This is a genomic window from Paenibacillus sp. V4I3, assembly GCF_030817215.1.
In the GTDB taxonomy this organism is placed as follows: Bacteria; Bacillota; Bacilli; order Paenibacillales; family NBRC-103111; genus Paenibacillus_E.
Map to the genome: position 1 here is coordinate 1395001 of NZ_JAUSZA010000001.1, position 55935 is coordinate 1450935.

Genomic DNA, 55935 nt, shown 5'->3' on the forward strand with positions numbered 1-55935 from the left:
CTGATTGGGTGCGGGGCCCGCCAAGGGTTACCAAGTCCAGTCAAACTCTGAATGCCACAAACTTAAATCCGGGAGTCAGACAGTGAGTGCTAAGATCCATTGTCAAAAGGGAAACAGCCCAGACCATCAGCTAAGGTCCCCAAGTGTGTGTTAAGTGGGAAAGGATGTGGAGTTGCACAGACAACCAGGATGTTGGCTTAGAAGCAGCCACCATTGAAAGAGTGCGTAATAGCTCACTGGTCGAGTGACTCTGCGCCGAAAATGTAACGGGGCTAAACACGCCACCGAAGCTATGGCTTGCACGTATGTGCATGGGTAGGGGAGCGTTGTATGTACGTAGAATTCTGACCGTAAGGACAGGTGGAGCGCATACAAGTGAGAATGCCGGTATAAGTAACGAAAAGATCAGTGAGAATCTGATCCGCCGAAAACCTAAGGGTTCCTGAGGAAGGCTCGTCCGCTCAGGGTAAGTCGGGACCTAAGGCGAGGCCGAAAGGCGTAGTCGATGGACAACAGGTGGAAATTCCTGTACCACCGTAGCCGTTATGAGCAATGGAGTGACGCAGAAGGATAGTGACGCGAGCTGATGGATGCTCGTCCAAGCAGTGAGGCTGATGTGTAGGCAAATCCGCACATCGATAAGGCTGGGCTGTGATGGGGAGGGAAATTTAAGTACCGAAGGTCATGAATTCACACTGCCAAGAAAAGCTTCTAGCCAGGCGAAGGTGCCCGTACCGCAAACCGACACAGGTGGGTGAGAAGAGAATTCTAAGGCGCGCGGAAGAACTCTCGTTAAGGAACTCGGCAAAATGACCCCGTAACTTCGGGAGAAGGGGTGCCTCGGTAGGGTGAATAGCCCGAGGGGGCCGCAGTGAAAAGGCCCAAGCGACTGTTTAGCAAAAACACAGGTCTGTGCGAAGCCGCAAGGCGAAGTATACGGGCTGACGCCTGCCCGGTGCTGGAAGGTTAAGAGGAGTGGTTAGGGACCTCGGTTCCGAAGCTATGAATTGAAGCCCCAGTAAACGGCGGCCGTAACTATAACGGTCCTAAGGTAGCGAAATTCCTTGTCAGGTAAATTCTGACCCGCACGAATGGCGTAACGACTTGGGCGCTGTCTCAACGAGAGATCCGGTGAAATTTTAATACCTGTGAAGATGCAGGTTACCCGCGACAAGACGGAAAGACCCCATGGAGCTTTACTGCAGCTTGATATTGGACTTTGGTACGATCTGTACAGGATAGGTGGGAGCCTTTGAAGCCTGAGCGCCAGCTTGGGTGGAGGCATCGTTGGGATACCACCCTGATCGTATCGGAGTTCTAACCTAGTACCGTGATCCGGTATGGGGACAGTGTCAGGTGGGCAGTTTGACTGGGGCGGTCGCCTCCTAAAATGTAACGGAGGCGTTTAAAGGTTCCCTCAGAATGGTTGGAAATCATTCGCAGAGTGCAAAGGCATAAGGGAGCTTGACTGCGAGACCTACAAGTCGAGCAGGGACGAAAGTCGGACTTAGTGATCCGGTGGTACCGAATGGAAGGGCCATCGCTCAACGGATAAAAGCTACCCTGGGGATAACAGGCTTATCTCCCCCAAGAGTCCACATCGACGGGGAGGTTTGGCACCTCGATGTCGGCTCATCGCATCCTGGGGCTGAAGTAGGTCCCAAGGGTTGGGCTGTTCGCCCATTAAAGCGGTACGCGAGCTGGGTTCAGAACGTCGTGAGACAGTTCGGTCCCTATCTGTCGCGGGCGTAGGAAATTTGAGAGGAGCTGTCCTTAGTACGAGAGGACCGGGATGGACGTACCGCTGGTGTACCAGTTGTCTCGCCAGAGGCATCGCTGGGTAGCTATGTACGGAGGGGATAAGCGCTGAAAGCATCTAAGCGCGAAGCCCCCCTCAAGATGAGATTTCCCAGTATGTAAGACCCCTTGTAGACGACGAGGTTGATAGGTTCGAGGTGGAAGTGCAGCAATGTATGCAGCTGACGAATACTAATCGGTCGAGGGCTTAACCTAATATAGGGATCTTTAATCGTAGATTAAAGTCTCTCAGATTCGCCCAGAAAACCTAAGAGCTCTACCTTTACGCAAGTTTCGTATCTAGTTTTCAAGGCGCAAACCACGCTTTGACTGTTTGGTGATGATGGCGGAGGGGACCCACGCGTTCCCATCTCGAACACGACCGTTAAGCCCTCCAGCGTCGATGGTACTTGAACCGCAGGGTTCTGGGAGAGTAGAACGTTGCCAAGCACAAGCTAAAGCCTTTTTGAGAGAAATCTCAAGAAGGCTTTTTTGTTTTTATTTCGAATAAAACTGTAGGTAAGGTCAACAATAGTAAGGTTCACTTTTGGATATCGGATCATTAAGGATTGCATTTTAAGAGCAGTACTTGTCAAAAAGAAAGGAAATGATTATAATCTAGTTAAGGTCAAAGAAAGTCAAAGTCAATTTACTTCTGGCAATCTGGGAGGACGAATTGATGCGCAACGTATCAGAGATTATTGAACAGTATTTAAAACATGTTCTGCAGCAAAGTTCCGAAGGAGCCATCGAGATTCAACGCAATGATCTGGCTGATCAGTTCCAATGTGTGCCTTCCCAAATCAATTACGTGATAAGTACAAGGTTTACCTTGGAAAAAGGGTACATTGTGGAAAGCAAGCGCGGCGGTGGTGGATACATTCGTATCCAAAAAATCGAGCTCAAGAGTCACGGGTCCATTTTAGACCACATTTTTCGCACGATTCATACGCACATTGATCAAGTTACTTCAGAAGGACTCGTATACCAACTGCAGGAAGGCCACTATATTTCAACACGAGAAGCTAACCTGATTCGGGCCGCAATTTCGAGAGATGTGTTGACCTTCAAGCTCCCGCTGCGCGATGAAATTCGGGCCAAGATTCTTAAAGCAATGCTGATATCCTTGCTTAGCAGATGAGGAGGCATATGAAATGATTTGTCAGGAATGCGGGAAACGACCGGCGACTCTTCATTTTACAAAGATTGTGAATGGAGACAAGAACGAGTTCCACATTTGTGAGAATTGCGCTCGTGAGAAGGGTGAAATGATTCCCGGAACATCCAACGGATTTTCGATTCACAATCTGTTATCAGGATTACTTGATTTCGAACCGTCATCTCTATCCGCTGCAAAGTCTCAGGCAATCCGTTGTGAGAGCTGTGGACTTACGTATTCTCAGTTTAGTAAATTAGGACGTTTTGGTTGCGGATCATGCTATCAAAGCTTTTCAGAAAAGTTAGATCCTCTCTTTAAAAGGGTGCATGGAAATATCGTTCATGTTGGGAAAGTGCCCAAGCGAAGTGGTGGCATCATCCAATGTAAGCGGGAAATTGATACGCTCAAGAAGGATATGATGACCTGTATCGAACAAGAAGAGTTCGAACAGGCTGCAAAGATTCGTGATCAAATTCGTGAAATTGAGAAGAAGATTGCGGGTATGTGAGTTTGTAAGGAGGTGTGAATCCAGTGACATCACAGCGGTTTACAGCAGATGCATTAAGTGAATGGATGAAAGGCGAAGGGCCTGAATCGGATATCGTCATCAGTAGTCGGATCCGCATTGCTCGCAACCTTAGGGACTACCCTTATCCAATGCTAGCGACGAATCAACAATCACAAGAAGTGCTGGATCAATTGTCCGGTGTGCTTGAAAATGATGAGTTAGAGACGATAAGCAATTTTTCGCTTATTCCGCTTTCGGATCTGAATGAGCTTGAGCGAATGGTTTTGGTAGAAAAGCATTTAATTAGTCCTAATTTAGCTAACGAGTCCAGGAATGGCGCCGTTATTTTAAGTGAAAATGAATCCATTAGTATTATGATCAACGAAGAGGATCATCTTCGCATACAATGTTTATGTCCCGGTTTTCAGATTAAAGAAGTATGGGATTTGGCGAACCAAATCGATGATATCTTTGAAACACAACTGGATTACGGATATGACGAAAAAGAGGGGCTACTTAACAAGCTGCCCTACGAATGTCGGTACCGGCATCCGTGCTTCGGTGATGATGCATTTACCGGCGCTAGTGCTAAGCCAACAAATTAATCGGATTTTATCTGCTGTTACGCAAGTTGGGTTGACAGTTAGAGGATTATATGGGGAAGGCAGCGAAGCTTTAGGAAACCTGTTTCAAATATCGAATCAAATTACGCTTGGCCAATCCGAAGACGAGATTATTGATAATTTACACAGTGTAGCAAGGCAAATTATAGAGCATGAACGTGCTGCGAGACATAAGCTGATTCAAGAGTCCCGAATGCGGATAATAGATCGTGTGAACCGTTCATTAGGTATTCTGTCTTATGCGGGAATCATGGATTCGAAAGAAGCCGCGCAGCGTTTATCAGATGTGAGACTTGGCATTGACCTTGGAATTATCAACAACGTTTCATCCAATGTTCTGAATGAACTGTTGGTGATGACGCAGCCCGGTTTTCTTCAGCAATATGCCGGTGAGAAATTAAGTGCCGAAGAGCGAGATATACGCAGGGCTGAGTTGATTCGCGAAAGATTTGGTAGGGTTTAAGAAAGATAAGATTCATCCTTTAGGATTTCCATAGATATACTAATTTTGGAGGTGTTCTCTATGATGTTTGGAAGATTTACGGAACGTGCGCAAAAGGTGCTCTCTCTTGCTCAAGAGGAAGCTGTTCGTTTAGGGCATAACAATATTGGTACGGAGCACATTTTACTAGGTCTTATTCGTGAAGGGGAAGGCATTGCCGCTAAAGCGCTCGTTGCATTGGGCTTAGGTCTTGAGAAAATTCAAGACGAAGTTGAGTCGCTGATTGGCAGAGGACAAGAACAGCCTACCAACATTGCGTATACACCGAGAGCGAAGAAGGTCATTGAACTTTCGATGGATGAAGCGAGAAAATTAGGTCACACATATGTGGGGACTGAACATATTTTACTCGGGCTTATTCGCGAAGGAGAAGGTGTTGCTGCAAGAGTCCTTAATAACTTAGGTGTCTCTTTGAATAAAGCACGTCAACAAGTCCTTCAATTGCTTGGAAGCAGCGAGACTGTGTCACCAAGTCATGGTAGTAATCCAAATGTAAACACGCCTACATTGGATGGTTTAGCGAGAGATTTGACGGCGTATGCCAAAGAGGGTCATTTGGATCCTGTGATTGGGCGCAGCAAAGAAATTGAGCGTGTCATTCAAGTGTTAAGCCGCAGAACGAAGAACAATCCGGTACTGATCGGCGAACCTGGCGTTGGTAAAACAGCGATTGCTGAAGGCCTTGCACAGAAAATTATTAACAATGAAATTCCGGAAACGTTGAAGGATAAAAGAGTTATGACGCTAGATATGGGCTCTGTTGTAGCAGGGACCAAGTATCGCGGTGAGTTCGAAGACCGTCTCAAAAAGATCATGGACGAAATTCGTCAAGCGGGCAATATCGTACTATTCATTGATGAGCTTCACACCTTGATTGGCGCTGGCGGAGCGGAAGGTGCAATTGATGCCTCCAACATCCTGAAACCGGCACTTGCTAGAGGCGAGCTGCAGTGTATTGGTGCTACAACGTTGGATGAATATCGTAAGTATATTGAAAAAGATGCCGCTTTAGAGCGTCGTTTCCAACCTATAACAGTAGATCAACCATCTCCTGAGGAAGCTATTCAAATCCTTTACGGATTGCGTGATCGCTATGAAGCTCATCATCGTGTAAAAATTACGGATGCTGCGATTCAAGAAGCTGTAAAGCTTTCCGATCGTTACATTACGGACCGTTTCTTACCGGATAAAGCGATCGATTTGATCGATGAGGCGAGCTCCAAAGTAAGGCTCCGTTCTTACACAACACCGCCTTCATTGAAACAACTTGAGAGCAAGCTGGATAACATCCGTAAGGAGAAAGATGCAGCGGTTCAAAGTCAAGAATTCGAGAAAGCGGCTGGACTTCGTGATACGGAGCAAAAGCTTCGCGAAGAGCTGGATACAACGAAGAATGAATGGAAAGAAAAGCAAGGTCGCTTGGACACAGAAGTAACGCCAGATGATATCGCGCAAATTGTGGCGAGCTGGACAGGAATTCCGGTAAGTAAACTTGCTGAAGAAGAAACAGAGCGTCTGCTCAAAATGGAGGATATTCTTCATGAGCGTGTCATTGGCCAAGAAGAAGCTGTTAAAGCGGTAAGTCGTGCTATTCGCCGCGCTAGAGCAGGTCTGAAAGATCCGAAGCGTCCAATGGGCTCCTTCATATTCCTTGGACCAACGGGTGTTGGTAAAACCGAATTAGCACGCGCATTAGCAGAATCTCTATTCGGTGATGATAACGCGGTAGTCCGTATTGATATGTCGGAATACATGGAGAAGCACTCGACTTCAAGATTAGTAGGAGCGCCTCCGGGTTACGTTGGATACGAAGAGGGCGGTCAACTCACTGAGAAAGTACGCCGTAAGCCATATTCAGTCGTACTGCTCGATGAGATCGAGAAAGCACATCCAGAAGTGTTCAACATTCTATTGCAAGTGCTGGAAGATGGTCGCTTAACAGATTCCAAAGGACGTACGGTTGATTTCCGCAACACATTGATTATTATGACATCCAATGTTGGTGCGGATATGATTAAGAAAAATTCCTCGCTTGGCTTTACGGCTGCTGTCGATGCAGGTAGAGATTATACCAATATGAAGGATAAAGTAATGGGCGAGCTCAAGAAAAGCTTCCGTCCTGAGTTTCTTAACCGTATCGATGAAATTATCGTGTTCCACTCCTTGGATGAAGCACATATTGCGCAAATTGTCAGCCTAATGGCAGATGATCTACGCAAACGTCTGAAAGAGCAAGAGGTTGATTTCTTGCTAACAGACAAAGCGAAGGCGTTTCTTGCCAAAGAAGGATTTGATCCGACTTACGGAGCGAGACCGCTGCGTAGAGCGATTCAAAAGCATATCGAGGATCGCTTATCGGAGGAACTGCTCAGAGGCAATATTGCCAAAGGCGACTCCTTGACCATTGATGAGAAAGATGGCGAACTTGTTGTCCTGAAGGGCGAAGGCGTAGCCGTAAAATAATAAAGCAAAGAAGCATTTTGCTTCATCCTACCTAGGGTGCAGCAAAATGCTTTTTATTTATCACAGCGCCCATCAAATGAGCTATTCGACATTATTACATAAATATTTTGAATCTGATAGAGGCTAAATGGAAAATATCTTTTACAGAACTTGCTCGTTTTTCCAAAGAAGAGCTGTCTATCGACGGCATTGAATATCATAATTTTGGAAGAGATAAAGAAGTAAAGATTAAAGTAAATAAGTATTATAAGAAGCTGATCAAGAAAGACATAGAATATGTAGCAGATAATAGCTCATTTGCTACTTTGAACGTAATAAAGTTTGTTGAAATAAATAATGTATCTCAAACGGTATTAACCATGTTGATAAATATGTAAGAAATGCATAAAAAAATGTATGATAGAAATAAACAATTATTTAAGGAAAATAAAGCATTCAAATTGATTCTTGAAATAAAGCAAGAAGAGCAAAGCAAATTGACGATTCCAGTGGAAAAAAATTAAGTTATTGGAGTAGTTTGTAAAACTATTTAATTAATTGGGGAAGTGAATCTTAACTATGAAAAAGAAAACCATATATAAATGTACCAGTTGTGGTCAAGAGCATCCAAAATGGCAAGGTTCGTGCAGTAGTTGTCGTGAGTGGAATACCCTTGAAGAAGATGATGTTATAAACGCTCCTAGTGGTGGTCAGAAGGGCATAAATAAAAAGAAGAATGTTATCATAAACCGTCTTACAGATACCGTATCCCAAAACAGTGATAGGATTGTTACCAAGTACAATGAATTTAATCGTGTAATGGGTGGAGGAATCGTTAAAGATTCTGTTACGATTATTACGGCTGTTCCAGGTGCTGGAAAATCCACACTCTTATTGCAAATATCAGATGATGTGGCAAAGCAAGGATTGAAAGTCCTGTATGCTTCAGGTGAAGAAAGTGATAGTCAGATAAAGAGAAGAGCAGAGCGAGTCTTGCAAGATATTCATAAAAACGTTTGGGTTTATTCTGATAATAGTTTGAATAATGTCTTAGGTTGTATTGACCAAGTAGACCCTGACCTCATTATTATTGATAGTATTCAAACTTTTGTATTAGAAGAATATCCGCAAAGACCTGGTTCACCCACGCAGACGATGGAATGCGCGAATACTCTCTTAAAGGTCGCAAAAGATGCACAAAGACCAAGAGCCATTATAATGGTTGGGCAGATGACCAAAGATAACGAATTAGCTGGATTAAGAGCATTAGAACACTTGGTAGATGCTGTTCTTGTTCTCGAGGGGGAGGAAGGCGAGGAGCTAAAACAGCTATTTTCGACTAAAAATCGCTACGCCAGCACAGGAGAGCTTGGATTTTTCACAATGGGTGAGCAAGGATTGACACCTATTGATAATCCCTCAGAGTTCTTTATGACACAAAGAGACGAGAATGATGTAGTTAGTGGAAGTGCATTAACAGTCGTTAAGGAAGGCACAAGACCCATCATTTTGGAAATAGAAAGTTTGGTATCAACCACGTTCATGCCATACCCAAGCCGGATTGCTGAATGTTTAAAAAAGGACCATGTGAATACACTTATCAGCATCATGGAGCAAAGAGCCAATATCCCTCTTCATGATAAGAACGTGGTTGTTAAAACGACAGGCGGTATTCGTTTAAAAGAACAATCATCAAATTTAGCCGCGATAATGAGCATTGTATCTTCCTGCAAGAATCAAGGTATCCCAAATGATACTGTATTTATCGCAGATATTGGATTAACAGGTGAATTAAAAAAAGTACCTACGTTAGAACTAAGAATTAGAGAACTTGAAAGAATGGGTTTCAAACGTGTCTATGTTGCGCTCAATGGATTGAAAAGCACAACTACGTTTTCTACAATAAAGGTAATCCCATGTAAGACATTGAGCCAAGTCATCCACTCTGTATTTGGCACTGCTTCTAAAGGCAAAGAGGAGAAAGCACCTTGGGATGAGGAAGATAATTAGACAACAGCCAATTTGAACCATTAGATTGATGATAAAATTTTGAACTTAGTTATAATCTAAACTGGTTATTGTAAGAAAATTAGAACTGTTCTTTCATTATTTACAACTTCTTTTAAAGGAATGAATTTTCCGTTATACTTAGTTGTAAGGATTTAGCAACTGGACTCCATCCAGTAGTACAGTTCGGATTAAGGGTGTTAGGTTGGATCAAAGCAGCATGAATTTCGAATGTGAAATGTATTATATATGTAGAGGGATTGCTTTAAGAAGAAGAAGATTATAGACGGGACTCATTGGATATGCTTCAAATGGTTTATTCAAATGTTATGAGCATTGGTTGGGATGCTGTCTAATCCAATCGTCTATTATATCGTGTAAAAGAATTTTATTGAGAATTGGGCGTGCAGTCAAGAATCGATTTGGTTCGACGAATGAAATCGGCATTTTTGAACTCCATGATTATAGCCGTTTTGGAGAATCGCATGGGTATGTTCTTACAAAATCAAGATGCTTACCTGAATGTGGCCGGTGGAGTAAAGCTTGATGAACCGGCAGTCGATCTAGCGATTGCCATTAGTATTGCATCCAGTTTTAAGGATCAGCCGACCAGGCCCTATGATGTGGTGTTCGGTGAGATTGGGTTGACAGGAGAAGTCCGCGGTGTATCCCGGATTGATCAACGTGTGAAGGAAGCGGAAAAGCTTGGATTCCTTAGAGTAATTATGCCGGAGAAAAGTTTGAAGGGATGGACTCATCCGTCCGGTATGGAGATTATCGGAGTGAACACGGTAGCAGAGGCATTGAAAGCGGCACTGGGTTAACTCGTGATCATTCAACCTGCAAGCCTTCAGGAGGAAAATGATGAGCAAAGAAGAGATAAAGCGAGACGTCATGAGCCAACTGCTGCAAATGGTAGCACCTGGTACACCGTTCCGTGATGGGTTAGAGAATGTCCTACGTGCCAAAACGGGTGGACTTATTGTAGTTGGTTATAGTACAGAAGTAACGGAAATCGTGGATGGCGGTTTCTCTATAGATTGTGATTTTTCCCCCAATTATTTATATGAGCTTGCCAAAATGGATGGCGCGATTATCCTCAGTGAGGACATCAAACGCATCCTATATGCGAACACACAATTAATCCCAGATTCCTCTATCTCATCATCGGAGACGGGAATCAGGCATAGGACAGCCGAACGTGTTGCGAAGCAAACAAACAAATTGGTTGTTTCGATTTCACAGCGGCGCAATGTCATAACTCTTTATCAAGGTAATTTGCGTTATGCGCTGAAAGATATTGGTGTAATCCTGACTAAAGCGAATCAAGCGATCCAGACATTGGAGCGTTACAAAGTCGTACTGGATCAGTCGCTGACCAATCTAAGCGCATCCGAGTTTGAGGAATTGGTTACCCTGCACGATGTTACCAATGTCATTGCTCGGTTTGAAATGGTGCTGCGCATTAAGGCCGAGATTAATCGATACATCAATGAGCTAGGTAATGAAGGCCGCCTCATAAGCATGCAGCTTGAAGAACTTGTTGGGAATGCGGAACTTGAAGCGCGTTTGATCGTAAAAGATTATGTACGTGATTTATCGGAAGACCGCGTCAAAGAAATGCAAGCAGGCTTAAAGCGTTTATCCTCGGATGAACTGCTTGAGCCGCACCAAATCATCCGATTGCTTGGATATCCGCATACGAATTCTATTGCCGAAGAACCGGTTTCTCCTCGAGGGTTCCGAATTTTAGGGAAAATTCCGCGGCTACCGTCTATCATTATTGCCAATCTGGTCGAAAAGTTTGGTTATCTGCCTCACATGATGATGGCGACAATTGAAGAATTGGATGAAGTTGACGGAATCGGAGAGGTGAGAGCACGCGCCATTAAGGAAGGTCTCAAAAGAATTCAGGAACAAGTGTTCATTGACAGACATATTTAAACTAGATACAATCATAAAGTATCATTGTTGAGGTTTTGTTAAGTCAAGGCAGTTTAATGCAGTCGAGGTTTTATTAAGTCGAGATTAGGGTATAGTAAATCCAGAGGTGGACAAAAACATATGTTAACGAAATCAATTCCCAGTCTTTTTACAGTAGGGAACTTATTCCTAGGTGTATTGTCAATTATTCTCGCTTTCAGTGGTGAACACGGAATTGCAGCAGTACTCGTCATTGTCGCTATGTTGCTTGATGGACTTGACGGACGTGTTGCCAGAGCTTTGAACGCGCAGAGTGAGTTCGGTAAAGAGTTAGATTCGCTTTCCGATGTCATTTCATTCGGTGTAGCACCAGCCTTTATCATGTATGTGGTTGCATTTAATGATCCGAGTGTGATTAGTCCGGCATTTGCTTGGATTGTTACAGCGATCTTCCCGATTTGTGGAGCTCTTCGTTTAGCTCGTTTCAATGTCGTTGCAGGTACACCTGGTTATTTCATCGGTTTGCCGATTCCAGCAGCAGGCGGTGTACTTTGTACACTAGCGTTATTCGTGAACGAAATTAACGTGTATGTCTTGTTGGTGAGTACAATTCTATTGTCTTACTTGATGGTAAGTACAGTAAAGTACCCGAACTTCAAGAAAGCCGGTATTCCGAAAGCAGCGATCTGGATTACGCCAATTATCGTTGCTGTGGCAATTTTGATTGCTATCAAATGGCCGGAATCGATTTCTAAAATGATTTTCGTACCTCTGTTAGCGTACGCGCTATATGGCCTAAAAAAAAACGTTGATGGATTCTTCATCCGTCTCCGGAGAAAGAACAAAAGACGTGGCATGGACGACACGAATTCAGTGAAATCGGACGTTTAACACATGTTTCGAAAATAAAAAGCATTTATTTTCTTCTGATGATTCAGAGAGAAAATAAATGCTTTTTTTTCGTCTTCATGACATGTTGAATAGTCCCAGTGTTGTGCATTTCTTCGATTCGTTCTCAACGACTTGCTCCAAATTAACGTCTAGGATGTTACTAAGTGCGGACATATAGAAGAGATTTCTACCTAGTTCAGTACTTACGACCTCAATGCATTGTTCACATAAGTGACCAGATACATGAGTGCCAAGTACATTCTTGGCCTCATCCAAAGTCATCTCAGGATGATACTCTTGCTTGGCTGCATGAACCTGAATACATCCACATTCCGTAATAGATTTGACCACGGAACGATTAGTAGCTGCGCCAGACTGTTGAAACTTGGATAAGACGTCAAGCAGACTTCGGTGACGGAGTAACAATTCGGATACTTGATCCTGAAACTGCTTTAAAGTCAAGGAGCTCATTCCATCCACCTCGGGTGTGTTGGTAACTTCCAATTTCATTATAAAGGAAGCCCTCTAATATTTCAATTTTCCATGTAAAGAAGTGATTAACGTTGGAGAAATTGGAACATAATTGTAATAAGGCTTAAAACAAGTTTGATTTAGGGGGTGAATCTGTGATGAGGAAATGGGTACAAATCATTTTGGCCATCATGGGTGGTAGTTTAGGTTATAGTTGGAGTGATTCGATCCTTCGAAAGACAGCGTTAATGGGTGATGCGGGACAAGTTATCTGGATTAATAGTTTATGCGCAGTAGGTATGTTCTTCCTTTCGTCATGGGTTGCTAGTCAGGGAATGAAGCTGCTTATGAGAGGCGAAAGGAATGTAGCGGATATCCCGGTATCCGATTTGCTCTCGGGTACATTAGGGTTAGTCATTGGACTGCTTATATCGGTATTGGTGTTCCCTGTATTAGAGCAGGCGAAGTGGGCTAGTCCCTTTTTACCGTTCATTGTCTCTGCTGTACTAGCTGTAATGGGGTTCCGTATCGGTTACAGCAAGCGGGAAGAGCTGGTTCAGATCATTGCAAAGAGCCGATCCACAGGCCCGGAGAAGCAGACGCACCGTCCTTATGAGGAGCATAAGATTCTCGACACTAGTGTCATTATTGATGGCAGGATCGCTGATATTTGCAAAACAGGCTTTATTGAGGGAACCCTCGTTATTCCGGAATTTGTCTTGGAAGAGCTGCAGCACATTGCCGATTCATCGGATTTACTCAAGCGGAATCGCGGTCGACGCGGTCTGGACATTTTGAACAAAATCCAAAAGGAACTTGAAGTGAAAGTGCTCATTTACGAAGGAGATTTCGAAGAAATATCTGAAGTAGATAGCAAGCTAGTCCGGCTCGCAAAAGTACTGCAGGGCAAAGTGATTACGAATGATTTCAATCTAAACAAAGTATGTGAACTGCAAGGTGTTTCGGTGCTCAATATCAACGACCTCGCGAATGCAGTGAAGCCTGTTGTCCTGCCTGGTGAAGAAATCATAGTTCAAGTCATTAAGGATGGCAAGGAGCATGGACAAGGTGTAGCTTATCTGGACGATGGTACGATGATCGTGGTGGAAGGCGGGCGCGAATTCATCGGGATGACATTAGAAGTGATGGTCACAAGTGTTCTGCAGACATCGGCGGGACGTATGATTTTCGCGAAACCGAAACTATTGGAAAAAGCACAGTAAAACCAGTATGATAAGGAGATGTAACATAGCTCTTACTAGTTGATGGGAAAGTATAGGTTTTATACTGTTGCTTTGCATCTACTTTGACAAACCGCTCGTCCAAAAAGGACGACGGAGTCGTTTATCCTTGGGCCTATGCTTACGAAGAAAGCTTTCTTTCAGAAAGCACTTAGTTGGAGGTCATATGGGGAAGCTAGGAGTTATCATCGTGGCAGCGGGCAAGGGCTCGCGAATGGGAACGGCTGAAAGTAAACAATACTTACAACTGGGACACAAGCCAATTCTGGTACATACCTTGCAATTATTTCAAAACATACATGAAGTGGATGAAATCATTCTCGTTGCTGGGGGAACTGATGTAGATCGCTGTAGAGGCTACATACAGGACTACGCTCTTTCTAAGGTCACTCATGTGCTAGCAGGAGGCGCCGAACGTCAAGATTCCGTTAGACGGGGTCTGGACTCCTTACAGAGGGATACAACGTGGGTACTCGTTCATGACGGTGTTAGGCCTTTCGTGAAAAAAGAACATGTGTTCGATTGCCTGTTGAAAGCGCAAGAACAGGATGCAGCAGTGCTGGCCGTTCCTGTTAAGGATACGATCAAAATCGTAGATACCGAGAAACGAATTCAATCTACACCCGATAGACGAAGCTTGTGGGCGATCCAAACGCCGCAAGCTTTTCGGTTTTCTCTTCTACAGGAAGCGCATGAACGGGCTCTTCAGGATAATTTCATGGGGACGGACGATGCGATGTTAGTGGAACGAATAGGAACGACGGTACATGTGGTCGAAGGGGACTATTATAATATTAAGATTACGACACCGGAAGATTTGCCATGGGCAGAATGGATACTACACAACGTAAGGGGAGAGGGACAGCTATGATTCGCGTAGGACAAGGATTTGATGTTCATCAGTTGGTGGAAGGCCGCAAGTGCATTATTGGAGGCGTGACAATTCCTTATGAAAAAGGGCTGCTCGGTCACTCTGATGCCGATGTGCTGCTGCACGCTATTAGCGATGCTATTTTAGGCGCACTGGGCTTAGGCGATATCGGAAAGCATTTCCCGGATACGGCTGCAGAGTTCAAGGATGCGGATAGTCTAGAACTGCTGAAGCAGGTTTGGCAGCTGGCTAAGGACAAAGGTTATCTACTTGGGAATACGGATTCTACGATCATAGCACAGAAGCCCAAAATGGCGCCGTACATCCCGCAGATGGTAGAAATTATTGCAGCTGCGCTTGATGCTAAGCCAGATCAAGTCAACGTGAAGGCTACGACGACGGAACAGCTTGGTTTCACGGGTCGAGGCGAAGGAATTGCTGCGCAATCGGTTGTTTGTTTAATTCGAGATGTGCTAGAATAGCAGATAATATTGGGGAGAAGAGGGTACACACATGAATCAGCCTTTACGTGTGCGTTATGCACCTAGTCCGACTGGACATTTACATATTGGCGGTGCCCGTACAGCACTGTTTGATTATTTATTGGCGCGTCGCCATGGCGGTGCGTTCGTTGTTCGTTTTGAAGATACGGATCAAACGCGTCACAAAGAGTCCGGAATTGAAGATCAATTGAACGGTCTTAGATGGCTTGGTTTGGAGTGGGACGAGAGCGTGGATATCGGAGGTCCATACGGTCCTTATCGCCAGATGGAGCGACTGGATATTTATCAGACGTATCTCGATCAATTGGTTCAGAGCGGCCTTGCGTACCATTGCTATTGCTCTGAAGCAGATTTGGAGCAAGAGCGGGCAGAGCAAGAAGCACGCGGAGAAATGGGCGGTTATTCAGGTAAATGCCGTAACTTAACACCTGAGCAGATTGCTGCTTATCAAGCTGAAGGACGTAAGGCTTCCATTCGTTTCCGTGTTCCAGAAGACCGGATTATCGGCTTCGAGGACAAGGTGCGCGAGCATGTTGAATTTGAATCCAATGGCATTGGCGATTTCATCATTGCACGTACCGATGGCATTCCAACTTATAATTTTGCTGTCATTGTGGACGATCATTTGATGAAAATCAATCTGGTTATTCGCGGTGAGGAGCATCTGTCCAATACACCAAGACAAATCCTCATGTACGAAGCACTGGAACTTCCTGTGCCTGAATTTGCTCATTTGGCGCTTATCTTGAATCCTGATCGTAAAAAAATGAGTAAACGGGATGAATCCATCATTCAGTTTATCGAGCAGTACAAAGAGCTAGGCTATCTGCCTGAAGCTGTTGTTAACTTCATTGCCCTGCTCGGTTGGTCTCCTGGCGGCGAAGAAGAAATGTTCACGAAGGAAGAACTTATTGCCCAGTTTGACCTGGATCGCGTATCCAAAAGTCCGGCTGTGTTTGATATGGATAAATTGAATTGGATGAACAATGCTTATTTGAAAAAGGCCCCTCTTTCCCGAGTGGTTGAGCTTAGTGTGCCGCATCTGCAAAAAGCTGGATACATCCAAGGTGATTTGGATGCTGCAGCTCAAGAGTGGGTAACGGCTCTGGTAGGCCTCAATCAAGAGAGAATGCGTTTCGCAGCAGAGATTGTCGAACTATCGAGCATTTTCTTCAAAGAAGAGCTGATTATCGATGAGGAAGCTTCGGCTGTGTTGAAAGAGGAGCATGTGCCTGTTGTGCTAGCTAGCTTCCTTACGCAAGTCGAGCAAGCGGAATCTTTCACTGTAGAAGCCATCCCTGCTTTGCTGAAACAAGTGCAGAAGGATACGGGCTTCAAAGGGAAACAACTGTTCATGTCGATTCGTTCTGCGTTAACGGGACAAGTACACGGACCGGACTTAAATGTGTCCCTATACTTACTTGGTAAAGAAAAAGTCGCCTCACGTCTAAGGAACTTATTGTAAAGCGGGTTTCTTTTCGCTATACTTAGTTCAATATCGAATGCAATGATCAGGAGAGTACGTTTAACTAGGGATTTATCAGAGAGGATAATCGAAGCCGCAAGGCTTTGGCTGTGAGTTATCCAATTCCTGTAATCGGAAATGCACCTGGGAGCTGCCGCGCCGAATACTCGTAAGAGTAGGGTAGGCGCAGCCGGAATACCCACGTTACGGGAACCTAAGTTGGGAGACTTCCGAGTCACCAAGCAGAGTGGAACCGCGATAACTACGCCTCTGCAGCCATATGGCTGCAGGGGCTTTTTTGCTTGATAAGAATCCTTGTATGATTTTCTACGGAGAAGGTGAGAACATGTGGGCAACGATCAAATCTGATATATCCGCCGTATTCGATAACGACCCGGCTGCACGCAGCTGGTTTGAGGTTGTTTTTACGTATTCTGGGCTTCATGCGATTTGGTCTCATCGAATCGGCCATTGGTTTTACAAGCGGGGGATGTATACAATCGCTCGTATTGTATCGCAGTGGAGCCGGTTCATGACAGGTATTGAGATTCATCCGGGTGCAACGATAGGGAAAAGGCTGTTTATTGATCACGGCATGGGTGTTGTTATCGGTGAAACCTGTGAGATTGGCGACGATGTCATCCTATACCAAGGCGTAACCTTAGGGGGGACGGGTAAAGAAAAAGGTAAGAGACATCCAACTATTGGCAATAATGTAGTTATTGGCTCTGGTGCCAAAATTCTCGGTTCTTTCCTTGTAGGCGAAAATTCACGTATTGGTTCTAATGCGGTAGTCATTCAGGAAGTTCCTTCAAATAGCACCGTCGTCACGATCCCTGCTAAACTTGTGAAGCGGGACGGGGTTCGTGTGAATCGTTTGGACCATGGGAACTTACCTGATCCCATTGTTGATATATTTCAGGAATTACAGAATCAGATTAATGATTTAAAACAACAACTTGAACAAGAACGCCTTAAGAATGGAGAAACGAGAGAACATGACACTCAGAGTGTATAATACGCTAACGCGGAAAAAAGAAGAATTCGTTCCAATTGAACCAGGCAAAGTGAAGATGTACGTTTGCGGGCCTACTGTGTATAACTATATTCATATTGGTAACGGCAGACCGGTTATTTTCTTCGATGTTGTACGTCGCTATTTGGAATCTCAGAAGTATGAAGTAACCTATATTACGAACTTTACCGATGTGGATGATAAAATGATTCGTAAAGCCGAGGAGTTGGCTGTTACCGTTCCAGAGCTTGCAGAAACATTCATTCAAGCCTTTTTGGATGACGTCAAAACCCTTGGCGTTCACGATGCTACCTTGAATCCGCGTGTGACAGAGAACATCCAGGAAATTATCGATTTCATTGCTGCTCTCGTTGAGAAAGATTTCGCGTACGAAGCCCGCGGTGACGTTTATTACCGAACAAGCAAATTTGCTGAGTATGGTAAGTTATCCAATCAAAATCTGGAAGAGCTCCAATACGGTATCCGTATTGAAGTAGACGATCGCAAAGAGAGTCCTCAGGATTTTGTTCTGTGGAAAGCGGCCAAACCGGGAGAAATTTTTTGGGATAGTCCATGGGGCCAAGGCCGTCCAGGCTGGCATATCGAATGCTCCGCCATGGTACGCAAATATTTGGGTGAAACGATTGATATACACGGTGGCGGACAAGATTTGACCTTCCCGCATCATGAGTGTGAAATCGCTCAGACGGAAGCTGTAACAGGTCATCCAATGGCTAACTATTGGATGCACAATGCATTCCTTAACATTGACAATGAGAAGATGTCCAAGTCACTTGGCAACGGGATTCTTATTCGTGATCTAGTTAAACAAATCAAGCCGCAAGTTTTCCGTTTTTTCATGTTGTCCGCGCACTATCGCAATCCGCTGAATTTCAGCGATGAGAGCTTGAAACAAGCCTCTAATGCGTTAGAGCGTATCCAGAATGCTTATGACAACTTGAAGCACCGACTTACTACTGCTTCTGCGACTAGCGAAATAGAATCAGCATTAACGGATCGCTTGGCTGCGATTGCGAGCCAGTTTGATGATAAGATGAATGACGATTTCAATACTCCGGATGCTATTACAGCGGTATTCGACCTTGTTGCTGAAGCGAACCTGTACCTGCAGCAGGAGCGGGTAAATGCTGCCGCGCTGCAGCTTTTCTTGGATCAGCTGCAAGCATTCGATCAAACCTTAGGGATTCTTTCGCAGCAAACGGATGAGCTGTTAGATGAAGAGATTGAGCAGTTGATTATCGAACGGACTGAATCGCGTAAGTCGAAGAACTGGGCCCGCGCGGATGAAATTCGTGATCTGCTCACAGAGAAAGGGATATTCCTTGAGGATACACCACAGGGAATACGCTGGCGCCGTAAATGAGCGAGTCCATCCATGATGCTGCGAACCTTTTTATTTTTCCGCCTTCTAAAAGTCCTCATTTACTAAATCCGCTTGTATTGGCTTATATAGGGGATGCTGTATATGAAGTGTACATCAGACAATATGTCATTTCTGGAGCTAACCATCGGCCGAACCATTTGCACAAAGCATCGACAGGATATGTCTCAGCCAAAGCACAATCCAAATTGTTGGAGGCTTTGATGCCTATGCTATCGGAAGAAGAAGTAGACATGGTGAAGCGGGGACGCAATGCCAAATCAGGAACTATAGCCAAAAACGCGGAAGTGCTGGAATACCGGCACAGCACCGCGTTTGAGTGCTTAATCGGATATTTGTACTATAAACAATCTTTTGAGAGATTAAAGGAAATATTAGACTTTGCGATTTCTTTCAAGCAGAACAAGTAGCTTAATCTAAAGGTGATCGTATTGTTCAAGCAAAACTTTTAGGAGGAACAGGAATGGATGAAGAATATATCGGCGGGAAGCACTCCGTTCTGGAGGCGCTTCGTGCAGGTCGGACGATTAATAAAATATGGATCGCAGAAAGTGCTCAGAAGCAATTCGCAGGTCCTATTGTAGCGGAAGCCAAAAATGTAGGCATTATTGTTCAGTTTACGGACAAGCGCAAGCTGGATCAAATGGCTGAAGGACTTCAACACCAAGGGGTTGTAGCGCAAGTTGCTGCCTATGAGTATGTCGAAGTAGAAGATATTCTAGCTAAGGCCAAAGAGCTCGGGCAAGAACCTTTTATCCTGATTCTTGATGAGATCGAGGATCCGCATAATCTGGGTTCGATCCTGCGAACAGCAGACTGCACAGGTGTACATGGCGTCATTATTCCCAAACGTCGTTCCGTCGGACTTACGGCTACGGTTTCCAAGACTTCAGCTGGGGCTGTTGAATATGTTCCCGTTGCACGTGTGACGAATATCGCACAGACGATTGAGAAATTGAAGGAACAGGGAGTCTGGGTCGCTGGAACGGATGTAACCGCTGCTCAAGACGTGTATAAAGCTAACTTTAGTATTCCAATAGCACTTGTTATCGGTAATGAAGGTAAAGGTGTGGGGCGATTAATTAAAGAGAAATGTGACTTCTTAGTTAAGCTTCCGATGGCGGGACATGTGAATTCTTTGAATGCGTCCGTTGCCGCGGGTGTATTGATGTATGAAGTGGTTAGACAGCGTAATAAGAGTTAAATGAAATGGAACAATTTCTGATTGTTGATGGCTACAATATTATCGGCGCTTGGCCGGAGTTGAGTAAGCTGAAGGACACGGATCTGGAGGGCGCTCGCGATCAGTTAATTCATATGCTGGCTGAGTATCAATCCTACTCGGGTATGAAGGTGTACCTTGTTTTTGATGCCTATATGGTACCGGGACTTGGTAAGAAATATGTGCAGAGTAAGCTTATAGTACTCTATACCAAAGAGAAGGAAACGGCAGATGAACGGATCGAACGCCTGGTCACGAATCTGATGGGAAGACGTAAGCAGATCTACGTAGCCACCTCGGATATGATTGAGCAGCATGTCATTTTCGGTAAAGGAGCTCTTCGGATGCCCGCTGGTGAACTGCTAGTCAAAATCAAACAGAATCGCAAAGAAGTGCGAGAACGCATTCATCCTGAATCTTCATCCAAGCGTAATCCGTTCGAAAGTAAACTGAGCCATGAGCTCAAAGAGCAGTTCGAGCGGTGGCGAAGAGGAGAGTGAATCCTCCAAATGCTAGAAATGGTGCGGTTCCCCGTTGACGGTGTGAGTTTTCTTCATGTATACTTAACCTAAACTTTTATTGTGAATCTGGGTAGTCCTGCAGGCCGGAGGGATTGTTGGTGAGTGTCGACCTCAAAGAACTGAGAATGTATGATTATGACCTCAAGCCAGATGAAGACATCGTCGAAGCAGTCCGTGAAGGCAGTAGCGAAGCGTTGGAATACCTTATCAACAAATATAAGAATTTCGTACGTGCCAAAGCACGTTCTTATTTTTTGATAGGTGCAGACCGAGAAGACATTGTGCAGGAAGGTATGATAGGTTTATATAAATCTATTCGCGACTTCCGAGGAGACAAGCTTGCTTCATTCAAAGCCTTTGCTGAACTGTGCATCACGCGGCAGATCATCACGGCGATCAAAACAGCAACGCGTCAGAAGCACATTCCTCTTAATTCCTACGTGTCATTGGACAAGCCTATCTATGATGAAGATTCTGATCGTACGCTGCTTGACGTTATTAGCGGTTCCCGGGTTACAGATCCTGAGGAGCTTGTAATCAATCAAGAAGAGTTTACGGGCCTTGAAGATAAAATGGGAGAGATATTAAGTGACCTAGAGCGCAGGGTACTGATGCTCTATCTCGATGGCAGATCGTATCAAGAAATTGCCGTTGATCTCGATCGTCATGTGAAGTCTATTGATAATGCTCTTCAACGTGTTAAACGCAAGCTTGAACGTTATCTAGAAGTCCGAGATTTGTAGGAAGTACCCGCGCCGCTTAAGCTGTGCGGGTGTTTTTCTTTGGGAGAATGTTTAACAATTGTCTAGGGAGTCTATACTGATGATACTCTCGCATTTATGAGACTTCTGCCTTGACACCCTATTACGGGTTGTGATAAAGTATTTCAGGTAGCCCTAAAAGTCGCTTTCTTTTTGACGCGCTTAGAAGGGCTTTAATTAGAAAGTGTCTGTAGGAGGTGTACATCATGCGGGTCATCATCACATTAGCGTGCACAAATTGCAAACAAAGAAACTATGCATCCACTAAAAATAAGCGCAACAATCCCGACCGTATTGAGTTGAAGAAATATTGCAAATTTTGCAATGAACATACTGCTCATCGCGAGACTAGGTAGTTCTTTGGAGGTGTAGTTTGTGGCGTTCTTGGCTAGAATGAGACAAAGCTTCGGATCCACTTTTTCCTTCTTCACCGACAGTTGGTCAGAACTCAAAAAGGTCAAGTGGCCAAGTCGCAAAGAGATGACTACCTATACGCTTGTCGTATTGGGTACTGTAGCTTTTGTTGCCATCTATTTTTTTGTGCTGGATCTAGGAATTTCTGAGTTGCTGCGCCTTGTTTTTAAATAAACAGGACTATAGGTGAATTTATTCATGGAAAAAAGATGGTACGTCGTACATACCTATTCAGGGTATGAGAACAAAGTGAAAGCCAACTTAGAGAAACGCGTTGAATCTATGGAAATGACGGACAAGATCTTCCGTGTGCTTGTGCCTATGGAAGAAGAACTGGTAAACAAAGACGGCAAGAAAAAAGTCGTCATGCGTAAAGTTTATCCAGGTTATGTCCTCGTAGAAATGATTCAAACGGATGACTCTTGGTATGTTGTACGTAATACGCCAGGAGTAACTGGATTCGTAGGTTCTACTGGATCCGGCTCTAAACCGACTGCATTATTACCTGAGGAAGTTGAATCTATCCTGAAGCATATGGGTATGGAAGAGCCGAAGGAGAAAATCGACTTCGAACTCAAAGAAACCGTACGCGTCAAGGTGGGACCTTTCGCAAACTTTGTCGGCTCTGTTGAAGAAATTGTTGCTGACAAGGGTAAACTTAAGGTGCATGTCAACATGTTTGGTAGAGAAACCCCGCTTGAGCTCGATTTCGACCAAGTGGAAAAGCTATAAAACAAGACAACCAAGGGTTTCTACCAGGTCTATTCCTCGGGATAGACCTTCGTTAGTGGGATGGATAGCAAATCCCAAAGTAGAGAGACTTTGATTCCATCAAAGATCCCTATATTCTATGCAAGGAGGTGTCTATCATGGCAAAAAAGGTTATTAAAATCGTGAAGCTTCAAGTTCAAGCTGCGAAAGCAAATCCAGCACCACCGATTGGTCCAGCATTGGGTCAAGCAGGTGTGAACATTATGGCTTTCTGTAAAGAGTTTAACGCTCGTACTGCTGATCAAGTTGGTCTTATCATTCCGGTTGAAATCACAGTATTCGAGGATCGTTCCTTTACATTCATCACTAAAACGCCTCCGGCTGCAGTTCTTCTTCGCGTCGTTGCTGGTATCGAAAAAGGATCCGGTGAACCAAACAAAAAGAAAGTTGCAACTGTGAAACGCGCAAAAGTTCGCGAAATCGCTGAACAAAAAATGCCTGACCTAAATGCTGCATCCGTTGAGGCTGCAATGCGTATGGTTGAAGGTACTGCTCGCAGCATGGGAATCGTCATCGAAGATTAATTCCGCAAGGAATGCGGTTAAACGGTAAGCTAAGCTTACGAAGTGAGTTTTCTCTGTGAAAACTCTTCAGCCGCTCGGTGGGAGGATTATCCGCTAATACCACTAAGGAGGATATTTAAAATGCCTAAACACGGTAAAAAATACCGCGAGGTATCTCAGCTTGTTGACGCTGAAGCCTTGTATGATCCGTCAGAAGCAATCGAGCTTGTTAAGAAAACAGCTCCTGCTAAATTTGATGAAACTGTAGATGTTGCAGTTCGTTTGGGTGTTGACCCAAGAAAACAAGATCAGGCTGTTCGTGGTGTCGTTGTACTTCCACACGGTACTGGTAAAACGAAACGTGTACTTGTATTTGCCAAAGGCGAGAAAGCGAAAGAAGCTGAAGCAGCTGGTGCAGATTTTGTTGGTGATGCTGATATGATCAACAAAATTCAACAAGGTTGGTTCGAATTTGACGTTTGCGTAGCTACTCCAGACATGATGAGCGAAGTTGGTAAACTGGGTCGTATCCTCGGGGGTAAAGGTTTAATGCCAAACCCTAAAGCAGGAACAGTTACTTTCGACGTTACCAAAGCTGTTCAGGAGATCAAAGCTGGTAAAATCGAATACCGTCTTGACAAAGCAGGACAAATCCATGCTCCACTTGGTAAAGTATCTTTCGATGCGGATAAGTTGAACGAAAACTTCAAAGCATTGGTTGATGCGCTTGTTAGAGCGAAACCAGCAGCTGCTAAAGGTGTTTACCTGAAAAACATTGCTGTATCTTCGACAATGGGACCTAGTGTTCGTGTGAACCTGTCATCCTTCAGATAAGTAAAAGCTACCAGTTGACTTCGGTTGCTGGGCGTGATACTCTATCAAAGGTCATAAAAATGAATATGCAAACCGTAGACAGTAGGTGCCAACGTGCTTAATTTCCTACCGAGGTGTTATGATATATATAGCGATTTCTTTGTACATCAGGGAAATAGTGAACACATCATGCCTTCGTAGCGTCTACGAAGGCATTTCTTATTTTAATAAGGAATGCTGATGCTCCTACTGTTTGCGATCTTGAAAGATAAATGCATAAGAAGTGAGGTGTACTATGGCAAACGCGAAAATTCTTGCACAGAAAGAACAAGCAGTAGCTGAAGTAACTGAAAAGTTCAAAGCTAGTGCTTCTACAATCATAGCAGACTACCGCGGTTTGAACGTAGCTCAAGTAACACAGCTGCGTAAAACCTTGCGCGAAGCTGGTATTGAATTCGTAGTTCTCAAGAACTCGTTGGCTAGACGCGCATCAGCAAATGCTGAATTAAGCGCATTGGATGAGTACCTAACAGGTCCAACTGCTATTGCTTTCAGCAATGACGATCTAGTCGCTCCAGCGAAAATCTTGACTGAATTTGCGAAAAAGAATGATCAATTGAGCGTAAAAGGCGGCGTGGTCGAAGGCCGCGTAGTTGGATACGATCAAATCAAAGCACTTGCTGAACTTCCATCCAGAGATGGTCTTCTCTCCATGTTGCTTAGCGTTCTTCAAGCTCCAGTTCGTAACTTTGCACTTGCTGTTAAAGCAGTTGCTGAGAAAAAAGAAGCTGAAGGTCAAGCTTAATTTTGTTTTACAACAACAACCACAAAATATATGAATGATAATGGAGGTTTAACCATGAGCAACAATGCAACGATCCTAGAAGCAATCAAAGGCATGACAATCTTGGAATTGAACGACCTGGTTAAAGCAATTGAAGAAGAGTTTGGCGTAACAGCAGCAGCTCCAGTAGCAGCTGGCGGTGGCGCAGCAGTAGCAGTTGAAGAAGCTCAAACTGAGTTTGACGTTATCTTGACTAGCGCTGGCGCATCCAAAATCAACGTAATTAAAGTAGTTCGCGAAATCACAGGTCTTGGCCTGAAAGAAGCGAAAGACTTGGTTGATGGCGCTCCTAAAGCAGTTAAAGAAAAAGTTAGCTCCGAAGAAGCAGAAGCTGTTAAAGCTAAGCTTACAGAAGCTGGCGCATCCGTAGAAGTTAAGTAATCTTTCAATAGGAAACCTCTTGAAGCTTGACTTCAAGAGGTTTTTTTAACCGTTATAAGATGAGGTTTTTACCCTTAGGAAAGCCTTAGGAACGCTCTCGTTATTTGATTTTCCTAAAGGTAAAAGTGGAGGAGGAATTCATAACGTGTCAGAGCATTACTATACGGAGCGACCGACGGTTAAACGAGATGTTCATACTATGCAAGAAGTGCTGCGTGGCAAAACATATACGTTCCTGACGGATGCGGGAGTCTTTTCGAAAAAAGGTGTCGATTATGGTAGTAAGCATTTAATTGAAACCATGCAGCTGCGCGAGGATGCTAAGGTTCTTGATGTCGGGTGTGGTTACGGTCCTATTGGGCTAAGCGCTGCTGTGATGTGTCCGAAAGGGCATGTGACAATGGTTGATATCAATGAGAGAGCGATTGAGCTTTCTATTGATAATGCGAGGCGTAACGGAATTACGAATGTAACCATCCTCCAAAGTGATCTCTTGGAACAAGTAAAGGAGCAGCGTTTTGACGCTGTTTTAACCAATCCACCGATTCGTGCCGGCAAGGAAGTCGTTCATCGCATTTTTACAGATGCTTATGATTGTTTAGTTGACGGTGGGTCTATCTGGGTTGTTATTCAAAAAAAGCAGGGTGCTCCATCGGCAATGAAAAAACTCGAGTCTTTGTACAATGAAGTTACTGAGGTATCCAAAGATAAAGGATACAAAATTCTCAAAGCCACGAAGTAATTGAGACCAAGTCACTTCTCATTAAACGTGGTCACTCACCCATGAATGGCCTTGTTAGAGGTTTTGTTACAATCGAGGGAATTTGTTTGACTTGACATTTCAAATGTGGTATTATTAAAAAATGTCAGTATTAAGATGGGACACATGTCTTTAGTTAACAAAAATGTCAAGTGTTTTTTTCTTCCGGGATGAATAAAATTTGAACTTGTAACGTATAATGTTTGAATTTTAGGAAACTCTAACAGGATGGGAAGAAATATTTGGAAAAGTCTTATTGATTACAGGGAAAAACCTTCCTTCATACAGTCGCTTAATTCGGACGGGCTCCACTAACGGAGGCGTCCTGAGTGTACGTCGGTAGAAGTTTTTCTTCTTCTTTTTATTTATTGAGTAGAGTTGAGGGGTGAATGAAAGTTGGCGGGACATCTTGTTCAATTTGGACGACGTAAACGCAGGACTTATGCACGAATTAATGAGGTGCTGGGCATTCCAAACCTGATTGAAATCCAGCAAAAATCGTATGAGTGGTTTTTGGAAGAAGGACTTCGCGAGATGTTTCAGGATATCTCTCCGATCCAGGATTTTACAGGTAACCTAGTACTGGAGTTTATTGACTATAGCTTAGGCGAGCCTAAGTATTCAGTTGATGAATCCAAAGAACGCGACGTAACCTATGCGGCGCCGTTAAGAGTCAAAGTCCGTTTGATTAATAAGGAAACCGGTGAGGTCAAAGAACAAGAAGTGTTCATGGGGGATTTCCCTATCATGACTGACACGGGAACGTTCATTATTAACGGTGCGGAGCGTGTAATCGTCTCCCAGCTCGTTCGTTCACCCAGTGTTTATTATAGCACGAAAGTGGATAAAAACGGCAAAAAAACATATACCGCAACCGTCATTCCGAACCGTGGAGCCTGGTTAGAGCTTGAGACTGATGCGAAAGATATCATCTATGTTCGTATCGATCGCACGCGTAAAATTCCAGTAACTGTCCTTCTTCGTTCCTTAGGATTTGGTACAGATGCTGAGATTTTGGATTTGCTCGGTGATAATGAATACATCCGTAATACGCTCGATAAAGATAACACGGATTCTACGGAAAAAGCGTTAATCGAAATCTATGAGCGACTTCGTCCGGGTGAGCCTCCTACACTAGATAATGCTAGAAGTTTGATCGTTGCTCGTTTCTTTGATCCGAAGCGTTATGATTTGGCCAATGTAGGTCGCTACAAAATCAACAAAAAACTTCATATCAAAAATAGATTGTTCAATCAACGTTTGGCTGAAACACTGGTGGACTCCGAGACTGGAGAAATCATTGCAGAAGCTGGGCAATTGCTTGATCGTCGTGTGCTTGATGAAATCCTTCCTTTTATTGAAAAAGGTGCAGGATATCAAGAATTTACGATTCCTAAAGGTGTAACGGGCGCGGATACGATTCCGGTTCAGTGCATCAACGTTTATTCACCAACAGAAGAGGGCAAGGTCGTTAAAGTTATTTCTAACGGTGTTATTGATAAAACTGTCAAAAACATCACGCCTGCCGATATTATTTCATCTATTAACTATTTCATCAATTTACTTCACGGTATCGGAAATACGGATGATATTGACCACTTGGGTAACCGTAGACTTCGTTCTGTAGGTGAATTGCTGCAAAATCAATTCCGTATTGGTCTTTCCCGTATGGAGCGTGTTGTACGTGAACGTATGTCGATTCAAGACGCGAATGTGATTACACCGCAAGCTTTGATCAACATTCGTCCTGTAATCGCATCGATTAAAGAGTTCTTCGGTAGCTCACAGCTTTCTCAGTTTATGGACCAAACGAATCCACTTGCTGAATTGACGCACAAAAGACGTCTGTCTGCACTCGGACCCGGCGGTTTGACGAGAGAGCGCGCAGGTATGGAAGTTCGTGACGTGCATCACTCTCACTATGGCCGTATGTGTCCAATTGAGACGCCAGAGGGACCGAACATTGGTTTGATCAACTCCTTGTCTACATTTGCCCGTATTAATGAATATGGCTTCATTGAGGCGCCATATCGTTGGGTAGATCCGAAGTCAGGACTTGTAACCGACCAAATCGCTTACCTGACAGCAGACGAAGAGGATAACTATGTTATCGCTCAGGCGAATGCACAATTGACGGAAGATAATAAATTCGTTGAAGACGCAATTATCGTTCGTTATAAGGATGACAACTTAACACTTCCGGTTGAACGTGTCGATTACATGGACGTTTCTCCGAAGCAAGTTGTTTCCGTGGCAACGGCGTTAATTCCGTTCCTTGAAAATGATGACTCCAACCGTGCGCTTATGGGTTCAAACATGCAGCGTCAAGCGGTTCCGCTTTTGATCCCGAAAGCACCTCTTGTAGGCACAGGTATGGAACATAAGGTCGCTAAAGACTCTGGAGTATGTATTGTCTCCAAATTCGATGGAATTATTGAGAAAGCTGCTGCGAACGAAATTTGGTTGCGTCGCCAAGAATTGGTCGATGGCAAGCTGGTTAGCGGCAACATCGTCAAATATAAACTCCACAAATTCATGCGTTCTAACCAAGGTACGTGCATCAATCAACGTCCGATTGTCAAAAAAGGCCAATTGGTTAAAGCGGGCGATATTCTTGCAGACGGACCTTCAACAGAACAAGGTGAATTGGCGCTTGGAGCGTAACGTTGTCGTAGCCTTCATGACTTGGGAAGGTTACAACTACGAGGATGCGATCTTGCTTAGCCAAAAGCTTGTGAAAGAAGATGTATACACTTCTATTCACATCGAGGAGTACGAGTCCGAAGCTCGTGATACGAAGCTGGGACCTGAAGAAATCACTCGTGATATCCCGAACGTTGGGGAAGATGCACTGAAAAATCTTGACGAGCGCGGTATTATCCGTGTCGGTGCCGAAATCGGCGCAGGCGATATCCTTGTTGGTAAAGTAACACCTAAAGGTGTAACAGAGCTGACAGCGGAAGAAAGATTGCTGCATGCGATCTTCGGTGAGAAGGCTCGTGAGGTTCGTGATACATCCCTTCGCGTGCCGCATGGTACAGACGGTATCGTTGTTGATGTGAAAGTATTTACTCGTGAGAACGGCGATGAGCTGCCTCCTGGTGTGAACCAACTCGTTCGTGTCTATATCGCACAAAAACGGAAAATTTCCGAAGGCGATAAAATGGCGGGACGTCACGGTAATAAAGGGGTAGTTGCACGTATTCTTCCGGAAGAAGATATGCCTTTCCTTCCAGATGGTACACCGGTTGAAGTTGTATTGAATCCACTAGGGGTTCCTTCACGGATGAATATCGGTCAAGTTCTTGAAGTTCACTTAGGTATGGCTTCCAAGTACCTGGGTATCCATGCTGCAACGCCAGTATTCGATGGAGCGCGTGAGTATGACGTGTTCGATGCGATGGAAGAAGCAGGTATGCAGCGTAGCGGTAAAACGATTCTGTACGATGGTCGTACAGGTGAGTCGTTCGAACGCGAAGTTACCGTTGGTGTCATGTACATGATTAAACTGGCGCACATGGTTGATGATAAAATCCATGCCCGTTCAACAGGACCTTACTCCCTTGTTACTCAGCAGCCGCTGGGTGGTAAAGCGCAGTTCGGTGGACAACGTTTCGGGGAGATGGAGGTATGGGCACTCGAGGCTTATGGAGCTGCTTATACACTGCAAGAAATTCTTACTGTGAAGTCCGATGACGTTGTAGGCCGTGTGAAAACATATGAGTCTATCGTTAAAGGCGAGAATGTTCCAGAGCCAGGTGTTCCGGAATCATTCAAAGTTTTGATCAAAGAGCTTCAAAGCTTAGGTATGGATGTTAAAATCCTTTCCGGCGACGAAGAAGAGATCGAAATGAGAGAAGCCGACGATGACGACGAAGTCACTAGCGATAAATTAAACCTAAACTTAGAGGGCTCTGAATTAGGAGTCAACGAATAAAGAACACCACAATAGATCGAGAACGATTCACTGCATAGTGGGTTTAAATTCTTAAAGGAGGGTTGCTCCTTGATGGACGTTAACAACTTCGAGTTTATGAAAATCGGCTTGGCATCACCCGATAAAATTCGCTCTTGGTCCCGTGGGGAAGTAAAGAAGCCGGAAACGATTAACTACAGAACCTTAAAGCCTGAGAAAGAAGGTCTTTTCTGCGAAAAGATCTTCGGGCCTACCAAAGATTGGGAATGTCATTGCGGTAAATACAAACGAGTTCGTTATAAAGGCGTTGTTTGTGACCGTTGTGGCGTTGAAGTAACACGTCAAAAGGTACGTCGTGAGCGCATGGGTCATATTGAACTTGCAGCTCCGGTATCTCACATTTGGTACTTCAAAGGTATTCCAAGCCGTATGGGACTTGCGTTAGATATGTCTCCAAGATCGTTGGAGGAAATTATCTACTTCGCTTCCTATGTGGTAACTGATCCAGGGGATACGCCTTTGGAGAAGAAACAACTGCTTTCCGAGAAAGAATACCGCAGCTATCGCGAGAAGTACGGTTATGCTTTCCAAGCGGGAATGGGTGCGGAAGCCGTTAAAAAGCTTCTAATCGACATTGATATCGAGCGTGAAGTAGATACACTCAAAGAAGAACTCAAAACAGCGCAAGGTCAACGTCGTAATCGTGCGATTAAGCGTTTGGAAGTTATGGAAGCTTTCCGTAACTCGAAGAATTTACCGGGTTGGATGGTTCTGGATGTACTTCCAGTCATCCCTCCAGAGCTTCGTCCGATGGTACAGCTCGATGGTGGCCGCTTCGCGACTTCTGACTTGAATGATCTGTATCGCCGCGTTATCAACCGTAACAACCGTTTGAAGCGATTGCTCGACCTAGGCGCTCCGGATATCATTGTTCAAAATGAGAAACGGATGCTGCAAGAAGCGGTTGATGCTCTTATCGACAACGGTCGTCGCGGCCGTCCGGTAACAGGCCCTGGTAACCGTCCTTTGAAATCCCTCAGCCATATGCTGAAAGGTAAACAAGGACGTTTCCGTCAAAACTTGCTCGGTAAACGTGTTGACTACTCCGGTCGTTCCGTTATCGTTGTAGGTCCTAACCTGAAGATGTACCAATGTGGTCTTCCGAAGGAAATGGCACTTGAGTTGTTCAAGCCTTTCGTGATGAAAGAGCTTGTGAATAAAGGTTTGGCCCATAACATCAAAAGTGCAAAACGTAAAGTTGAGCGCGTAAGCCCAGATGTTTGGGATGTTCTTGAAGAAGTAATTAAGGAGCATCCGGTTCTTCTGAACCGTGCCCCTACGCTGCATAGACTTGGTATTCAAGCTTTTGAACCGATTCTGGTTGAAGGCCGCGCGATTAAGCTTCATCCGCTCGTTTGTACAGCTTACAACGCTGACTTCGACGGTGACCAAATGGCCGTTCACGTACCATTGTCTTCTGAAGCTCAAGCCGAAGCTCGCTTGCTCATGCTGGCGTCAGGTAACATTTTGAATCCGAAAGACGGTAAGCCTGTTGTTACGCCTTCACAGGATATGGTTCTGGGAAGCTTCTATTTAACAACAGACAACAAATTCGCTAAGGGTGCTGGTTCTATTATTAGAACAGTACATGAGGCAGTATCGTCTTATCAATCGGGCAAAATGGCCCTACACGCACGGGTTGCTATTCCTGCAAGAGCATTGAACAAAGTTAGTTTCACTGAGAAACAGCAAAATGCAATCTTGATCACGACGATCGGCAAAATCATTATGAATGAGATTTTCCCTAGCGACTTTCCATTCATTAATGAACCAACCAAAACGAACCTGCTGAACGGGATTCCTGATGCTCACTTTGTGTTCGAAAAAGGTGCTGATCTTAGAGCTATTATGTTGGAACGTGAAGAGAACAAAGCGGTAGGTAAAGAATATCTCGGTTCTATCATTGCTGAGTGTTTCCGTAAATACCACACAACTCAAACGTCCATGATCCTTGATAAAATTAAAGAGCTTGGATTCACGTACTCCACCAAAGCGGGTATTACCGTAGCTGTCTCTGACGTTGTTGTTCCTACTGAAAAAGTAGCAATCCTCAAAGAATGTGAAGAGAAAGTACGTGTAGTTACGAACCAATACCGCCGTGGTTTGATTACAGATGAAGAGCGTTATGACCGTGTTATTGCGATCTGGAGTAAAGCGAAGGATGAAATCACAGATATTTTGATGAAATCCCTTGATAAATACAACTCTATTAGCATGATGGTTGAATCCAAAGCCCGGGGTAATAAATCACAGATTACACAGCTTGGCGGTATGCGTGGTTTGATGGCGAATCCATCTGGTAAAATTATGGAGTTGCCAATTAAGTCGAATTTTCGTGAAGGTTTGACAATCTTGGAGTACTTTATTTCAACGCACGGAGCGCGTAAAGGTCTTGCCGATACAGCGCTACGTACTGCTGACTCCGGTTACCTGACTCGTCGTCTCGTTGACGTTGCACAAGATGTTATTGTTCGCGAAGATGATTGTGGAACAGATAAAGGCTTCATGGTTAGCAAAATTCAAGATGGTAAAGAGGTTATTGAAGATCTCTATGACCGTATTGAGGGTCGTTATGCTTATGAAACCCTTCGTCATCCGAAAACAGGTGAAGTCATTGTTCAACGCAATGAACTTATCGAATCGGGTATTGCAGATACAATTATTGAAGCAGGTATCGAGAAACTTCAAATTCGTTCCGTTCTTAGCTGCCGCACCAATCATGGTGTTTGTAAGAAATGTTACGGTCGTAACTTAGCGACTGGCCAATTTGTTGAGGTTGGTGAAGCAGTAGGTATTATCGCTGCTCAATCCATCGGTGAGCCAGGAACACAGTTGACGATGCGTACGTTCCATACCGGTGGTGTTGCCGGAGATGATATTACGCAAGGTTTGCCGCGTATTCAAGAGCTCTTCGAAGCTCGGAATCCGAAAGGTCAAGCGATCATTTCTGAGATTGATGGTACGGTCAAAGAAATTCGTGAAGCCAAAGATCGTCGTGAGATTGAAGTTCAAGGCGAAGCGGAATCGAAAGTATACGCAGTTCCTTACGGTTCACGTGTACGTGTTTCATTGAATCAACAAGTGGAAGCTGGAGACGAGTTGACTGACGGTTCTATCGATCCGAAGGAAATGCTCCGTATCAAAGGTATCCGCGGCGTGCAGAACTACATTCTGCAAGAGGTTCAACGCGTGTATCGTAATCAAGGGGTAGAAATTAACGATAAACATATCGAAGTTATGGTTCGCCAAATGCTGCGGAAAATCCGTATCGTTGACGCTGGAGATACAACGCTTCTTCCTGGTTCCTTCGTAGACATTCATGAATATGAAGCAGCCAACAAAGTAGCCTTGTTCGCTGGTAGTGAGCCTGCTGTTGCAAGACCTATCTTGCTCGGTATTACTAAAGCGTCCCTAGAGACCGATTCCTTCCTATCTGCAGCGTCTTTCCAAGAAACGACACGTGTCTTGACGGATGCAGCGATTAAAGGCAAGGTTGACCAATTGCTTGGTCTTAAGGAGAACGTTATTATCGGTAAACTTATTCCTGCAGGTACAGGTATGCCTCGTTACCGGAACATCCGTATTACGGATCCGAACGAAGTTCTTGTACAAGACGAGGATCTTGAAAAAGAAACTGTCACTGTTGAATAGATTCGCTATGTAATCATGAGGGATGGCCACTTTATTATGAAGTGTGCTGTCCCTTTTGATATACTTTTACTAATCTAGTAAGAATAATAAAATATAAGAAGTTATTCCTTGACACCCGGAGATCAAAGTGCTAATATATCGTAGTGTGCCTAAGTCGATATTCTTTCCTTTTCTTTGAAGGGGGTGCCTTATGTCTTATGATAAAGTCAAACAGGCGGAGAATATAAGAGTAGGTACGAAGAAAGTTACAAAAACAGTCGAACAAGGTAAGGCAGTCGAAGTTTTTGTTTCCAAAGATGCAGATCCGCGATTGACGATAAATCTGGTAACTCTCTGTATGCAGAAGGGTGTACCTGTTACCTATGTTGATTCTATGAAGATGCTAGGTAAAGCATGTGGAATTGAAGTTGGAGCTGCGGTAGCAGCTGTTGTAAATGAATAAGCGCTAAAGACGTTTTTGTTAGTGGCTATAGCCTACATAAGTTCTTGTAACTTTTTGCAGCTATCCATGGCAAGGACTTTCTCTTTGCTCATTTATGACTCGCCTGGATCTGTGGGCTTGCAAGAAGAACATCATGTTATGAATGTAGGGAGGAGGTGGCGATATGCCAACAATTAACCAACTAGTACGTAAAGGTCGTCAAGCGAAGGTGGATAAGTCTAAATCACCAGCTTTGCAAAAAGGTTTTAACGCTTTGAAAAGAGAAGCAACGGATTTGAGTGCACCTCAAAAACGTGGTGTCTGCACGCGTGTAGGTACTATGACTCCTAAGAAGCCTAACTCCGCACTTCGTAAATATGCACGTGTTCGTTTAACGAACCGCGTAGAGGTGACAGCTTACATTCCAGGTATCGGTCACAACCTGCAAGAACACAGTGTTGTATTGATCCGTGGAGGTAGAATTAAAGATCTTCCAGGGGTACGTTATCACATCGTACGTGGCGCGCTGGATACTTCCGGTGTTAACAACCGTAAGCAATCCCGTTCCAAATACGGTACAAAACGTCCGAAAGTTAAAAAATAAGAGATAATAATCAGGGATGATTCTTATAAGAAAGGGGGATAACTATGCCTCGTAAAGGTCCAGTTACTCGCAGAGACGTATTGCCAGATCCAATTTATAATAGCAAACTTGTCACTCGTCTTATCAATCGTATCATGATTGATGGAAAAAGAGGGGTAGCACAGTCCATTTTATACAACGCTTTTAACCTCGTGAAAGATCGTACAGGTAAAGAGCCGATGGAAGTGTTCGAAGCAGCTATCAAAAACATTATGCCAGTGCTAGAAGTTAAAGCTCGCCGTGTTGGTGGAGCGAACTATCAAGTACCTATCGAAGTAAGACCTGATCGTCGTTCGACATTAGGCTTGCGTTGGTTGGTAAACTACTCACGTCTACGTGGTGAGAAGACGATGGAAGAAAGATTGGCTTATGAAATCATCGATGCTAGCAACAGCACTGGCTCTTCCGTTAAGAAACGTGAAGATACACACAAAATGGCTGAAGCTAATAAAGCATTCGCTCACTATCGTTGGTAGAATTCTAAATCAATATCAGAAAGGAGACATAACGACCTATGGCTAGAGAGTTCTCCTTAAAAAACACACGTAATATCGGGATCATGGCTCATATCGATGCTGGTAAAACGACAACAACAGAGCGCATTCTGTACTATACAGGTAAAGTTCACAAAATCGGAGAAGTGCACGAAGGTGCAGCTACGATGGACTGGATGGAGCAGGAACAAGAACGTGGAATCACGATTACTTCCGCCGCTACAACTGCGCAATGGGAAGGTCACCGCATCAATATTATTGATACCCCGGGGCACGTTGACTTTACCGTTGAGGTAGAGCGTTCCCTTCGTGTGTTGGATGGAGCAGTTGGTGTATTTAGTGCGAAAGAGGGCGTTGAGCCTCAATCGGAAACAGTTTGGAGACAAGCTGATAAATACAACGTTCCACGGATTGCTTACGTAAACAAAATGGATATCATCGGTGCAGACTTCTTGCAAGTTGTTGAATCCATGCGTCAAAAACTTGGTGCAAATGCAGTAGCTATTCAACTTCCGATCGGTGCTGAGAATGATTTCAAAGGCATCATTGACTTGGTTGATGAAGTTGCTTATATGTACAAAGATGATCTTGGTAAGGACATCGAGAAAATCGAAATTCCTGCTGAGTTCAAAGATCAAGTTGCTGAGCTTCGTTTGGAATTGATCGAGAAAGTTGCTGAGCTTGATGAAGAGCTTACTATGAAATATCTCGAAGGCGAAGAAATCACTGTTGATGAGATCAAAGCAGCTCTACGTAAAGGTGTTTGCGAAGTGAAAATCTTCCCAGTTATCGTAGGGTCTTCTTACAGAAACAAAGGTGTTCAATTGATGTTGGATGCAGTTATTAACTACCTGCCATCCCCTCTTGATGTACCTGACATTAAAGGTGTGCTTGACGATGGTACTGAAGTGGTTCGTAAGTCTGCTGATGATCAACCTTTCTCAGCGCTTGCGTTTAAAATCATGACAGATCCTTTCGTTGGTCGTCTTACGTTCTTCCGTGTTTACTCTGGTACCTTGAACTCCGGTTCCTACGTTGTTAACGCAACAAAAGGAAAACGTGAGCGTGTTGGTCGTATTCTACAAATGCATGCGAACGCACGTCAAGAAATCAGCATTGTATATGCAGGTGATATTGCCGCGGCTGTTGGATTGAAAGATACAACAACTGGTGATACACTTTGTGATGAGAAAAACCCAGTTATTCTTGAGAGAATGGTCTTCCCTGAACCGGTTATCCAGCTTGCTGTTGAACCGAAAACGAAAGCCGATCAAGATAAAATGGGTATCGCATTGCAAAAACTTGCTGAAGAAGATCCTACTTTCCGTGCTTCTACAGACGAAGAAACAGGACAAACGATCATCGCAGGTATGGGTGAGCTTCACCTTGAGATCCTCGTTGACCGTATGCTTCGTGAGTTTAAAGTTGAAACCAATGTAGGTAAACCACAAGTTGCTTATCGTGAAACATTCCGTGCGGCAGCTAAAGTTGAAGGTAAATTCGTTCGTCAATCCGGTGGTCGTGGTCAATACGGACATTGTTGGGTTGAGTTCGAACCACAAGAAGCTGGCGTAGGCTTTATCTTCGAAAACAAAGTTGTGGGCGGGTCTATTCCTAGAGAATTCATCGCACCTATTCAAGCTGGTATCGAAGAGTCCATGAAGAATGGTGTAATCGCAGGATTCCCTCTTGTGGATATCAAAGCTACAGTTGTTGATGGATCTTACCATGATGTTGACTCCAATGAAATGGCGTTCAAAATCGCGGGTTCCATGGCACTTAAAGCAGCTAAAGAAAAATGTAAACCGGTTCTTCTTGAGCCAATCATGAAGGTTGAAGTTACTGTACCAGAAGAGTACATGGGCGATGTTATGGGCGACCTTAACTCCCGTCGTGGACGCATTGAAGGTATGGATAGCCGTCATGGAGCACAAGTCATTCGTGCTAAGGTGCCTTTGTCCGAAATGTTTGGATATTCCACAACACTTCGTTCGAGAACACAAGGCCGTGGTGTTTACTCCATGGAACTTTCGCATTATGAAGAAGTACCTAAGTCCATTGCAGAAGAAATTATTGCAAAAGGCAAAGGCGCTTAATATAAAACTATTAGTCACTCTAAGGAGGAATCGTTTAAAATGGCAAAGGCTAAATTTGAACGTAACAAACCGCATGTTAACATCGGTACTATCGGTCACGTTGACCATGGTAAAACAACTTTGACAGCAGCTATTACAACTGTATTGTCCAAAAGATACGGTGGAGCTGCAGTAGCATTCGACCAAATCGATAAAGCACCAGAAGAGCGCGAGCGCGGTATCACAATCTCCACAGCTCACGTTGAGTACGAAACACCTAACCGTCACTACGCACACGTTGACTGCCCAGGACATGCTGACTATGTTAAAAACATGATTACTGGTGCTGCTCAAATGGACGGAGCGATCTTGGTTGTATCCGCAGCTGACGGCCCTATGCCGCAAACTCGTGAGCACATCCTTCTTTCCCGTCAAGTAGGCGTACCTTACATCGTAGTATTCCTTAACAAATGTGATATGGTTGAAGACGAAGAGTTGCTTGAATTGGTTGAGATGGAAGTTCGCGACCTTCTTAACGAATATGAGTTCCCAGGCGATGATACTCCAATCATCCGTGGTGCAGCTCGTGAAGCTCTTGCTAACCCAGAAGGTCCTTGGGCTGACAAAATCATCGAGTTGTTCGAACAAGTTGATACTTACATCCCAACTCCTGAGCGTCAAACTGACAAGCCTTTCCTTATGCCAGTTGAGGATGTATTCTCAATCACTGGTCGTGGAACAGTTGCAACTGGTCGTGTTGAGCGTGGTACTGTTAAAGTACAAGAAGAAGTTGAAATCGTTGGTATCGCTGAAGAAACTCGTAAATGCATCGTAACTGGTGTAGAGATGTTCCGTAAATTGCTTGATTCCGCTCAAGCTGGTGACAACATTGGAGCTTTACTTCGTGGTGTAGACCGTAAAGATATCGAGCGTGGACAAGTACTTGCGAAACCAGGTTCAGTTAAACCACACACGAACTTCACAGCACAAATCTACGTTCTAACTAAAGAAGAAGGTGGCCGTCATAAGCCTTTCTTCACAGGTTACCGTCCACAGTTCTACTTCCGTACAACTGACGTAACGGGTATCATCTCCCTTCCAGAAGGCACTGAGATGGTTATGCCTGGTGATAACATCACTGTTACTGTTGAACTAATCAACCCAATCGCAATCGAAGAAGGAACACGCTTCGCGATTCGTGAAGGCGGACGTACAGTTGGTGCGGGCGCGGTTGCAACAATTCAAAAGTAATACCTATATATAGAAGAAACACTCACCGTTTAGGCGGTGGGTGTTTTTTTTTATGCATATGCCTAAAATTTCGCTTGCTTTTCGTTTTCAAATTTTATATAATATAAAACGTTGGTCTGTGACGTTGCGATGATGCGAAAGGTTGCCGACACACCTGGCCCCTTTGCCATGGGGATGGTTGTTGGAGAATTTTCGCGGAGTATGTCCGATAATAAATTGGGCGATAGAAGGAGGGACTTATCATGGCAAAGCAAAAAATTCGTATCCGTTTGAAAGCTTATGATCACAGAATTATTGATCAATCAGCTGAGAAAATCGTGGAAACTGCCAAGCGTTCCGGTGCAGGTGTATCCGGTCCGATTCCGCTTCCGACAGAGAAGCAAATCATCACGATTCTTCGTGCGGTGCACAAGTACAAGGATTCGCGTGAGCAATTCGAAATGCGTACGCATAAGCGTCTTATCGATATTGTGAATCCAACACCACAAACAGTTGATGCTCTAATGCGTTTAGACTTACCGTCTGGCGTTGATATTGAGATCAAACTGTAAAACAACTATAGAATGAACGTTTAGGAAGGAAATGAGGTGTCAACGATGAAAGGTATCTTAGGAAAAAAACTTGGGATGACACAGTTGTTTACTCCGGAGGGTAATGTAGTTCCGGTAACTGTCATTCAAGCGGGACCATGTGTGGTACTGCAAAAGAAAGATGTGGATAACGACGGATATGAGTCGATCCAAATCGGTTTTGATGATGTGAAAGCTAGCAGAATCATTAAACCAGAGCTTGGCCATGCGAAAAAAGCAGGGGCAACGCCTAAGCGCTACGTTAAAGAAATTCGTGGCATTCAGTTGGGTGACTATGAAGTTGGTCAAGAACTGAAAGCAGATCTGTTTACAGAGGGCGAATTCGTTGATGTAACGGGTACTTCCAAAGGTAAAGGTTTCCAAGGTAACATCAAAAGACATAACCAATCCACAGGCCCTATGGCTCACGGATCACGTTATCACCGCGGTCCAGGTTCCATGGGTTCCATTCAAGCAAACCGCGTTCCTAAAGGTAAGAAATTGCCAGGGCACATGGGTAACGAAACAGTAACTTTGCAAAACCTGCAAATCATTAAAGTAGATGCTGAGCGTAACGTGTTGCTAGTTAAAGGTTCCATTCCGGGTCCTAGAAACAGCTACGTTAGCGTGAAGTCTGCTGTGAAAAAGTAAGAAAGGAGGAAGACAGATGCCAAAAGTAGCTTTATATAATGTAACAGGTGCTCAGGTAGGAGAAGTTGAACTGTCTGACGTTGTTTTCGGAATTGAGCCTCACGTTCATGCGATCCACGAAGCTGTTCTTTTACAACAAGCAGCTGTGCGTCAAGGAACACACAAAACAAAAGGTCGTTCGGAAGTTCGTGGCGGTGGTCGTAAACCTTGGAAACAAAAAGGTACAGGTCGTGCGCGTCAAGGTAGTATTCGTGCTCCACAGTGGAAAGGCGGCGGTACCGTATTCGGACCGACACCTCGTAGCTATGGTTTCAAATTGCCTAGAAAAGTTCGTCGCTTAGCGATCAAATCCGCTTTGTCCTCGAAACTTATCGATAACAACTTGATCGTATTGGATCAGCTTCAATTGAACGCTCCAAAAACGAAAGATTTCGTAGCTATTTTGAACAACCTGAAAGTAGATCGTAAAGTATTAGTTGTAGGCGTTGCTAACGACTCCAATGTTGCTTTATCTGCTCGTAATATCCCAGGTGTGAAATTTGTTGCTGCTGATGGAGTTAATGTTCTTGATGTCATGTTATATGACAAATTGATCATTACACAAGAAGCTGTACAGAAAGTTGAGGAGGTGCTTGCACAATGAAAAATCCACGCGACATTATCAAGCGCCCGATCATCACTGAGCGTACAAGCGACCTAATGGCTAACAAAAAGTATGTTTTCGAAGTGGATCTTCGCGCTAACAAAACAGAAATTAAACAAGCTATTGAAGCTATCTTCAAAGTAAAAGTTACAAATGTAAACACATTGAGAATGCCAGCTAAGCCTAAACGTTATGGCAAACACTCCGGTTACACTTCCATCTGGAAGAAAGCTATCGTGTCCCTAAGCGCAGAAAGCAAAGAATTGGAATTCTTTGAATCGGTATAACCCATTTCTTGAAGTAAGGAGGAAATCAGAGTGCCAATTAAAAAATATAAACCAACCTCACCAGCTCGACGTGCGATGTCGGTTTCTACTTTTGAAGAAATAACAACATCAACACCGGAGAAATCATTGCTTGCTCCTCTGTTCAAGCATGCTGGTCGTAACAACCAAGGTAAAATTACGGTTCGTCACCATGGTGGTGGACACAAGCGTAAATACCGTATCATCGATTTCAAACGTACTAAAGATGGAATACCAGGACGCGTTGCTACAGTTGAGTACGATCCTAACCGTTCCGCAAACATCGCATTGATTCATTATGCTGATGGCGAGAAAAAATACATCATCGCTCCTAAAGGTCTTAAAGTGGACGATCGTATCGTTTCTGGACCACAAGCAGATATCAAAGTAGGTAACGCTCTTCCATTGGAAAACATTCCAGTTGGTACAGTTATCCACAACATTGAGTTGAAGCCTGGTAAAGGTGCACAACTAGTGCGCGCTGCCGGTACGGAAGCTCAACTTCTTGGTAAAGAAGAAACTTACGTAACCATTCGCCTTTCATCCGGTGAAGTTCGTAAAGTCCTTAAAGTTTGCCGCGCAACAATCGGTTCTGTTGGTAACGAAGATCACGAGCTCGTGAAAATCGGTAAAGCAGGACGTAATCGTTGGAAAGGCAATCGTCCACAAGTTCGTGGGGTCGTAATGAACCCGAATGATCACCCACACGGTGGTGGTGAAGGACGCGCACCAATCGGACGTAAATCACCTATGTCACCATGGGGTAAACCGACGCTTGGTTTCAAAACTCGTAAAAAAGGCAAAGCATCCGATAAATACATTGTACGTCGCCGTACGAAGTAATCTAGGATATATCAATTCTCTTGAGGTTCAAGGAAGGGAGGAACACCCATGGGTCGCAGCTTAAAGAAGGGTCCATTTATTGATGGATACTTACTGAAAAAAGTAGAAGACTTGAACACATCCACCAAAAAACTGGTTATCAAAACGTGGTCCCGTCGTTCTACGATTTACCCGCAATTCGTTGGTCACACTTTCGGAGTATATGATGGAAGAAAACACGTGCCTGTGTATGTAACCGAAGATATGGTTGGACACAAGCTTGGTGAATTTGCACCAACTCGTACTTACAAAGGTCACGATGACGACAAGAAAACCGGAAAACGTTAATTTCATTTTTAACCGAGAGGAGGTACTACCATGCAAGCTAAAGCAATATTGAACCACGCTCGGATTGCTCCTCGTAAAGCAAAGCTAGTTGTTGACTTGATTCGGGGGAAAGCGGTAGGTGAAGCGATTGCGATTCTGCGTCACACGCCTAAAGCAGCTTCTCCTATTCTGGAGAAACTACTGAATTCCGCAATTGCGAATGCAGAGCATAACTATTCATTGGATCTTAACAAACTTGTTGTTTCTGAGACGTATGTTAACCAAGGACCAACAATGAAAAGGTTCCAACAACGTGCAATGGGCCGCGCTAGCGCGATCAAAAAACGTACCAGCCACATTACAATCGTGGTATCTGAAAAATAAGGAGGGGTAACGTGTGGGTCAGAAGGTAAACCCGGTAGGCTTTAGAATTGGTATTATTCGCGATTGGGAGTCCAAATGGTTTGCAGAGAAAGATTTCGGAACTCTGTTGCTTGAAGACGTCAAAATCCGTGAATACTTAAAAAATAAACTTAAAGATGCTGCAGTTTCCCACATCGAAATCGAGCGCGCGGCTAACCGTGTGAACGTTACGATTCAAACTGCAAAACCAGGCATGGTTATTGGTAAAGGCGGAGCTGAAGTTGAAGTTATTCGCAACTACATCGCTGCAATGTCCAATAAAAAAGTGCACATTAACATCTCTGAAATCAAACACCCAGATCTTGATGCTATTCTCGTAGCTGAAGCTGTTGCACTTCAATTGGAACGTCGTGTTTCATTCCGTCGTGCTATGAAACAAGCTATGCAAAGAACAATGAGATCCGGCGCAAAAGGTATCAAAGTAGCAACTAGCGGACGTCTTGGCGGTGCTGAGATCGCTCGTACGGAAGGATATAGCGAAGGAACAGTTCCACTTCATACGCTTCGTGCGGATATCGACTATGGTACTGCTGAAGCAGCCACTACTTATGGACGTATCGGTGTAAAAGTATGGATTTATCGTGGAGAAGTGCTTCCGCCAGCTAAGAAAAAGGCTCAGCCGGAAGGAGGAATTTAAATCATGTTAGTACCTAAACGTGTAAAACACCGTAAAGAACACCGCGGTAACATGAAAGGTCGCGCTAAAGGCGGAACGGAAGTAGCTTTTGGCGAATATGGTCTGCAAGCGGTAGAACCGGCTTGGGTCTCCAACCGTCAAATCGAAGCAGCACGTATTGCCATGACACGTTACATCAAACGTGGCGGTAAAGTATGGATTAAAATTTTCCCAGCTAAACCAGTTACACAAAAACCGCTTGAAGTCCGTATGGGTAGTGGTAAAGGTAACGTGGAAAAATGGGTTGCTGTAGTAAAACCGGGCAAAATTTTATTTGAACTTGCTGGTGTAAGTGAAGAGGTCGCTCGTGAAGCGATGCGTCTTGCTGCCCACAAGCTTCCGATCAAAACGAAGTTCGTGAAAAGAGAAGAAGTAGGCGGTGAAGCAAATGAAGGGTAGTGAATTCCGGAACTTAACCACTGCTGAAATTGAGCAAAAAGTTAATGGTTTTAAAGAAGAACTCTTTAACCTCCGTTTTCAACTAGCTACTGGTCAATTGGACAACCCGACTCAAATTCGTGATTTGCGTAAAGAGATCGCTCGTGCCAAGACTATTTTGCGTGAAAGAGAATTGGGGATTGGGTAACCAAATCTAGAAGGGAGTGTTCCTTAGATGGCTGAACGTAACGATCGTAAAGTTCTGATCGGTAAAGTTGTCAGCGATAAAATGGATAAAACCATTGTTGTTGCTGTTGAAACTTACAAAAAACATGAACTCTATCACAAGAGAATCAAATATACGAAAAAGTTTAAAGCTCATGATGAAAACAACCAAGCTAAAATTGGTGACACTGTGAAAATCAGTGAAACTAGACCGTTATCCAAAGATAAAAGCTGGAGACTGGTTGAAATTATTGAAGTTGCTGTTGTTATCTAATAATCTAGACATGAACCCCGAAAGGAGGGAATACGATGATTCAACCATTTACTCGTTTGGCTGTCGCTGACAACTCAGGTGCGAAACAATTAATGTGTATCCGCGTTTTGGGTGGTACTGGTCGTCGCGTTGGTCACATTGGTGATTTGATCGTCTGTTCAGTAAAAGAAGCAACACCAGGTGGCGTTGTCAAAAAAGGTGACGTTGTTAAAGCAGTTATCGTTCGTACGAAGAGCGGTGCTCGCCGTAAAGACGGATCATATATCTCATTCGATGAGAATGCGGCTGTTATCGTGAAAGAAGATAAAAGTCCACGTGGTACACGTATCTTTGGACCAGTTGCACGCGAACTTCGTGACAGAGACTTCATGAAGATCGTATCCTTGGCTCCAGAAGTTATCTAAGAACAGTTACGATGTTTGTTTTCCTAACGGGAAACCTCAGGAGGTGTAGAAGCTAATGCCAAGATTAAAAAAGAGATTAGAATCTCATAACAATAAACTGCACGTGAAAAAAGACGATACGGTTTTTGTAATCACTGGTAAAGACAAAGGTAAGAAGGGTCGCGTTATCGCTGCTTATCCTCGTCAAAACCGTGTGCTAGTAGAAGGTGTAAACATGGTTAAGAAACATGCGAAACCATCTCAACAAAATCCACAAGGCGGTATCTTGAATCAAGAAGCTGCAATCCACGTTTCTAACGTGATGCTAATTGATCCTAAGAGCGGCAAACCTACTCGCGTAGGATACAAAGTATTGGATAACGGAACGAAAGTTCGTATCGCGAAAAAATCCGGCGAAGTTATCGATTAATACAAACAAGCATGGAAAGGAGGCAAATGAGTCATGGCAGTAAGAATGAAAGATCGTTATTTGAACGAAATCACTCCAGCGTTAATTCAAAAGTTTAACTACTCAACTGTAATGCAAGTTCCTAAAGTCGAGAAAATCGTTATCAACATGGGTGTTGGTGAGGCTGTATCGAACTCCAAAGTACTTGACACAGCAGTAGAAGATCTTCAAAAGATCTCTGGTCAAAAACCAGTTGTAACAAAATCCAAAAAAGCGATCGCGGGTTTCAAACTTCGTGAAAATATGCCAATCGGCGTGAAAGTAACTCTTCGCGGTGAGCGCATGTATCATTTCTTGGATAAACTTTTCAACGTATCACTTCCACGTGTACGTGACTTCCGTGGTATTTCCAACAAGGCTTTTGACGGCCGTGGAAACTACACACTTGGTCTGAAAGAACAACTCATTTTCCCAGAAATTGAGTATGATAAAATTGATAAAGTTCGTGGTATGGATATTGTTATCGTTACAACGGCTAAGTCCGACGAGGAAGCTCGCGAGCTTTTAACACAACTCGGAGCGCCTTTCGTTAAATAGGTTACCAGTCGTACCTATCAGGAGGTGTTATATTAAGTGGCAAAAACTTCGATGAAAGTCAAACAGCAACGTACCCCGAAGTTTAAAGTGCAAGCATACACACGTTGTGAGCGCTGCGGACGTCCGCATTCAGTGCTTCGCAAGTTCAAAATTTGTCGGATTTGTTTCCGCGAATTAGCACACAAAGGTCAGATTCCAGGCGTTAAAAAAGCAAGCTGGTAATCACCCTATTTTCGGGAAGGAGGTTTACACAAAATGGTCATGTCAGATCCAATTGCAGATATGCTAACTCGCATTCGTAATGCGAATATCGTACGTCATGAAACAGTTGAAATTCCTGCGTCAAAAGTGAAGAGGGAAATCGCTGAAATCCTTAAAAAAGAAGGATTTATCCGTGACGCTGAGTACGTTGAAGATAGCAAACAAGGTATCATTCGTTTGTTCCTGAAATACGGTTCAAACAATGAGCGTGTTATCTCCGGTTTGAAAAGAATTTCCAAACCAGGTCTACGCGTTTACACTAAATCACAAGAAATCCCTCGTGTACTGGGCGGATTAGGGATTGCCATCATCTCCACATCTAAAGGAGTTATGACGGATAAAGATGCTCGTCAATCCAAAGCTGGCGGAGAGGTTATCTGCTACGTTTGGTAATACAATTGTAATTGAATGGAGGTGCAAACATGTCTCGTATTGGTCGTAAGCCAATCACCATTCCAAGTGGTGTAAATGTAACACTAGACAATACTCAAATCACGGTTAAAGGCCCTAAAGGTTCTTTGTCCCGTGAACTTCATAAAGATATGAAAGTAAATGTTCTAGAAAACGAGATTTCCGTTGAGCGTCCTTCCGATAACAAACTCCATCGTTCCCTGCATGGTACAACACGTAGTGTTGTTGCCAACATGGTAAGTGGCGTAACGGAAGGTTTCACGAAATCTTTGGATCTAGTTGGCGTTGGTTACCGTGCTAACAAGAGCGGCGACAAATTAGTTCTCAACGTTGGGTACTCCCATCCAGTTGAAATCACTCCTGAAAACGGCATTGAGTTCGATGTTCCTACGAACACGAAAATCATCGTTAAAGGTATTGATAAAGAATTAGTAGGCGCTATGGCAGCTAAAGTTCGTTCCGTACGTGAGCCAGAGCCGTATAAAGGTAAAGGTATCAAGTATGAAGGCGAACGTATTCTTCGTAAAGAAGGTAAAGCTGGTAAGAAGAAATAAGATCGTTAGATCGCGGGTAATAGCTAAGAGTTTTCGTATGAAAACTTGCTACGTAAGCATAAGCCTCGCATCATAAGATGATGAAAGGAGTGTAAGTATAGATGATTACTAAAAGCGATAAAAATAAAGCTCGTTTGAAAAGACATCTTCGGGTTCGTAAGAAAATCGAAGGTACAACTGTTCGTCCGCGCTTGAACATATTCCGCTCTTCCAAACACATGTATGCTCAACTTATCGATGATACAACGGGTATTACAATCGTTGCTGCATCGACTCAAGATAAAGAACTGAAAAGTGAAATTGGTAATGGCGGTAACGTTGAAGCTGCTCGTAAAGTTGGCGCATTAATAGCTCAACGCGCGAAAGAAAAAGGTTTAGACAAAGTGGTATTTGACCGCGGTGGATACCTTTATCATGGACGTGTTCAAGCATTAGCTGACGCAGCTCGTGAAGCTGGACTTGAATTCTAGGAAAAACATATATAAGGAGGTAAAAGACTTGCGTGTAGATCCTAATACTTTAGAGCTAACAGAAAAAGTCGTTAATATTAATCGCGTAGCTAAAGTAGTAAAAGGCGGACGTCGTTTCAGCTTCAGCGCACTTGTTGTCGTTGGCGATGGCAATGGCTGGGTTGGAGCAGGAATCGGTAAAGCTTCCGAAGTTCCTGATGCAATCCGCAAAGGTATTGAAGATGCGAAAAAGAACTTGATTCATGTTCCTATCGTAGGCACTTCGATTCCTCACCTTGTAACAGGTAAGTTTGGTGCAGGACGCGTTCTGTTGAAACCAGCTTCCCAAGGTACAGGAGTTATCGCAGGCGGACCAGTTCGTGCAGTACTTGAACTTGCTGGTATCGGCGATATCTTGACAAAATCCCTTGGTTCATCGAACTCCATGAACATGGTTAACGCAACGCTTGAAGGCTTAAGCCGCTTGAAAAAAGCGGAAGAAGTTGCAAAGCTTCGCGGTAAAACAGTTCAAGAGCTATTAGGTTAGGAGGGGTAAACATGGCGAAACAATTACAAATTACCCTAAAACGCAGCCTGATTGGCCGCCCTGAAACACAACGCATTACAGTGAAAACACTTGGTCTTCGCAAGATGCACCAAACTGTTCTTCATCAAGATAATGCTGCGATCAGAGGCATGGTTAATCAAGTCAGCCATTTGGTAGAAGTTAAAGAAATCGAAGCATAGTAGCAAGATATTAAGATCTAGAGGAGGTGTGCAACGATGAAGTTACATGAGCTAAGTTCTGCTACTGGTTCTCGTCACACTCGTAAACGTGTTGGCCGTGGTACAAGTAGCGGCATGGGTAAAACATCAACTCGCGGACATAAAGGTCAAAACGCACGTTCCGGTGGAGGCGTTCGTCCTGGATTCGAGGGTGGACAAAACCCGTTATACCGTCGTTTACCTAAACGTGGTTTCACGAATCGTTTCCGTACGGAATACGCAATCGTAAACCTTGAAGATTTGAACAATTTCGCAGCTGGTACCGAAGTTACTCCACAAGTATTGATGGAGACTGGTATTGTTAAAGCTCCTAAAGATGGCATCAAGATTTTAGGAAACGGTGAAATCACAGTAAAATTAACCGTTAAAGCGAATAAGTTCTCTCAATCAGCGATTGAGAAAATCCAAGCTGCCGGCGGTCAAACCGAGGTGATTTAATGTTCAATACCATAGCCAACATCTTCAAAGTAGAAGATTTACGCAGAAGAATTTTCTTTACGCTCATCTTGCTAATCGTCTACCGCTTAGGTGCCTTTATTCCGGTGCCTAACATTAATACGGATGTTCTGAAACTTCAAGACCAAGCGAATCAGAGTGATGTCTTTGGTTTGCTCAACACGTTTTCTGGCGGTGCGCTCTTCCAATTTTCCCTCTTCGCGATGGGAATTACGCCTTATATCACGGCTTCTATTATTGTTCAGCTTTTGTCCATGGATGTAATTCCACGCTTTGCGCAATGGGCAAAAGAAGGCGATGTCGGAAGAAAGAAAATGACACAAGTTACTCGTTACGGTACGATTATTCTAGGTGTGATTCAAGCTTTTGGACTTTCAATTGGGTTTAACCGTTTGTATAGCGGACTCGTGATTGATCCAGGAGTCACAACCTTTGCTCTAATTGCTCTCGTACTGACAGCTGGTACAGCTTTCTTGATGTGGCTCGGTGAGCAAATCACGGAATATGGGATTGGAAACGGTATTTCCATTATCATCTTTGCTGGTATCGTCGCGGCGATTCCAACAAGCATTCAACAAATCTACAAATCACTTTTTGCGACCGAAGGAGCTTTGTTCCTGAATATCGTGAAACTGATCATTATTGCTTTGGTTGTTATACTGATTATTGCCGGGGTCATATTCGTGCAGCAAGGTGTCCGTAAGATACCTGTACAATATGCGAAACGGGTAGTTGGTCGTAAAATGTATGGTGGTCAAACCACTCACATTCCTCTTAAAGTGAATGCGGCTGGTGTTATCCCAGTAATCTTTGCACTATCGTTATTAATGTTCCCACCCACTATCGCAAGCTATTGGAGAGGAAATGTTGTTGCAGAATGGATTATTACTAACTTAAGTATTAACCAAACTGCACCATTAGCGATTGTACTGTATGTACTGCTGATTATTGGTTTCACTTACTTTTATACCTTCGTACAAATTAATCCAGTTCAAATGGCTGACCAGATGAAGAAAAATGGTGGCTACATACCTGGTATTAGACCCGGTAAGACAACATCGACTTATCTGACTCGCGTAATGACTAGAATTACTCTTTCTGGAGCTTTGTTTCTCTCAGCGATCTCGATTCTTCCGATGATATTCGGAGGACTTGCCGGTTTGCCTAGCTCGGTTCAGATAGGTGGTACATCTTTACTTATCGTAGTAGGCGTTGGTCTTGAGACGATGAAACAGATCGAGAGCCAATTGATTAAGCGTCATTACAAAGGATTTATCAATAAATAGCTAATAGGTTCTGATGGGGCAATATCTGCGACATCGGCACCTATTGTGCTGTTCGTAATGCCGAGTGCGATGGGAGGTTTTAAGTATGAACGTAATTTTTATGGGGCCTCCTGGTGCAGGCAAAGGTACGCAAGCAGAAAGGATCGTAAACGAATTTCAAATTCCTCATATCTCAACTGGAGATGCATTTCGCTTGGCGATGAGTCAAGGAACACCTCTTGGTGTTGAAGCCAAAGGTTATGTGGATAAGGGACTACTAGTTCCTGATGAAATTACGAACGGTATTGTGAGAGAACGTCTTGCCCAACCGGATTGCGATAAAGGTTTTTTGCTTGACGGGTTCCCTAGAACTGTTGCTCAAGCAGATGCGTTGTCTGAAATCGTAGATTCCTTAGGTAAGAAGATTGAAGTAGTAATCAATCTTTCCGTTGATCGCAGTTTCCTGCTAGCAAGACTAACTGGCCGAAGAATTTGTAAATCCTGTGGTTCTACGTATCATGTAATCTTCAACCCACCAAAGCAAGAAGGCGTATGCGATAAATGTTCGGGTGAGTTGTACCAACGATCTGATGATACGGAAGAGAAAGTCGGAACTCGTTTGGATGAATACATCAATAAAACGGCTCCGCTGCTGGATTACTACCAAAAGAGGGAATTATTGCGTGAGGTTAACGGGGAACAAGACATTCATGCGGTAACCGAACAAATTAGCTCACTGCTACGAGGTCTAGCGTAATGATCATTTGTAAGTCCGAGGTTGAACTAGACCTAATGCGAGAAGCTGGTCGTATCGTAGCCGAAACGCACCGCTTATTGGCAAGGGCGATTCGTCCGAACATTACAACGAAAGAACTTGATCAGATCGCAGAGGAATTCATTCGCAGTCAGGGAGCGATTCCATCTTTTAAAGGCTACAACGGTTTTCCTGGAAGCATTTGTGCTTCAGTCAACGAAGAATTAGTTCATGGTATTCCTGGTCCAAGAAAGCTGACTGAGGGCGATATTATCAGTATAGATATTGGTGCTCAGTATAAAGGTTATCATGGAGATTCTGCTTGGACGTATCCTGTCGGTGAAATTTCTGAAACAGCTGGGCGCTTGTTAGCTGTGACAGAACAATCACTTTATCGAGGCATAGCAGAAGCTAAACCGGATGCTAGACTCTACACGTTGTCGCATGCAATCCAAACTTGTATTGAAGACGCAGGCTTCTCCGTGGTTATAGAGTATGTCGGTCACGGTATCGGAACGGATCTTCACGAAGAACCACAAATTCCGAATTATGGTGTACCTGACAAAGGTCCTCGACTCAAACCAGGCATGGTCCTAGCCATTGAACCGATGGTGGTCGTTGGCGAAAGATTTGTCCAAACACTCGAAGACGATTGGACTGTAGTCACTGCGGATCGTACCCTATGCGCTCATTTTGAACATACGATTGCAATTACGGCAGCCGGTTATGAAATATTAACTTTGCCTAGATCGTAGGTGATGATGAATGGATAGCAAGATTCCGAAGGTGGGTCAAATCGTAAAGGTGCTTCGCGGTCGAGATCCCGGAGAATATGCGGTCGTGATTGGAATTGTCGATCATCGCTTTGTCTGGCTTGCCGACGGTGATCATCGCAAATTCGATCAACCGAAGAAGAAGAACCTGAATCATCTTCAGTTACAAGAAACGATTAGCAGTGAAGTGGAGTCAAGCATTAGGGAAACAGGTCGTGTTACTAATGGAAAGTTGCGCTTCGCAATTGCCAAATTCGTTGAACTTATGCAAGATGAAGCACAAGAGAAAGGAGAATGACTGTGGCCAAAGAAGATGTAATTGAAGTAGAAGGTACAGTGATTGAACCTCTTCCGAATGCAATGTTTAAGGTTGAATTGGAAAATGGTCATAAAATCCTAGCCCATGTATCCGGTAAGATCAGAATGCATTTTATCCGCATTTTGCCTGGAGATAAGGTTACCGTAGAATTATCGCCTTATGATTTAACGAGAGGCCGTATAACCTACCGTTTCAAATAAATGTTCGGCTTACATGTAAGTTACTCTCTCAAGGCGTATGCTTACGAAGCAAGTTTTCTAACAGAAAACGCAACATGGTTGCTTACGATGATAAGGAGGGCTTAAAAATGAAAGTTAGACCGTCGGTTAAACCGATTTGCGAGAAATGCAAAGTTATTCGCCGCAAAGGTAATGTAATGGTTATATGTGAAAATCCTAAGCACAAACAAAAACAAGGTTAAAAGGAGGTGCAATCTGTAGATGGCACGTTTAGCTGGAGTTGACTTACCTCGTGACAAACGAGTTGTAATCGCGTTAACTTACATTTTCGGTATCGGCACTACAACTGCTCAGAAAATCATTGCTTCCACAGGTATCGACGCTAGTACTCGCGTTCGCGACTTGACTGAAGATGAAGTGAGCAAGATCCGTGATGTAATTGACAAAACCCTTAAAGTAGAAGGCGACCTTCGTCGCGAAATTTCCCTAAACATCAAACGTCTAATCGAAATCGGATCCTACCGTGGTCTTCGTCACCGCCGTGGTCTTCCTGTTCGTGGACAACGTACTAAAACTAATGCTCGTACACGTAAAGGTCCTCGTCGTACGGTAGCTAATAAGAAGAAATAATAAAGGGGGTTAGAGCTAATGGCAAAACCTAAAAAAGTAGTCCGTACGAAACGTCGTGACCGGAAAAATATTGAGAGCGGTGTAGCACACATCCGTTCAACATTTAACAACACGATCGTAACGATCACGGATCCGCATGGTAACGCAATTTCCTGGGCAAGTTCAGGAAACCTTGGATTCAAAGGTTCCCGTAAAAGTACACCTTTTGCAGCGCAAATGGCAGCTGAAAAAGCAGCTAAAGCAGCTATGGAGCATGGCTTGAAAACTGTTGAAGTAATGGTTAAAGGTCCAGGAGCTGGCCGCGAAGCAGCAATCCGCTCTTTGCAAGCAGCAGGTCTTGAAGTAAACCTGATTAAAGACGTGACTCCGGTTCCTCATAATGGCTGCCGTCCTCCAAAACGTCGTCGCGTATAATTCAGGATGACTTTGTAGTATAATTATTCCAAAATCGTGAATAATGGTTTGAAGGATAGGAATACTATGAAATTTTCAGGCGAAGTATCCAGAGGGAAACGACGTATTGAATGGAGGGTACATTTCATGATCGAAATCGAAAAGCCAAAAATAGAAACCGTAGCATTAAGTGAAGATGGCGCTTATGGTAGATTTATCATCGAGCCGTTGGAGCGTGGCTATGGTACAACCTTAGGTAACTCACTACGTCGTATCTTACTGTCCTCTTTACCGGGGGCAGCAGTAACCTCTGTCCAAATCGATGGCGTTTTACATGAGTTTTCAACGATTCCTGGCGTGCTTGAGGATGTAACGGAAATTATCCTCAACTTGAAAGGCCTATCGTTGAAAATTCACTCCGATGAGGAGAAAGTGCTTGAAATTGATGCAGAAGGGGAAGGTAATATTACTGCGGCAGATATTCGTGGTGATAGTGATGTGGAGATTCTTAACCCGGATCTGCATATCGCTACCTTATCTCCAGATGCGCGTCTTCATATGAGGATTCATGCGGGCAGAGGTCGCGGTTACGTCCAATCGGACAAAAATAAGCATGAAGAACAACCAATTGGTGTGATTCCAATTGATTCGATCTACACGCCTATTACCCGAGTAAACTATGCTATTGAGAATACTCGCGTCGGCCAAGTGACTAACTATGATAAGTTGACCCTCGAAGTGTGGACCGATGGAAGTATTCGACCAGAAGAAGCAGTGAGCTTGGGTGCCAAAATCTTAACAGAACATCTGAACTTGTTCGTCGGGTTGACGGATGAAGCGAAAGATGCTGAGATTATGGTAGAGAAAGAAGAAGATAAGAAAGAGAAAGTTCTGGAGATGACTATCGAGGAACTTGACCTATCTGTTCGTTCTTACAACTGTCTCAAGCGTGCAGGGATTAACACCGTACAAGAGCTGATTACCAAAACAGAAGAAGACATGATGAAAGTTCGGAACTTAGGCCGCAAATCACTTGAAGAAGTTCAAGAGAAGCTCGAAGAGCTGGGTTTGGGACTACGTACTGAGGAATAATCTTGTCAGAAGGAGGTTAATTCAATGAACTACAGAAAGTTGAACCGCGATTCCAGTAATCGTAAAGCATTATTCCGTGATCTGGTTACAGATCTGTTCATACATGAACGCATCCAAACTACAGAAGCAAAAGCAAAAGAAATTCGTTCCATCGCTGAGAAGTTAATCACTCTTGCGAAGCGCGGAGATCTTCACGCACGCCGTCAGGTTGCTGCTTTTGTTCGTAGAGAAGCTGCAGACGAGAATCAAGATGCGATTCAAAAACTGTTCTCCGATTTGGCTACTCGTTACTCCGAGCGTCCAGGTGGATACACTCGTATCCTTAAACTGGGACCACGCCGCGGTGACGCAGCACCAATGGTTTACCTAGAGCTAGTAGATCGCGCATAAAGACGGATGGGAAAGGGTGGACGGAATCACTAGATTCTGGTGAAGCCCTTTTTTTGCAGTCTTAGCACGCTCTCTAGAAGTGAATTTAGCTAAGGCTAATCACTTAGATAGGAAGGATGACTCATGGAGGAACAAGCCTTGAGAAATCTACGCTTTACCATAAGTTATGATGGGACCGCTTATTCAGGTTTTCAGATTCAGCCTAAAGCAGACACGATTCAATACCGTTTAGAGCAGGCTGTTTTCATGTTGACTGGTGAGAAGGTGAAAGTCATCTCATCCGGGCGTACAGATGCTGGTGTACACGCGAAAGCACAAGTTATTAATTTCAGCACGAATTCTAAGATTCCAGTGGAACGTTGGTGTTTAGCTCTAAATGCTAGACTCCCCAGAGATATCGTCGCTCATACCGCGGAAGAAGTTCTTCCTTCCTTTCATTCTCGCAAAGCCGCGAAACGCAAAACTTACTGCTTTTCAATTCGCTCGGCGCGCTTCCCTGATGTCTTTCACCGCAACTATGAATACCATCATCCTACGCATTTGAATGTGGAAGCCATGAGAGAGGCGCTCCCTTGCTTGCTAGGTGAGCATGATTTTACTTCGTTTTGTACGGTGAGAACAGATAAAGAAGTAAAAGTGAGAACCCTCTACGAGGTTCGTCTGGAGACGGAAGCTGACGAGTTATCTACGACGGGGAAAATCGCCCGAATTCGGTTAATCGTAACGGGTAATGGTTTCCTATATAACATGGTTAGGATTATCGCAGGAACGCTGATTCAGATTGGAGAAGGTAAGAGGCCTAGCAGCGATATGCAGCGAATTCTTGAAGCTAGAGACCGTTCTCAAGCAGGTCCCACGGCCGAAGCTATGGGTTTAACGTTATGGAGAGTCGACTATTAAAAAGCTTAAAACATTACTTGCTTCTTATCGATGTTTCGTGTAAAATATAACTTGGCGTTTCGTGATCGGCTACCCCACAGCCCCTGATCACAAATAGCCATTAACCATCCATCATTTATGTAAATTAACAATAATAATTATGTATTGAGATATATTTTTAGGAGGATTAAGCATGCGCACCACATATATGGCTAAGCCAAATGAAGTAGAGCGTAAATGGTACATTGTTGACGCTGCAGGCCAAACACTTGGCCGTCTTGCAAGTGAAGTTGCTAGCATTATCCGCGGTAAGCACAAACCGGAGTTCACTCCACACGTAGATACTGGCGATTTCGTTGTTGTTATCAATGCTTCCCAAATTAAGCTAACAGGTAAGAAAATGCAAAACAAAATGTACTACCGTCACTCTTTATACCAAGGTGGTTTAAAAGTGACTTCTGCTCAGGATTTGCTGAACAGCAAACCTGATCGCATGATCGAGTTTGCCGTACACGGTATGCTTCCTAAGAACCGTCTTGGCGACAGCTTGAAAACTAAGCTTAAAGTCTACGGTGGAGCAGAGCATCCACATCAAGCACAACTACCAGAAGTCTGGAATCTTCGCGGATAATATAAGGAGGACTGTTTCGTGGCACAAGTTCAATATTATGGAACGGGTCGTCGTAAACACTCGGTAGCGCGCGTGCGCTTAGTACCGGGTGAAGGACGCATCATTATCAATAAACGTGATCTAGACGAATATTTCGGTCTAGAAACTTTGAAGCTGATCGTTAAACAACCTTTGACATTAACTGAGACTGTCGGTAAATACGATGTTCTAGTTCTTGCAAATGGTGGTGGAATCAGCGGACAAGCTGGAGCAATTCGTCATGGGATTTCCCGTGCATTGCTGAAGGCTGATCCGGAATACCGTGGATCCCTGAAAAAAGCAGGATTCTTAACACGTGATTCCCGTATGAAAGAGCGTAAAAAATATGGATTGAAAGCCGCTCGTCGCGCTCCTCAATTCTCCAAACGTTAAGATTTCGCGCTTTTGGCGCTCAAGAGAGACCTTTCCTGCATTGTGCTGGAAAGGTTTTTTCTTTTTACACAAAAAAGAGAGCTTGACCAGCCAACAATAGGGATTTTAACGAAGTTAAAACCAAAATGATAAAAAGTCATTGACATGAAGAAGAAGTCAGCTATAATTAAATATAAATCATACAATAACAGTCGGGATTAAAAATGGAGGTATTTACTATGAATCTCTTTGAAAAAGAAGCCTTTGTAACAAAAGCTGCGGAAGAATTTGAAAATCAATCACCGGAAGCGATACTGAAA

Annotated in this window: 66 protein-coding genes, 2 rRNA genes, 3 pseudogenes and 1 other annotated feature (2 of these 72 cut by a window edge); of the genes and pseudogenes, 70 read left to right on the plus strand and 1 reads right to left on the minus strand. The window is 43.9% G+C overall.

What is annotated here, in order from left to right:
* From QFZ77_RS06545 to pssA, 10 genes and pseudogenes are all read left to right on the plus strand, one after another.
* Nucleotides 1–2013 (plus strand): 23S ribosomal RNA (locus tag QFZ77_RS06545) (it extends 907 nt beyond the left edge of the window).
* Nucleotides 2014–2130: 117 nt separating this feature from the next.
* Nucleotides 2131–2247, plus strand: a 5S ribosomal RNA gene (gene rrf / locus QFZ77_RS06550).
* Between the two features lie 229 nt (nucleotides 2248–2476).
* On the plus strand, nucleotides 2477–2938 hold the full coding sequence (locus tag QFZ77_RS06555; RefSeq protein ID WP_029196492.1) for a CtsR family transcriptional regulator: 462 nt from the start codon (nucleotides 2477–2479) through the stop codon (nucleotides 2936–2938).
* 13 nt (nucleotides 2939–2951) lie between these two features.
* Nucleotides 2952–3464, plus strand: a complete 513-nt coding sequence (gene mcsA / locus QFZ77_RS06560) for a protein-arginine kinase activator protein McsA (protein ID WP_029196491.1) — start codon at nucleotides 2952–2954, stop codon at nucleotides 3462–3464.
* Between the two features lie 65 nt (nucleotides 3465–3529).
* Nucleotides 3530–4550, plus strand: a pseudogene (mcsB, locus tag QFZ77_RS06565) (protein-arginine kinase McsB).
* A gap of 60 nt (nucleotides 4551–4610) precedes the next feature.
* Nucleotides 4611–7052: an ATP-dependent protease ATP-binding subunit ClpC gene (clpC, locus tag QFZ77_RS06570; RefSeq protein WP_307437760.1), complete on the plus strand. Its 2442-nt coding sequence runs from the start codon at nucleotides 4611–4613 to the stop codon at nucleotides 7050–7052.
* Between the two features lie 558 nt (nucleotides 7053–7610).
* Nucleotides 7611–9041 carry a DNA repair protein RadA gene (radA, locus tag QFZ77_RS06575; RefSeq protein ID WP_307437763.1) on the plus strand — a complete coding sequence of 477 codons (1431 nt, stop codon included), beginning with the start codon at nucleotides 7611–7613 and terminating at the stop codon, nucleotides 9039–9041.
* Nucleotides 9042–9493: 452 nt separating this feature from the next.
* Nucleotides 9494–9862 (plus strand): annotated as a pseudogene (locus QFZ77_RS06580) (magnesium chelatase domain-containing protein); the annotation flags it as partial.
* Nucleotides 9863–9902: 40 nt separating this feature from the next.
* Nucleotides 9903–10982 carry a DNA integrity scanning diadenylate cyclase DisA gene (disA, locus tag QFZ77_RS06585; protein WP_082562248.1) on the plus strand — a complete coding sequence of 360 codons (1080 nt, stop codon included), beginning with the start codon at nucleotides 9903–9905 and terminating at the stop codon, nucleotides 10980–10982.
* Between the two features lie 120 nt (nucleotides 10983–11102).
* Entirely contained in the window at nucleotides 11103–11852 is a 750-nt protein-coding gene (gene pssA, locus QFZ77_RS06590) for a CDP-diacylglycerol--serine O-phosphatidyltransferase (protein WP_171642864.1), read from the plus strand.
* Nucleotides 11853–11927: 75 nt separating this feature from the next.
* On the opposite strand, the gene QFZ77_RS06595 is transcribed toward pssA, so the two are convergent.
* Nucleotides 11928–12323: a DUF1573 domain-containing protein gene (locus QFZ77_RS06595; RefSeq protein ID WP_307449307.1), complete on the minus strand. Its 396-nt coding sequence runs from the start codon at nucleotides 12321–12323 to the stop codon at nucleotides 11928–11930.
* Between the two features lie 155 nt (nucleotides 12324–12478).
* Here QFZ77_RS06595 and QFZ77_RS06600 point away from each other — a divergent pair, with 155 nt between their 5' ends.
* The 60 genes and pseudogenes from QFZ77_RS06600 to QFZ77_RS06895 all read left to right on the plus strand — a co-directional run.
* On the plus strand, nucleotides 12479–13546 hold the full coding sequence (locus QFZ77_RS06600; RefSeq protein WP_373462571.1) for a PIN/TRAM domain-containing protein: 1068 nt from the start codon (nucleotides 12479–12481) through the stop codon (nucleotides 13544–13546).
* A gap of 184 nt (nucleotides 13547–13730) precedes the next feature.
* Nucleotides 13731–14435, plus strand: coding sequence for a 2-C-methyl-D-erythritol 4-phosphate cytidylyltransferase (gene ispD, locus QFZ77_RS06605; RefSeq protein ID WP_307437773.1), 705 nt, complete (start codon nucleotides 13731–13733; stop codon nucleotides 14433–14435).
* A complete protein-coding gene (gene ispF, locus QFZ77_RS06610; RefSeq protein ID WP_307437774.1) occupies nucleotides 14432–14917 on the plus strand; it encodes a 2-C-methyl-D-erythritol 2,4-cyclodiphosphate synthase in 486 nt (161 codons plus the stop codon). The genes ispD and ispF overlap by 4 nt, the downstream gene beginning before the upstream one ends.
* A gap of 31 nt (nucleotides 14918–14948) precedes the next feature.
* Nucleotides 14949–16403, plus strand: a complete 1455-nt coding sequence (gltX, locus tag QFZ77_RS06615; RefSeq protein ID WP_307437777.1) for a glutamate--tRNA ligase — start codon at nucleotides 14949–14951, stop codon at nucleotides 16401–16403.
* 346 nt (nucleotides 16404–16749) lie between these two features.
* Complete coding sequence (cysE, locus tag QFZ77_RS06620) at nucleotides 16750–17421, plus strand: serine O-acetyltransferase (protein WP_246321031.1); 672 nt, start codon at nucleotides 16750–16752, stop codon at nucleotides 17419–17421.
* Nucleotides 17402–18802: a cysteine--tRNA ligase gene (cysS, locus tag QFZ77_RS06625; RefSeq protein ID WP_307437783.1), complete on the plus strand. Its 1401-nt coding sequence runs from the start codon at nucleotides 17402–17404 to the stop codon at nucleotides 18800–18802. The genes cysE and cysS overlap by 20 nt, the downstream gene beginning before the upstream one ends.
* Nucleotides 18799–19230 (plus strand): Mini-ribonuclease 3, encoded by a 432-nt coding sequence (locus tag QFZ77_RS06630; protein ID WP_307437787.1) that lies wholly within the window; start codon nucleotides 18799–18801, stop codon nucleotides 19228–19230. Before cysS ends, QFZ77_RS06630 begins: the two co-directional genes overlap by 4 nt.
* Nucleotides 19231–19283: 53 nt before the next feature.
* Nucleotides 19284–20024 carry a 23S rRNA (guanosine(2251)-2'-O)-methyltransferase RlmB gene (gene rlmB / locus QFZ77_RS06635; RefSeq protein ID WP_057304275.1) on the plus strand — a complete coding sequence of 247 codons (741 nt, stop codon included), beginning with the start codon at nucleotides 19284–19286 and terminating at the stop codon, nucleotides 20022–20024.
* 5 nt (nucleotides 20025–20029) lie between these two features.
* Nucleotides 20030–20542: an NYN domain-containing protein gene (locus QFZ77_RS06640; protein ID WP_307437794.1), complete on the plus strand. Its 513-nt coding sequence runs from the start codon at nucleotides 20030–20032 to the stop codon at nucleotides 20540–20542.
* Between the two features lie 119 nt (nucleotides 20543–20661).
* A complete protein-coding gene (gene sigH, locus QFZ77_RS06645) occupies nucleotides 20662–21306 on the plus strand; it encodes an RNA polymerase sporulation sigma factor SigH (RefSeq protein ID WP_028557511.1) in 645 nt (214 codons plus the stop codon).
* Between the two features lie 224 nt (nucleotides 21307–21530).
* A complete protein-coding gene (gene rpmG, locus QFZ77_RS06650) occupies nucleotides 21531–21680 on the plus strand; it encodes a 50S ribosomal protein L33 (protein WP_079418041.1) in 150 nt (49 codons plus the stop codon).
* A gap of 19 nt (nucleotides 21681–21699) precedes the next feature.
* The gene (gene secE, locus QFZ77_RS06655; RefSeq protein ID WP_029196474.1) at nucleotides 21700–21912 is read left to right on the plus strand and encodes a preprotein translocase subunit SecE; all 213 of its coding nucleotides are present in this window, start codon (nucleotides 21700–21702) and stop codon (nucleotides 21910–21912) included.
* Between the two features lie 24 nt (nucleotides 21913–21936).
* The gene (gene nusG, locus QFZ77_RS06660) at nucleotides 21937–22470 is read left to right on the plus strand and encodes a transcription termination/antitermination protein NusG (RefSeq protein ID WP_029196473.1); all 534 of its coding nucleotides are present in this window, start codon (nucleotides 21937–21939) and stop codon (nucleotides 22468–22470) included.
* Nucleotides 22471–22607: 137 nt separating this feature from the next.
* Nucleotides 22608–23033 (plus strand): 50S ribosomal protein L11, encoded by a 426-nt coding sequence (gene rplK, locus QFZ77_RS06665; RefSeq protein ID WP_028557508.1) that lies wholly within the window; start codon nucleotides 22608–22610, stop codon nucleotides 23031–23033.
* Nucleotides 23034–23153: 120 nt separating this feature from the next.
* The gene (gene rplA, locus QFZ77_RS06670; protein WP_307437809.1) at nucleotides 23154–23846 is read left to right on the plus strand and encodes a 50S ribosomal protein L1; all 693 of its coding nucleotides are present in this window, start codon (nucleotides 23154–23156) and stop codon (nucleotides 23844–23846) included.
* 54 nt (nucleotides 23847–23900) lie between these two features.
* Nucleotides 23901–24055: a sequence feature (ribosomal protein L10 leader region), on the plus strand.
* 65 nt (nucleotides 24056–24120) lie between these two features.
* Nucleotides 24121–24630: a 50S ribosomal protein L10 gene (gene rplJ, locus QFZ77_RS06675; RefSeq protein ID WP_307437811.1), complete on the plus strand. Its 510-nt coding sequence runs from the start codon at nucleotides 24121–24123 to the stop codon at nucleotides 24628–24630.
* A gap of 54 nt (nucleotides 24631–24684) precedes the next feature.
* On the plus strand, nucleotides 24685–25050 hold the full coding sequence (rplL, locus tag QFZ77_RS06680) for a 50S ribosomal protein L7/L12 (protein WP_029196469.1): 366 nt from the start codon (nucleotides 24685–24687) through the stop codon (nucleotides 25048–25050).
* A gap of 145 nt (nucleotides 25051–25195) precedes the next feature.
* Nucleotides 25196–25792, plus strand: a complete 597-nt coding sequence (locus QFZ77_RS06685; protein ID WP_307437816.1) for a class I SAM-dependent methyltransferase — start codon at nucleotides 25196–25198, stop codon at nucleotides 25790–25792.
* A 414-nt stretch (nucleotides 25793–26206) separates the two neighbouring features.
* Nucleotides 26207–29747, plus strand: a pseudogene (gene rpoB, locus QFZ77_RS06690) (DNA-directed RNA polymerase subunit beta).
* Between the two features lie 69 nt (nucleotides 29748–29816).
* Entirely contained in the window at nucleotides 29817–33437 is a 3621-nt protein-coding gene (gene rpoC, locus QFZ77_RS06695) for a DNA-directed RNA polymerase subunit beta' (RefSeq protein WP_307437819.1), read from the plus strand.
* A gap of 190 nt (nucleotides 33438–33627) precedes the next feature.
* Complete coding sequence (locus QFZ77_RS06700; protein ID WP_307437824.1) at nucleotides 33628–33879, plus strand: ribosomal L7Ae/L30e/S12e/Gadd45 family protein; 252 nt, start codon at nucleotides 33628–33630, stop codon at nucleotides 33877–33879.
* Between the two features lie 163 nt (nucleotides 33880–34042).
* A complete protein-coding gene (gene rpsL, locus QFZ77_RS06705) occupies nucleotides 34043–34462 on the plus strand; it encodes a 30S ribosomal protein S12 (RefSeq protein WP_028557500.1) in 420 nt (139 codons plus the stop codon).
* A gap of 44 nt (nucleotides 34463–34506) precedes the next feature.
* Entirely contained in the window at nucleotides 34507–34977 is a 471-nt protein-coding gene (rpsG, locus tag QFZ77_RS06710; protein WP_047683198.1) for a 30S ribosomal protein S7, read from the plus strand.
* A 38-nt stretch (nucleotides 34978–35015) separates the two neighbouring features.
* Entirely contained in the window at nucleotides 35016–37091 is a 2076-nt protein-coding gene (fusA, locus tag QFZ77_RS06715) for an elongation factor G (protein ID WP_307437828.1), read from the plus strand.
* A 39-nt stretch (nucleotides 37092–37130) separates the two neighbouring features.
* Complete coding sequence (gene tuf, locus QFZ77_RS06720; protein WP_047683193.1) at nucleotides 37131–38321, plus strand: elongation factor Tu; 1191 nt, start codon at nucleotides 37131–37133, stop codon at nucleotides 38319–38321.
* A 242-nt stretch (nucleotides 38322–38563) separates the two neighbouring features.
* A complete protein-coding gene (rpsJ, locus tag QFZ77_RS06725) occupies nucleotides 38564–38872 on the plus strand; it encodes a 30S ribosomal protein S10 (protein ID WP_028557496.1) in 309 nt (102 codons plus the stop codon).
* Between the two features lie 45 nt (nucleotides 38873–38917).
* The gene (gene rplC, locus QFZ77_RS06730; protein ID WP_028557495.1) at nucleotides 38918–39541 is read left to right on the plus strand and encodes a 50S ribosomal protein L3; all 624 of its coding nucleotides are present in this window, start codon (nucleotides 38918–38920) and stop codon (nucleotides 39539–39541) included.
* A gap of 16 nt (nucleotides 39542–39557) precedes the next feature.
* Nucleotides 39558–40184, plus strand: coding sequence for a 50S ribosomal protein L4 (gene rplD / locus QFZ77_RS06735; protein ID WP_029196462.1), 627 nt, complete (start codon nucleotides 39558–39560; stop codon nucleotides 40182–40184).
* Nucleotides 40181–40471: a 50S ribosomal protein L23 gene (gene rplW, locus QFZ77_RS06740; protein WP_028557493.1), complete on the plus strand. Its 291-nt coding sequence runs from the start codon at nucleotides 40181–40183 to the stop codon at nucleotides 40469–40471. Before rplD ends, rplW begins: the two co-directional genes overlap by 4 nt.
* Before the next feature lie 30 nt (nucleotides 40472–40501).
* Nucleotides 40502–41332, plus strand: a complete 831-nt coding sequence (gene rplB, locus QFZ77_RS06745; protein WP_028557492.1) for a 50S ribosomal protein L2 — start codon at nucleotides 40502–40504, stop codon at nucleotides 41330–41332.
* A gap of 48 nt (nucleotides 41333–41380) precedes the next feature.
* Entirely contained in the window at nucleotides 41381–41659 is a 279-nt protein-coding gene (gene rpsS / locus QFZ77_RS06750; RefSeq protein ID WP_307437841.1) for a 30S ribosomal protein S19, read from the plus strand.
* A 30-nt stretch (nucleotides 41660–41689) separates the two neighbouring features.
* On the plus strand, nucleotides 41690–42022 hold the full coding sequence (gene rplV / locus QFZ77_RS06755; RefSeq protein ID WP_047683189.1) for a 50S ribosomal protein L22: 333 nt from the start codon (nucleotides 41690–41692) through the stop codon (nucleotides 42020–42022).
* A 13-nt stretch (nucleotides 42023–42035) separates the two neighbouring features.
* Entirely contained in the window at nucleotides 42036–42698 is a 663-nt protein-coding gene (gene rpsC / locus QFZ77_RS06760; protein WP_047683187.1) for a 30S ribosomal protein S3, read from the plus strand.
* A 3-nt stretch (nucleotides 42699–42701) separates the two neighbouring features.
* Nucleotides 42702–43136, plus strand: coding sequence for a 50S ribosomal protein L16 (rplP, locus tag QFZ77_RS06765; RefSeq protein ID WP_029196459.1), 435 nt, complete (start codon nucleotides 42702–42704; stop codon nucleotides 43134–43136).
* Entirely contained in the window at nucleotides 43126–43323 is a 198-nt protein-coding gene (rpmC, locus tag QFZ77_RS06770) for a 50S ribosomal protein L29 (protein ID WP_028557487.1), read from the plus strand. Before rplP ends, rpmC begins: the two co-directional genes overlap by 11 nt.
* A 27-nt stretch (nucleotides 43324–43350) precedes the next feature.
* Complete coding sequence (rpsQ, locus tag QFZ77_RS06775) at nucleotides 43351–43614, plus strand: 30S ribosomal protein S17 (RefSeq protein WP_307437851.1); 264 nt, start codon at nucleotides 43351–43353, stop codon at nucleotides 43612–43614.
* Between the two features lie 35 nt (nucleotides 43615–43649).
* A complete protein-coding gene (gene rplN, locus QFZ77_RS06780) occupies nucleotides 43650–44018 on the plus strand; it encodes a 50S ribosomal protein L14 (protein WP_028557485.1) in 369 nt (122 codons plus the stop codon).
* Between the two features lie 55 nt (nucleotides 44019–44073).
* Nucleotides 44074–44427 (plus strand): 50S ribosomal protein L24, encoded by a 354-nt coding sequence (gene rplX, locus QFZ77_RS06785; protein WP_079418006.1) that lies wholly within the window; start codon nucleotides 44074–44076, stop codon nucleotides 44425–44427.
* A 33-nt stretch (nucleotides 44428–44460) separates the two neighbouring features.
* The gene (gene rplE, locus QFZ77_RS06790; protein ID WP_189018549.1) at nucleotides 44461–45003 is read left to right on the plus strand and encodes a 50S ribosomal protein L5; all 543 of its coding nucleotides are present in this window, start codon (nucleotides 44461–44463) and stop codon (nucleotides 45001–45003) included.
* A 36-nt stretch (nucleotides 45004–45039) separates the two neighbouring features.
* Nucleotides 45040–45225 carry a type Z 30S ribosomal protein S14 gene (locus tag QFZ77_RS06795; protein ID WP_029196455.1) on the plus strand — a complete coding sequence of 62 codons (186 nt, stop codon included), beginning with the start codon at nucleotides 45040–45042 and terminating at the stop codon, nucleotides 45223–45225.
* A 33-nt stretch (nucleotides 45226–45258) separates the two neighbouring features.
* A complete protein-coding gene (rpsH, locus tag QFZ77_RS06800; RefSeq protein WP_029196454.1) occupies nucleotides 45259–45657 on the plus strand; it encodes a 30S ribosomal protein S8 in 399 nt (132 codons plus the stop codon).
* 29 nt (nucleotides 45658–45686) lie between these two features.
* A complete protein-coding gene (gene rplF / locus QFZ77_RS06805; RefSeq protein ID WP_047683181.1) occupies nucleotides 45687–46229 on the plus strand; it encodes a 50S ribosomal protein L6 in 543 nt (180 codons plus the stop codon).
* Nucleotides 46230–46330: 101 nt separating this feature from the next.
* Nucleotides 46331–46699, plus strand: a complete 369-nt coding sequence (gene rplR, locus QFZ77_RS06810; RefSeq protein WP_047683179.1) for a 50S ribosomal protein L18 — start codon at nucleotides 46331–46333, stop codon at nucleotides 46697–46699.
* A gap of 28 nt (nucleotides 46700–46727) precedes the next feature.
* Entirely contained in the window at nucleotides 46728–47225 is a 498-nt protein-coding gene (gene rpsE, locus QFZ77_RS06815; RefSeq protein ID WP_029196451.1) for a 30S ribosomal protein S5, read from the plus strand.
* 11 nt (nucleotides 47226–47236) lie between these two features.
* A complete protein-coding gene (rpmD, locus tag QFZ77_RS06820) occupies nucleotides 47237–47425 on the plus strand; it encodes a 50S ribosomal protein L30 (RefSeq protein ID WP_307437864.1) in 189 nt (62 codons plus the stop codon).
* 36 nt (nucleotides 47426–47461) lie between these two features.
* Nucleotides 47462–47902 carry a 50S ribosomal protein L15 gene (rplO, locus tag QFZ77_RS06825; RefSeq protein ID WP_029196449.1) on the plus strand — a complete coding sequence of 147 codons (441 nt, stop codon included), beginning with the start codon at nucleotides 47462–47464 and terminating at the stop codon, nucleotides 47900–47902.
* Nucleotides 47902–49206 (plus strand): preprotein translocase subunit SecY, encoded by a 1305-nt coding sequence (gene secY, locus QFZ77_RS06830; RefSeq protein WP_307437868.1) that lies wholly within the window; start codon nucleotides 47902–47904, stop codon nucleotides 49204–49206. Before rplO ends, secY begins: the two co-directional genes overlap by 1 nt.
* Nucleotides 49207–49291: 85 nt before the next feature.
* Entirely contained in the window at nucleotides 49292–49942 is a 651-nt protein-coding gene (locus QFZ77_RS06835) for an adenylate kinase (protein WP_307437871.1), read from the plus strand.
* Nucleotides 49942–50694, plus strand: a complete 753-nt coding sequence (gene map, locus QFZ77_RS06840; RefSeq protein ID WP_047683173.1) for a type I methionyl aminopeptidase — start codon at nucleotides 49942–49944, stop codon at nucleotides 50692–50694. The genes QFZ77_RS06835 and map overlap by 1 nt, the downstream gene beginning before the upstream one ends.
* Nucleotides 50695–50704: 10 nt before the next feature.
* Complete coding sequence (locus QFZ77_RS06845; RefSeq protein ID WP_029196445.1) at nucleotides 50705–51010, plus strand: KOW domain-containing RNA-binding protein; 306 nt, start codon at nucleotides 50705–50707, stop codon at nucleotides 51008–51010.
* 2 nt (nucleotides 51011–51012) lie between these two features.
* Nucleotides 51013–51231 carry a translation initiation factor IF-1 gene (infA, locus tag QFZ77_RS06850; protein ID WP_009676800.1) on the plus strand — a complete coding sequence of 73 codons (219 nt, stop codon included), beginning with the start codon at nucleotides 51013–51015 and terminating at the stop codon, nucleotides 51229–51231.
* Nucleotides 51232–51338: 107 nt separating this feature from the next.
* Nucleotides 51339–51452, plus strand: a complete 114-nt coding sequence (gene rpmJ / locus QFZ77_RS06855) for a 50S ribosomal protein L36 (RefSeq protein ID WP_003333770.1) — start codon at nucleotides 51339–51341, stop codon at nucleotides 51450–51452.
* Between the two features lie 19 nt (nucleotides 51453–51471).
* The gene (rpsM, locus tag QFZ77_RS06860) at nucleotides 51472–51840 is read left to right on the plus strand and encodes a 30S ribosomal protein S13 (protein ID WP_028557471.1); all 369 of its coding nucleotides are present in this window, start codon (nucleotides 51472–51474) and stop codon (nucleotides 51838–51840) included.
* Between the two features lie 18 nt (nucleotides 51841–51858).
* Nucleotides 51859–52254, plus strand: a complete 396-nt coding sequence (gene rpsK / locus QFZ77_RS06865; RefSeq protein WP_028557470.1) for a 30S ribosomal protein S11 — start codon at nucleotides 51859–51861, stop codon at nucleotides 52252–52254.
* Between the two features lie 126 nt (nucleotides 52255–52380).
* Nucleotides 52381–53325 carry a DNA-directed RNA polymerase subunit alpha gene (locus tag QFZ77_RS06870; protein ID WP_028557469.1) on the plus strand — a complete coding sequence of 315 codons (945 nt, stop codon included), beginning with the start codon at nucleotides 52381–52383 and terminating at the stop codon, nucleotides 53323–53325.
* A gap of 24 nt (nucleotides 53326–53349) precedes the next feature.
* On the plus strand, nucleotides 53350–53715 hold the full coding sequence (gene rplQ / locus QFZ77_RS06875; protein WP_029196442.1) for a 50S ribosomal protein L17: 366 nt from the start codon (nucleotides 53350–53352) through the stop codon (nucleotides 53713–53715).
* A gap of 138 nt (nucleotides 53716–53853) precedes the next feature.
* Nucleotides 53854–54615, plus strand: coding sequence for a tRNA pseudouridine(38-40) synthase TruA (gene truA / locus QFZ77_RS06880; RefSeq protein ID WP_307437895.1), 762 nt, complete (start codon nucleotides 53854–53856; stop codon nucleotides 54613–54615).
* A gap of 172 nt (nucleotides 54616–54787) precedes the next feature.
* Entirely contained in the window at nucleotides 54788–55225 is a 438-nt protein-coding gene (rplM, locus tag QFZ77_RS06885; protein ID WP_029196440.1) for a 50S ribosomal protein L13, read from the plus strand.
* Nucleotides 55226–55243: 18 nt separating this feature from the next.
* Nucleotides 55244–55636 (plus strand): 30S ribosomal protein S9, encoded by a 393-nt coding sequence (gene rpsI / locus QFZ77_RS06890; protein WP_029196439.1) that lies wholly within the window; start codon nucleotides 55244–55246, stop codon nucleotides 55634–55636.
* A 218-nt stretch (nucleotides 55637–55854) separates the two neighbouring features.
* On the plus strand, nucleotides 55855–55935 hold the start of the coding sequence (locus QFZ77_RS06895) for a phosphoadenylyl-sulfate reductase (protein WP_307437898.1). 612 nt of this gene lie beyond the right edge of the window; the window shows 81 of its 693 coding nt (coding positions 1–81); the start codon lies at nucleotides 55855–55857; the stop codon falls past the right edge of the window.

Bases quoted from the DNA above. Each gene is read 5' to 3' on its own strand.
- QFZ77_RS06555 (WP_029196492.1), top strand. From the start codon at position 2,477: ATGCGCAACGTATCAGAGATTATTGAACAGTATTTAAAACATGTTCTG.
- mcsA (WP_029196491.1), top strand. From the start codon at position 2,952: ATGATTTGTCAGGAATGCGGGAAACGACCGGCGACTCTTCATTTTACA.
- clpC (WP_307437760.1), top strand. From the start codon at position 4,611: ATGATGTTTGGAAGATTTACGGAACGTGCGCAAAAGGTGCTCTCTCTT.
- radA (WP_307437763.1), top strand. From the start codon at position 7,611: ATGAAAAAGAAAACCATATATAAATGTACCAGTTGTGGTCAAGAGCAT.
- disA (WP_082562248.1), top strand. From the start codon at position 9,903: ATGAGCAAAGAAGAGATAAAGCGAGACGTCATGAGCCAACTGCTGCAA.
- pssA (WP_171642864.1), top strand. From the start codon at position 11,103: ATGTTAACGAAATCAATTCCCAGTCTTTTTACAGTAGGGAACTTATTC.
- QFZ77_RS06595 (WP_307449307.1), bottom strand. From the start codon at position 12,323: ATGAGCTCCTTGACTTTAAAGCAGTTTCAGGATCAAGTATCCGAATTG.
- ispD (WP_307437773.1), top strand. From the start codon at position 13,731: ATGGGGAAGCTAGGAGTTATCATCGTGGCAGCGGGCAAGGGCTCGCGA.
- ispF (WP_307437774.1), top strand. From the start codon at position 14,432: ATGATTCGCGTAGGACAAGGATTTGATGTTCATCAGTTGGTGGAAGGC.
- gltX (WP_307437777.1), top strand. From the start codon at position 14,949: ATGAATCAGCCTTTACGTGTGCGTTATGCACCTAGTCCGACTGGACAT.
- cysE (WP_246321031.1), top strand. From the start codon at position 16,750: ATGTGGGCAACGATCAAATCTGATATATCCGCCGTATTCGATAACGAC.
- cysS (WP_307437783.1), top strand. From the start codon at position 17,402: ATGACACTCAGAGTGTATAATACGCTAACGCGGAAAAAAGAAGAATTC.
- QFZ77_RS06630 (WP_307437787.1), top strand. From the start codon at position 18,799: ATGAGCGAGTCCATCCATGATGCTGCGAACCTTTTTATTTTTCCGCCT.
- rlmB (WP_057304275.1), top strand. From the start codon at position 19,284: ATGGATGAAGAATATATCGGCGGGAAGCACTCCGTTCTGGAGGCGCTT.
- QFZ77_RS06640 (WP_307437794.1), top strand. From the start codon at position 20,030: ATGGAACAATTTCTGATTGTTGATGGCTACAATATTATCGGCGCTTGG.
- rpmG (WP_079418041.1), top strand. From the start codon at position 21,531: ATGCGGGTCATCATCACATTAGCGTGCACAAATTGCAAACAAAGAAAC.
- nusG (WP_029196473.1), top strand. From the start codon at position 21,937: ATGGAAAAAAGATGGTACGTCGTACATACCTATTCAGGGTATGAGAAC.
- rplK (WP_028557508.1), top strand. From the start codon at position 22,608: ATGGCAAAAAAGGTTATTAAAATCGTGAAGCTTCAAGTTCAAGCTGCG.
- rplA (WP_307437809.1), top strand. From the start codon at position 23,154: ATGCCTAAACACGGTAAAAAATACCGCGAGGTATCTCAGCTTGTTGAC.
- rplJ (WP_307437811.1), top strand. From the start codon at position 24,121: ATGGCAAACGCGAAAATTCTTGCACAGAAAGAACAAGCAGTAGCTGAA.
- rplL (WP_029196469.1), top strand. From the start codon at position 24,685: ATGAGCAACAATGCAACGATCCTAGAAGCAATCAAAGGCATGACAATC.
- QFZ77_RS06700 (WP_307437824.1), top strand. From the start codon at position 33,628: ATGTCTTATGATAAAGTCAAACAGGCGGAGAATATAAGAGTAGGTACG.
- rpsL (WP_028557500.1), top strand. From the start codon at position 34,043: ATGCCAACAATTAACCAACTAGTACGTAAAGGTCGTCAAGCGAAGGTG.
- rpsG (WP_047683198.1), top strand. From the start codon at position 34,507: ATGCCTCGTAAAGGTCCAGTTACTCGCAGAGACGTATTGCCAGATCCA.
- fusA (WP_307437828.1), top strand. From the start codon at position 35,016: ATGGCTAGAGAGTTCTCCTTAAAAAACACACGTAATATCGGGATCATG.
- tuf (WP_047683193.1), top strand. From the start codon at position 37,131: ATGGCAAAGGCTAAATTTGAACGTAACAAACCGCATGTTAACATCGGT.
- rpsJ (WP_028557496.1), top strand. From the start codon at position 38,564: ATGGCAAAGCAAAAAATTCGTATCCGTTTGAAAGCTTATGATCACAGA.
- rplC (WP_028557495.1), top strand. From the start codon at position 38,918: ATGAAAGGTATCTTAGGAAAAAAACTTGGGATGACACAGTTGTTTACT.
- rplD (WP_029196462.1), top strand. From the start codon at position 39,558: ATGCCAAAAGTAGCTTTATATAATGTAACAGGTGCTCAGGTAGGAGAA.
- rplW (WP_028557493.1), top strand. From the start codon at position 40,181: ATGAAAAATCCACGCGACATTATCAAGCGCCCGATCATCACTGAGCGT.
- rpsS (WP_307437841.1), top strand. From the start codon at position 41,381: ATGGGTCGCAGCTTAAAGAAGGGTCCATTTATTGATGGATACTTACTG.
- rplV (WP_047683189.1), top strand. From the start codon at position 41,690: ATGCAAGCTAAAGCAATATTGAACCACGCTCGGATTGCTCCTCGTAAA.
- rplP (WP_029196459.1), top strand. From the start codon at position 42,702: ATGTTAGTACCTAAACGTGTAAAACACCGTAAAGAACACCGCGGTAAC.
- rpmC (WP_028557487.1), top strand. From the start codon at position 43,126: ATGAAGGGTAGTGAATTCCGGAACTTAACCACTGCTGAAATTGAGCAA.
- rpsQ (WP_307437851.1), top strand. From the start codon at position 43,351: ATGGCTGAACGTAACGATCGTAAAGTTCTGATCGGTAAAGTTGTCAGC.
- rplN (WP_028557485.1), top strand. From the start codon at position 43,650: ATGATTCAACCATTTACTCGTTTGGCTGTCGCTGACAACTCAGGTGCG.
- rplX (WP_079418006.1), top strand. From the start codon at position 44,074: ATGCCAAGATTAAAAAAGAGATTAGAATCTCATAACAATAAACTGCAC.
- rplE (WP_189018549.1), top strand. From the start codon at position 44,461: ATGGCAGTAAGAATGAAAGATCGTTATTTGAACGAAATCACTCCAGCG.
- rpsH (WP_029196454.1), top strand. From the start codon at position 45,259: ATGGTCATGTCAGATCCAATTGCAGATATGCTAACTCGCATTCGTAAT.
- rplF (WP_047683181.1), top strand. From the start codon at position 45,687: ATGTCTCGTATTGGTCGTAAGCCAATCACCATTCCAAGTGGTGTAAAT.
- rplR (WP_047683179.1), top strand. From the start codon at position 46,331: ATGATTACTAAAAGCGATAAAAATAAAGCTCGTTTGAAAAGACATCTT.
- rpmD (WP_307437864.1), top strand. From the start codon at position 47,237: ATGGCGAAACAATTACAAATTACCCTAAAACGCAGCCTGATTGGCCGC.
- rplO (WP_029196449.1), top strand. From the start codon at position 47,462: ATGAAGTTACATGAGCTAAGTTCTGCTACTGGTTCTCGTCACACTCGT.
- secY (WP_307437868.1), top strand. From the start codon at position 47,902: ATGTTCAATACCATAGCCAACATCTTCAAAGTAGAAGATTTACGCAGA.
- QFZ77_RS06835 (WP_307437871.1), top strand. From the start codon at position 49,292: ATGAACGTAATTTTTATGGGGCCTCCTGGTGCAGGCAAAGGTACGCAA.
- map (WP_047683173.1), top strand. From the start codon at position 49,942: ATGATCATTTGTAAGTCCGAGGTTGAACTAGACCTAATGCGAGAAGCT.
- QFZ77_RS06845 (WP_029196445.1), top strand. From the start codon at position 50,705: ATGGATAGCAAGATTCCGAAGGTGGGTCAAATCGTAAAGGTGCTTCGC.
- rpmJ (WP_003333770.1), top strand. From the start codon at position 51,339: ATGAAAGTTAGACCGTCGGTTAAACCGATTTGCGAGAAATGCAAAGTT.
- rpsM (WP_028557471.1), top strand. From the start codon at position 51,472: ATGGCACGTTTAGCTGGAGTTGACTTACCTCGTGACAAACGAGTTGTA.
- rpsK (WP_028557470.1), top strand. From the start codon at position 51,859: ATGGCAAAACCTAAAAAAGTAGTCCGTACGAAACGTCGTGACCGGAAA.
- QFZ77_RS06870 (WP_028557469.1), top strand. From the start codon at position 52,381: ATGATCGAAATCGAAAAGCCAAAAATAGAAACCGTAGCATTAAGTGAA.
- rplQ (WP_029196442.1), top strand. From the start codon at position 53,350: ATGAACTACAGAAAGTTGAACCGCGATTCCAGTAATCGTAAAGCATTA.
- rplM (WP_029196440.1), top strand. From the start codon at position 54,788: ATGCGCACCACATATATGGCTAAGCCAAATGAAGTAGAGCGTAAATGG.